The sequence below is a fragment of the Enterococcus sp. E5-37 genome, assembly GCF_035726925.1.
Lineage (GTDB): Bacteria > Bacillota > Bacilli > Lactobacillales > Enterococcaceae > Enterococcus_B > Enterococcus_B faecium.
Genome location: NZ_JAPMLG010000003.1, coordinates 173,015 through 230,256, shown reverse-complemented (window position 1 = coordinate 230,256; position 57,242 = coordinate 173,015). Strand labels below are relative to the sequence as shown.

At 39.3% G+C, this 57,242-nt stretch carries 66 protein-coding genes; 57 read left to right on the top strand and 9 right to left on the bottom strand.

The features are described from left to right. Positions 1-57 precede the first annotated feature (57 nt). From OS138_RS03980 to OS138_RS03960, 5 genes are all read left to right on the top strand, one after another. Positions 58-2,031, top strand: a complete 1,974-nt coding sequence (locus OS138_RS03980; RefSeq protein ID WP_325069749.1) for a DHH family phosphoesterase — start codon at positions 58-60, stop codon at positions 2,029-2,031. 5 nt (positions 2,032-2,036) lie between these two features. Beyond that, positions 2,037-2,489, top strand: coding sequence for a 50S ribosomal protein L9 (gene rplI, locus OS138_RS03975; protein ID WP_002288372.1), 453 nt, complete (start codon positions 2,037-2,039; stop codon positions 2,487-2,489). A gap of 273 nt (positions 2,490-2,762) precedes the next feature. After that, entirely contained in the window at positions 2,763-4,130 is a 1,368-nt protein-coding gene (dnaB, locus tag OS138_RS03970; RefSeq protein WP_002288373.1) for a replicative DNA helicase, read from the top strand. 793 nt (positions 4,131-4,923) lie between these two features. After that, positions 4,924-6,216: an adenylosuccinate synthase gene (locus tag OS138_RS03965; protein ID WP_002288375.1), complete on the top strand. Its 1,293-nt coding sequence runs from the start codon at positions 4,924-4,926 to the stop codon at positions 6,214-6,216. Between the two features lie 786 nt (positions 6,217-7,002). Then, on the top strand, positions 7,003-7,866 hold the full coding sequence (locus OS138_RS03960; protein ID WP_002288377.1) for a DegV family protein: 864 nt from the start codon (positions 7,003-7,005) through the stop codon (positions 7,864-7,866). A 128-nt stretch (positions 7,867-7,994) separates the two neighbouring features. On the opposite strand, the gene OS138_RS03955 is transcribed toward OS138_RS03960, so the two are convergent. Continuing rightward, positions 7,995-9,617: an ABC-F family ATP-binding cassette domain-containing protein gene (locus OS138_RS03955; protein WP_325069748.1), complete on the bottom strand. Its 1,623-nt coding sequence runs from the start codon at positions 9,615-9,617 to the stop codon at positions 7,995-7,997. 249 nt (positions 9,618-9,866) lie between these two features. Between OS138_RS03955 and OS138_RS03950 the strand changes: the two genes are divergently transcribed. Then, positions 9,867-10,388 carry an HdeD family acid-resistance protein gene (locus OS138_RS03950; RefSeq protein ID WP_002327576.1) on the top strand — a complete coding sequence of 174 codons (522 nt, stop codon included), beginning with the start codon at positions 9,867-9,869 and terminating at the stop codon, positions 10,386-10,388. Between the two features lie 429 nt (positions 10,389-10,817). Here the strand turns inward: OS138_RS03950 and spxB are convergent, their stop codons facing one another. Further along, a complete protein-coding gene (gene spxB / locus OS138_RS03945) occupies positions 10,818-12,548 on the bottom strand; it encodes a pyruvate oxidase (protein ID WP_002332028.1) in 1,731 nt (576 codons plus the stop codon). A gap of 164 nt (positions 12,549-12,712) precedes the next feature. Between spxB and OS138_RS03940 the strand changes: the two genes are divergently transcribed. Beyond that, positions 12,713-13,531, top strand: a complete 819-nt coding sequence (locus OS138_RS03940; protein ID WP_325069747.1) for a ZIP family metal transporter — start codon at positions 12,713-12,715, stop codon at positions 13,529-13,531. 101 nt (positions 13,532-13,632) lie between these two features. On the opposite strand, the gene OS138_RS03935 is transcribed toward OS138_RS03940, so the two are convergent. Further along, the gene (locus tag OS138_RS03935) at positions 13,633-13,830 is read right to left on the bottom strand and encodes a hypothetical protein (protein ID WP_002294340.1); all 198 of its coding nucleotides are present in this window, start codon (positions 13,828-13,830) and stop codon (positions 13,633-13,635) included. A 168-nt stretch (positions 13,831-13,998) separates the two neighbouring features. Here OS138_RS03935 and OS138_RS03930 point away from each other — a divergent pair, with 168 nt between their 5' ends. Both OS138_RS03930 and OS138_RS03925 read left to right on the top strand, forming a co-directional pair. Then, positions 13,999-14,577: a TMEM175 family protein gene (locus OS138_RS03930; protein ID WP_325069746.1), complete on the top strand. Its 579-nt coding sequence runs from the start codon at positions 13,999-14,001 to the stop codon at positions 14,575-14,577. A gap of 94 nt (positions 14,578-14,671) precedes the next feature. Then, complete coding sequence (locus OS138_RS03925; RefSeq protein WP_002294338.1) at positions 14,672-14,809, top strand: hypothetical protein; 138 nt, start codon at positions 14,672-14,674, stop codon at positions 14,807-14,809. 801 nt (positions 14,810-15,610) lie between these two features. Here OS138_RS03925 and OS138_RS03920 read toward each other — a convergent pair. Next, positions 15,611-16,114, bottom strand: coding sequence for a VanZ family protein (locus OS138_RS03920; RefSeq protein WP_325069745.1), 504 nt, complete (start codon positions 16,112-16,114; stop codon positions 15,611-15,613). A gap of 357 nt (positions 16,115-16,471) precedes the next feature. On the opposite strand from OS138_RS03920, the gene OS138_RS03915 reads away from it, so the two are divergent. From OS138_RS03915 to OS138_RS03905, 3 genes are all read left to right on the top strand, one after another. After that, complete coding sequence (locus tag OS138_RS03915) at positions 16,472-17,497, top strand: FUSC family protein (RefSeq protein ID WP_325069744.1); 1,026 nt, start codon at positions 16,472-16,474, stop codon at positions 17,495-17,497. 322 nt (positions 17,498-17,819) lie between these two features. After that, on the top strand, positions 17,820-18,698 hold the full coding sequence (locus OS138_RS03910) for an acyltransferase domain-containing protein (RefSeq protein WP_325069743.1): 879 nt from the start codon (positions 17,820-17,822) through the stop codon (positions 18,696-18,698). A gap of 475 nt (positions 18,699-19,173) precedes the next feature. After that, on the top strand, positions 19,174-19,290 hold the full coding sequence (locus OS138_RS03905) for a putative metal homeostasis protein (RefSeq protein WP_325069742.1): 117 nt from the start codon (positions 19,174-19,176) through the stop codon (positions 19,288-19,290). Between the two features lie 875 nt (positions 19,291-20,165). On the opposite strand, the gene guaA is transcribed toward OS138_RS03905, so the two are convergent. Together guaA and coaA are read right to left on the bottom strand one after the other, a co-directional pair. Then, a complete protein-coding gene (gene guaA, locus OS138_RS03900) occupies positions 20,166-21,731 on the bottom strand; it encodes a glutamine-hydrolyzing GMP synthase (RefSeq protein ID WP_002298578.1) in 1,566 nt (521 codons plus the stop codon). A gap of 58 nt (positions 21,732-21,789) precedes the next feature. After that, the gene (coaA, locus tag OS138_RS03895; RefSeq protein WP_002298576.1) at positions 21,790-22,713 is read right to left on the bottom strand and encodes a type I pantothenate kinase; all 924 of its coding nucleotides are present in this window, start codon (positions 22,711-22,713) and stop codon (positions 21,790-21,792) included. A 195-nt stretch (positions 22,714-22,908) separates the two neighbouring features. Between coaA and OS138_RS03890 the strand changes: the two genes are divergently transcribed. From OS138_RS03890 to deoD, 12 genes are all read left to right on the top strand, one after another. Beyond that, a complete protein-coding gene (locus OS138_RS03890) occupies positions 22,909-23,514 on the top strand; it encodes a class I SAM-dependent methyltransferase (RefSeq protein WP_002325169.1) in 606 nt (201 codons plus the stop codon). 310 nt (positions 23,515-23,824) lie between these two features. Then, positions 23,825-24,841, top strand: a complete 1,017-nt coding sequence (locus OS138_RS03885) for a LacI family DNA-binding transcriptional regulator (RefSeq protein WP_325069741.1) — start codon at positions 23,825-23,827, stop codon at positions 24,839-24,841. 140 nt (positions 24,842-24,981) lie between these two features. Next, complete coding sequence (locus OS138_RS03880) at positions 24,982-26,283, top strand: pyrimidine-nucleoside phosphorylase (protein WP_325069740.1); 1,302 nt, start codon at positions 24,982-24,984, stop codon at positions 26,281-26,283. 45 nt (positions 26,284-26,328) lie between these two features. Then, positions 26,329-26,991 carry a deoxyribose-phosphate aldolase gene (deoC, locus tag OS138_RS03875; protein ID WP_002289206.1) on the top strand — a complete coding sequence of 221 codons (663 nt, stop codon included), beginning with the start codon at positions 26,329-26,331 and terminating at the stop codon, positions 26,989-26,991. Positions 26,992-27,011: 20 nt separating this feature from the next. Next, a complete protein-coding gene (locus OS138_RS03870; protein ID WP_002298572.1) occupies positions 27,012-27,410 on the top strand; it encodes a cytidine deaminase in 399 nt (132 codons plus the stop codon). A 65-nt stretch (positions 27,411-27,475) separates the two neighbouring features. Further along, entirely contained in the window at positions 27,476-28,558 is a 1,083-nt protein-coding gene (locus tag OS138_RS03865; RefSeq protein ID WP_002289203.1) for a BMP family lipoprotein, read from the top strand. Positions 28,559-28,769: 211 nt separating this feature from the next. Further along, positions 28,770-30,332, top strand: a complete 1,563-nt coding sequence (locus tag OS138_RS03860) for an ABC transporter ATP-binding protein (RefSeq protein ID WP_002289202.1) — start codon at positions 28,770-28,772, stop codon at positions 30,330-30,332. Further along, positions 30,325-31,458: an ABC transporter permease gene (locus tag OS138_RS03855; protein WP_325069738.1), complete on the top strand. Its 1,134-nt coding sequence runs from the start codon at positions 30,325-30,327 to the stop codon at positions 31,456-31,458. The genes OS138_RS03860 and OS138_RS03855 overlap by 8 nt, the downstream gene beginning before the upstream one ends. Continuing rightward, entirely contained in the window at positions 31,458-32,414 is a 957-nt protein-coding gene (locus OS138_RS03850) for an ABC transporter permease (RefSeq protein ID WP_002289200.1), read from the top strand. The genes OS138_RS03855 and OS138_RS03850 overlap by 1 nt, the downstream gene beginning before the upstream one ends. Before the next feature lie 98 nt (positions 32,415-32,512). Then, the gene (gene deoB / locus OS138_RS03845; RefSeq protein WP_002307310.1) at positions 32,513-33,679 is read left to right on the top strand and encodes a phosphopentomutase; all 1,167 of its coding nucleotides are present in this window, start codon (positions 32,513-32,515) and stop codon (positions 33,677-33,679) included. Between the two features lie 23 nt (positions 33,680-33,702). Continuing rightward, complete coding sequence (locus OS138_RS03840; protein WP_104857421.1) at positions 33,703-34,521, top strand: purine-nucleoside phosphorylase; 819 nt, start codon at positions 33,703-33,705, stop codon at positions 34,519-34,521. 16 nt (positions 34,522-34,537) lie between these two features. Further along, positions 34,538-35,245 carry a purine-nucleoside phosphorylase gene (gene deoD / locus OS138_RS03835; protein ID WP_002289197.1) on the top strand — a complete coding sequence of 236 codons (708 nt, stop codon included), beginning with the start codon at positions 34,538-34,540 and terminating at the stop codon, positions 35,243-35,245. A 297-nt stretch (positions 35,246-35,542) separates the two neighbouring features. Here the strand turns inward: deoD and gpmA are convergent, their stop codons facing one another. The 3 genes from gpmA to rpiA form a co-directional block, all read right to left on the bottom strand. After that, positions 35,543-36,229, bottom strand: coding sequence for a 2,3-diphosphoglycerate-dependent phosphoglycerate mutase (gene gpmA, locus OS138_RS03830; RefSeq protein ID WP_002294321.1), 687 nt, complete (start codon positions 36,227-36,229; stop codon positions 35,543-35,545). 171 nt (positions 36,230-36,400) lie between these two features. Next, positions 36,401-36,982: a recombinase family protein gene (locus OS138_RS03825; protein ID WP_002294320.1), complete on the bottom strand. Its 582-nt coding sequence runs from the start codon at positions 36,980-36,982 to the stop codon at positions 36,401-36,403. Between the two features lie 132 nt (positions 36,983-37,114). Continuing rightward, positions 37,115-37,798, bottom strand: a complete 684-nt coding sequence (gene rpiA, locus OS138_RS03820; RefSeq protein WP_325069736.1) for a ribose-5-phosphate isomerase RpiA — start codon at positions 37,796-37,798, stop codon at positions 37,115-37,117. Between the two features lie 318 nt (positions 37,799-38,116). Here rpiA and rpsL point away from each other — a divergent pair, with 318 nt between their 5' ends. The 33 genes from rpsL to rplQ all read left to right on the top strand — a co-directional run bounded on the left by rpsL (position 38,117) and on the right by rplQ (position 57,127). Continuing rightward, positions 38,117-38,530 (top strand): 30S ribosomal protein S12, encoded by a 414-nt coding sequence (gene rpsL / locus OS138_RS03815; RefSeq protein WP_002294318.1) that lies wholly within the window; start codon positions 38,117-38,119, stop codon positions 38,528-38,530. An 84-nt stretch (positions 38,531-38,614) separates the two neighbouring features. Then, a complete protein-coding gene (gene rpsG, locus OS138_RS03810; RefSeq protein ID WP_002290440.1) occupies positions 38,615-39,085 on the top strand; it encodes a 30S ribosomal protein S7 in 471 nt (156 codons plus the stop codon). 93 nt (positions 39,086-39,178) lie between these two features. Next, a complete protein-coding gene (gene fusA / locus OS138_RS03805) occupies positions 39,179-41,266 on the top strand; it encodes an elongation factor G (protein ID WP_002294317.1) in 2,088 nt (695 codons plus the stop codon). A 171-nt stretch (positions 41,267-41,437) separates the two neighbouring features. Beyond that, a complete protein-coding gene (gene tuf / locus OS138_RS03800) occupies positions 41,438-42,625 on the top strand; it encodes an elongation factor Tu (protein ID WP_002290442.1) in 1,188 nt (395 codons plus the stop codon). A 405-nt stretch (positions 42,626-43,030) separates the two neighbouring features. After that, positions 43,031-43,339 carry a 30S ribosomal protein S10 gene (gene rpsJ / locus OS138_RS03795; RefSeq protein WP_002290443.1) on the top strand — a complete coding sequence of 103 codons (309 nt, stop codon included), beginning with the start codon at positions 43,031-43,033 and terminating at the stop codon, positions 43,337-43,339. A gap of 30 nt (positions 43,340-43,369) precedes the next feature. Beyond that, complete coding sequence (rplC, locus tag OS138_RS03790; RefSeq protein WP_002290445.1) at positions 43,370-43,999, top strand: 50S ribosomal protein L3; 630 nt, start codon at positions 43,370-43,372, stop codon at positions 43,997-43,999. A gap of 27 nt (positions 44,000-44,026) precedes the next feature. Next, on the top strand, positions 44,027-44,650 hold the full coding sequence (gene rplD / locus OS138_RS03785) for a 50S ribosomal protein L4 (RefSeq protein WP_002290446.1): 624 nt from the start codon (positions 44,027-44,029) through the stop codon (positions 44,648-44,650). After that, positions 44,650-44,940 carry a 50S ribosomal protein L23 gene (gene rplW, locus OS138_RS03780; RefSeq protein WP_002290449.1) on the top strand — a complete coding sequence of 97 codons (291 nt, stop codon included), beginning with the start codon at positions 44,650-44,652 and terminating at the stop codon, positions 44,938-44,940. The genes rplD and rplW overlap by 1 nt, the downstream gene beginning before the upstream one ends. Before the next feature lie 38 nt (positions 44,941-44,978). Continuing rightward, entirely contained in the window at positions 44,979-45,812 is an 834-nt protein-coding gene (gene rplB / locus OS138_RS03775; RefSeq protein WP_002290451.1) for a 50S ribosomal protein L2, read from the top strand. 42 nt (positions 45,813-45,854) lie between these two features. Further along, entirely contained in the window at positions 45,855-46,133 is a 279-nt protein-coding gene (rpsS, locus tag OS138_RS03770) for a 30S ribosomal protein S19 (RefSeq protein WP_002288655.1), read from the top strand. 22 nt (positions 46,134-46,155) lie between these two features. After that, positions 46,156-46,503, top strand: a complete 348-nt coding sequence (gene rplV, locus OS138_RS03765) for a 50S ribosomal protein L22 (protein WP_002288657.1) — start codon at positions 46,156-46,158, stop codon at positions 46,501-46,503. Positions 46,504-46,516: 13 nt separating this feature from the next. Continuing rightward, the gene (gene rpsC, locus OS138_RS03760; RefSeq protein WP_002288659.1) at positions 46,517-47,173 is read left to right on the top strand and encodes a 30S ribosomal protein S3; all 657 of its coding nucleotides are present in this window, start codon (positions 46,517-46,519) and stop codon (positions 47,171-47,173) included. A gap of 2 nt (positions 47,174-47,175) precedes the next feature. Beyond that, positions 47,176-47,610, top strand: a complete 435-nt coding sequence (rplP, locus tag OS138_RS03755) for a 50S ribosomal protein L16 (RefSeq protein WP_002288661.1) — start codon at positions 47,176-47,178, stop codon at positions 47,608-47,610. After that, the gene (rpmC, locus tag OS138_RS03750) at positions 47,600-47,788 is read left to right on the top strand and encodes a 50S ribosomal protein L29 (RefSeq protein WP_002288664.1); all 189 of its coding nucleotides are present in this window, start codon (positions 47,600-47,602) and stop codon (positions 47,786-47,788) included. Before rplP ends, rpmC begins: the two co-directional genes overlap by 11 nt. A 24-nt stretch (positions 47,789-47,812) precedes the next feature. Then, complete coding sequence (gene rpsQ / locus OS138_RS03745; protein WP_002288668.1) at positions 47,813-48,079, top strand: 30S ribosomal protein S17; 267 nt, start codon at positions 47,813-47,815, stop codon at positions 48,077-48,079. 57 nt (positions 48,080-48,136) lie between these two features. Next, complete coding sequence (rplN, locus tag OS138_RS03740) at positions 48,137-48,505, top strand: 50S ribosomal protein L14 (protein ID WP_002288669.1); 369 nt, start codon at positions 48,137-48,139, stop codon at positions 48,503-48,505. A 36-nt stretch (positions 48,506-48,541) separates the two neighbouring features. Then, complete coding sequence (gene rplX / locus OS138_RS03735; protein ID WP_002288670.1) at positions 48,542-48,850, top strand: 50S ribosomal protein L24; 309 nt, start codon at positions 48,542-48,544, stop codon at positions 48,848-48,850. A gap of 27 nt (positions 48,851-48,877) precedes the next feature. Beyond that, positions 48,878-49,417: a 50S ribosomal protein L5 gene (gene rplE, locus OS138_RS03730; protein ID WP_002288671.1), complete on the top strand. Its 540-nt coding sequence runs from the start codon at positions 48,878-48,880 to the stop codon at positions 49,415-49,417. Between the two features lie 18 nt (positions 49,418-49,435). After that, on the top strand, positions 49,436-49,621 hold the full coding sequence (locus OS138_RS03725) for a type Z 30S ribosomal protein S14 (protein WP_002288673.1): 186 nt from the start codon (positions 49,436-49,438) through the stop codon (positions 49,619-49,621). A 35-nt stretch (positions 49,622-49,656) separates the two neighbouring features. Further along, complete coding sequence (gene rpsH / locus OS138_RS03720; RefSeq protein ID WP_002288675.1) at positions 49,657-50,055, top strand: 30S ribosomal protein S8; 399 nt, start codon at positions 49,657-49,659, stop codon at positions 50,053-50,055. A 31-nt stretch (positions 50,056-50,086) separates the two neighbouring features. Further along, positions 50,087-50,623: a 50S ribosomal protein L6 gene (gene rplF / locus OS138_RS03715; RefSeq protein WP_002288677.1), complete on the top strand. Its 537-nt coding sequence runs from the start codon at positions 50,087-50,089 to the stop codon at positions 50,621-50,623. Positions 50,624-50,783: 160 nt separating this feature from the next. Continuing rightward, positions 50,784-51,140, top strand: coding sequence for a 50S ribosomal protein L18 (rplR, locus tag OS138_RS03710; RefSeq protein WP_002288679.1), 357 nt, complete (start codon positions 50,784-50,786; stop codon positions 51,138-51,140). 20 nt (positions 51,141-51,160) lie between these two features. Then, positions 51,161-51,661, top strand: a complete 501-nt coding sequence (rpsE, locus tag OS138_RS03705; protein ID WP_002288681.1) for a 30S ribosomal protein S5 — start codon at positions 51,161-51,163, stop codon at positions 51,659-51,661. A gap of 14 nt (positions 51,662-51,675) precedes the next feature. Next, entirely contained in the window at positions 51,676-51,855 is a 180-nt protein-coding gene (gene rpmD / locus OS138_RS03700; RefSeq protein WP_002288686.1) for a 50S ribosomal protein L30, read from the top strand. A gap of 43 nt (positions 51,856-51,898) precedes the next feature. Further along, a complete protein-coding gene (rplO, locus tag OS138_RS03695) occupies positions 51,899-52,339 on the top strand; it encodes a 50S ribosomal protein L15 (RefSeq protein ID WP_002288687.1) in 441 nt (146 codons plus the stop codon). Further along, positions 52,339-53,634, top strand: coding sequence for a preprotein translocase subunit SecY (secY, locus tag OS138_RS03690; RefSeq protein ID WP_002288688.1), 1,296 nt, complete (start codon positions 52,339-52,341; stop codon positions 53,632-53,634). The genes rplO and secY overlap by 1 nt, the downstream gene beginning before the upstream one ends. Before the next feature lie 61 nt (positions 53,635-53,695). After that, positions 53,696-54,343 (top strand): adenylate kinase, encoded by a 648-nt coding sequence (locus OS138_RS03685; RefSeq protein ID WP_002288690.1) that lies wholly within the window; start codon positions 53,696-53,698, stop codon positions 54,341-54,343. A 190-nt stretch (positions 54,344-54,533) separates the two neighbouring features. Further along, complete coding sequence (infA, locus tag OS138_RS03680; RefSeq protein WP_002288695.1) at positions 54,534-54,752, top strand: translation initiation factor IF-1; 219 nt, start codon at positions 54,534-54,536, stop codon at positions 54,750-54,752. Positions 54,753-54,784: 32 nt separating this feature from the next. Next, positions 54,785-54,901: a 50S ribosomal protein L36 gene (rpmJ, locus tag OS138_RS03675; protein ID WP_002288710.1), complete on the top strand. Its 117-nt coding sequence runs from the start codon at positions 54,785-54,787 to the stop codon at positions 54,899-54,901. 17 nt (positions 54,902-54,918) lie between these two features. Further along, positions 54,919-55,284: a 30S ribosomal protein S13 gene (gene rpsM / locus OS138_RS03670; protein WP_002288713.1), complete on the top strand. Its 366-nt coding sequence runs from the start codon at positions 54,919-54,921 to the stop codon at positions 55,282-55,284. Positions 55,285-55,311: 27 nt separating this feature from the next. Beyond that, complete coding sequence (rpsK, locus tag OS138_RS03665; protein WP_002288714.1) at positions 55,312-55,701, top strand: 30S ribosomal protein S11; 390 nt, start codon at positions 55,312-55,314, stop codon at positions 55,699-55,701. A 79-nt stretch (positions 55,702-55,780) separates the two neighbouring features. Beyond that, on the top strand, positions 55,781-56,719 hold the full coding sequence (locus OS138_RS03660) for a DNA-directed RNA polymerase subunit alpha (protein WP_002288715.1): 939 nt from the start codon (positions 55,781-55,783) through the stop codon (positions 56,717-56,719). Positions 56,720-56,746: 27 nt separating this feature from the next. Beyond that, positions 56,747-57,127, top strand: coding sequence for a 50S ribosomal protein L17 (rplQ, locus tag OS138_RS03655; RefSeq protein ID WP_005880733.1), 381 nt, complete (start codon positions 56,747-56,749; stop codon positions 57,125-57,127). Positions 57,128-57,242 lie beyond the last annotated feature (115 nt).

Below are 57,242 nucleotides of genomic sequence, written 5' to 3'. Positions count from 1 at the left end.
CGCTCGAATGACGAAAGTTATGGTAAAATCAAATTAGTCATATATGGGAGGAAAATTATGGAAAATAAAAACAATCATTTATCCCCGAAACCTCTCTTCCTTATCCTGTTTATATTAATCGAAGTATTGGTAGTCTTAATTTTACCATTTCGTTTTGTTAGCGCTTCGGTCATTCTATTGATGAATTTATGGGGTGTTCGCTATTGGTTGAAAATGAAACGTTGGCTTATTTTAAATAAACGTGAAAAAATCCAGCAGGCTTCGACTGTAGCTGAAACCAATCTAGCTTATGTCTCAGAAGTCATGCCTGTAGGAGTGATTGCTTATCAGCCATCAAGCCAAAAAATCGAATGGCTCAATCCATTAGCATTGAAAATCAAAGATCAAAGTGGATTAACAGAGGAAGAATTGCTAGATACTTTTTTTACTGCAAAAGAAAAAAAGAAAAACCAAGTCTATCTAGCAGATAAAACATTTCAGTTTGATATGGATACAGTAAAGGGTGTTGTTTATTTTAATGATATTACCCAAAACCAGTTGTTAAAACTCCATCAGACGAACAGTCAGCCGGTGATTGGTATTTTATCTATTGATAACTATGCAGATGCCATTGATAAATTGGATGACAAAGAGATTTCTTATCTGAACTCTTTCGTCACTACACTAGTTTCTGACTGGATGAATGAATACCATGTCTTTTTCAAAAGAATCAACGCAGAACGGTTTTTCTTCGTAGCACAGATGATCGATCTGAAAAAGATGATGGATAAAAAATTTGATTTGCTGGATCGCTTTCGAGCAGAAGCTGAAAAACAGAGCTCGCCTATCACCCTTAGTATGGGGATTGCTTATGGCTCAAGAACCCTCGATGAAATCGGTGGAGAAGCTCAGAATAATTTAGATGTTGCTTTAGTCCGTGGAGGCGACCAAGTTGTCGTGAAAGAGGTAAAAGAAGGAGCAAAACCTTTTTATTATGGGGGGAAATCTGCTAAGAATGTCAAACGCACGCGTGTTCGTTCTCGAGCGATGAGTACCGCTTTGCGTCGGATTTTTGATGAAACAGGCGATGTGTTTATCATGGGGCACAAATTTCCGGATATGGATGCTTTGGGCTCTGCTTTTGGTGTCAGTTGTCTGGCACGCTTCAACCAGAAAAAAGCTTACATCGTTATCAACGAGAACGAGATCATTCCAGATGTAGAACGGTGTCTTGAAGAAATCCATAAGCATCCTGAATTAGAAATGCAACTAATCTCTCCAGAACGTGCCATAGAGCTGAAAAAAGAAGAGGACCTCCTCGTGATGGTGGATTACCATAAACCTTCTCTATCGATCTCTCAGGGCCTATATGAGCAATTTGATAAGATTGTGATCATTGATCACCATCGTCGTGGGGAAGAGTTTCCAAGTAAACCTCTGCTGACTTATATCGAATCTTCAGCTTCTTCAGCTTCAGAGCTAGTTTCTGAGCTGATCCAATATCAAAGCAGCAAAACAAATCGCTTAGATCGTTTTGAGGCCACATTATTGCTTGCAGGGATGGTTGTAGATACAAATAGTTTCAATGTCCGTACAACTGCACGAACTTTTGACGTTGCCAGCTATTTAAGGTCTTGTGGAGCAGACGCATCCTTAGTACAATATTTATTGAGCTCGGATTTAGCGACATACTTGGAGATCAGCAATTTGATTGCTGGAAGCGACTATGTGACTTCTGATATTGTTGTGGCGGCAGGGACAGACGAAAAAGAGTATAATAGTGTTATAGCAGCAAAAACAGCAGATACATTGCTTTCGATGATCAATATCAATGCAGCTTTCGTCATTACGAAGCGGACAGACGGCTTGATTGGGATCAGTGCCAGAAGTACTGGCACGATCAACGTCCAAATCATCATGGAATCCTTAGGGGGCGGAGGACACTTCACAAACGCAGCTACTCAACTGGAAAATACGACAGTTGAGGAAACAAAACAGAAGCTATTTGCTGCAATCAAAGAAAATATGAATCAAATATATGATAAGGAGTAATCCAAATGAAAGTAATTTTTTTACAAGATGTAAAAGGAAAAGGTAAAAAAGGGGACATCAAAGAAGTTCCAGCAGGTTATGCACAAAATTATCTAATCAAAAATAACTTGGCAAAAGAAGCAACGAAAAGCAGTATCAGTCAGTTAGCAGGACAAAAGAAAGCGCAAGAAAAACACGAAGCTGAAATCTTGGAAGAAGCTAAAAAGTTAAAAGAATTCTTGGAAAAAGAAGATACTGTAGTCGAATTGAAGGCGAAAGCAGGGGAAGATAGCCGTTTGTTTGGTTCGATCCCTTCAAAACAAATTGCTGAAGGGTTAAACAAACAATACAAAATCAAATTAGATAAACGAAAAATCGAATTAGAAAATCCGATCCGTTCACTAGGCTACACAAACGTACCTGTTAAGCTTCATCATGAGGTGACGGCTACGATCAAAGTTCATGTCGTACAAGAATAACAAATCTTGATAGCGATGTTCAGCTGGTAAGTATAACCAGAAGGAGAAAAGACAAACCGAAATTTATCTGAGAAAACAGCTGCAGCAATGAAAGCAAAAGCTGCAAATCGATTTCAGATTGATTTCGGTTTCTTTTTTGGGAACAGCAAAATAGCATAAAGAAAACGAGTATAATAAAAGAGAACTATTTTTTTATTACACTTTCGGTACGAATGATGACTTTTCTCTCATTTTCTTGTAAAATGAAGCAATTGAAGACAAGGAGCGATACGTATGAATGAAGTGTGGCAGGATCGAATCCCACCGCAAAATATTGAAGCTGAACAAGCGGTTTTAGGCTCTGTTTTTCTTGACGCAGAAACGATCATTGATGCCATGGAGTACATAGAGCCAAAAGACTTTTATCGTCGCGGCCATCAAATTATTTTTGAGACAATGATCGAGTTAAATGATCGTAATGAAGCGATTGACGTGGTTACTGTCAAAGACCGGCTGGAACAAGCCAATTTGTTAGAAGATGCCGGTGGTTTAAGCTATCTCTCAGACTTGGCATTAGCAGTTCCGACAGCAGCAAATATCGTCTACTATGCGAAAATCGTTGAAGAAAAATCATTGCTGCGTACATTGATCCAGACAGCAACAGGAATCGTTACGAAAGGATTCGAGCAAGGTGAAGAAGTTCAAACAATTTTAGATGATGCCGAACGCAGTATCTTGGAGGTTTCGGAAAAAAGAAATCGAAGCGGCTTTTTATCTATTGCTGAAGTACTGAACTCCACGATTGAAAATATCGATCGACTAGCTCAAAACAATGAAGAAATCACAGGTCTACCAACTGGCTATCAAGGTCTGGACAAAATGACAGCAGGTTTCCAGCCCGAAGAACTAATCATTCTTGCTGCACGTCCAGCGGTAGGTAAAACAGCGTTCGCATTGAATATTGCTCAAAATGTAGGAACAAAAACAGATCGTTCTGTTGCGATATTCAGTCTGGAAATGGGGGCAGAATCTCTTGTAAATCGGATGCTTTGTGCAGAAGGTTCGATTGAGGCCAGCCATTTACGTACAGGTCAGCTTTCGGAAGAAGAATGGTCGAATCTGATCGTTGCGATGGGGAGTCTTTCTCGAGCAAATATTTTTATCGATGATACACCAGGGATCAAAATCTCTGAAATCCGTGCGAAATGTCGGAAACTAGCGCAAGAAAAAGGCAATCTAGGCTTGATATTGATCGATTATTTGCAGTTGATTGAAGGTAACGGTAAAGAGAACCGTCAACAAGAAGTATCAGATATCTCTCGCCAACTGAAAAAACTGGCGAAAGAGCTGAAAGTACCTGTCATTGCTCTTTCACAGTTATCTCGTGGAGTAGAACAGCGACAAGACAAACGACCAGTGCTAAGTGATATTCGTGAATCCGGATCAATTGAACAAGATGCGGACATCGTAGCCTTCTTGTATCGAGATGATTATTATGAAAGAGAAGGCGGAGATGACGATGATGGAAACGAGCCAAAAAATGACAACGTCATCGAAGTCATCATCGAGAAGAACCGAAGCGGTGCACGAGGAACAGTTGAACTACTGTTTATCAAAGAATACAATAAGTTTTCGTCGCTTTCGCCAAGAGAAGAATTTTAAAGAAGAGGTTGTGAAAGAGGCGTTCAGCCTTGCACAATGACTAAGAGCACTCGTATAAGATGCGACGAGTAACTGCAAGAGTGACTAGAGCACTTAATTAAAACAGATCTCCAAAGGGATTGTGACAAAAGTCTTGTCACAGTCCCTTTTTCCGAATAAACGGTGTTCAATCAGCTGACCCTTGGTATTAGCTCAGCAAACGTCAAAATATGAGGAACTATTTTGACGTTTGTTTCTCTAATACTCAGGTCAAAACGCTGATCTTACGACCTCTTTTCCTTAAACGGTGTTCTCCTGCCAACTCCTCGGTCACAAATCACAATATTCATCAAACATGAGAAGCTGTTTTTTGAAATTGTTCCTTGTAACTCGGAGCTGAACGGCAGGCTCACAACCTCTTTCTTAAACAGTGTTCAAAAGCTTGCATCTGCGGTAATAAGCCCAACCAAACGAAAAATATGAGAAGCTATTTTTGTTTGGCTGTTCTTATTACTTGATGCAGGACAGCTTTTTCACAACCTCTGATTCACGGTGTTCCAAAAGTAGCTTCTTCGAAAAATAAGTCGAAATTTCACAAAAATTTGAGAAGCAATTTTCATACATTCCTTCTTATTTCTTGAAGCTGACCACTTCTGTTACAACCTTTTTTTTAACAATCACTCTAAAACGATAAAAGTTCGTTTTTTAAGCGTTTTTATAAAATAAAAATAAAAATCATTCGATTTTATTTGAAATATGTATCTATTATTGATACAATGGTTCAGGATTAAATAATATAGAACGAGGTGTTCACATGTCATCTGTAGTAGTAGTAGGTACGCAATGGGGCGATGAAGGGAAAGGAAAAATCACAGACTTTCTCAGTGAAAATGCTGAAGTGATTGCACGGTACCAAGGTGGCGACAATGCAGGGCACACAATTAAGTTTAACGGTGTGACTTATAAACTGCATTTGATTCCTTCTGGGATTTTTTATAAAGACAAGATCAGTGTGATCGGAAACGGTGTTGTAGTCAATCCTAAATCATTGGTCAAAGAATTAGCTTATTTACATGAAAAGGGTGTAGAAACAAGTAATTTGCGTATTTCTGACCGCGCGCACGTAATCTTGCCTTACCATATCAAATTGGACCAATTACAAGAAGATGCTAAGGGCGAAAATAAGATTGGTACAACGATTAAAGGAATCGGACCTGCCTATATGGATAAAGCAGCTCGTGTAGGTATCCGTATTGCAGACTTATTAGATAAAGAAATTTTTGAAGAACGTCTTCGTTTGAATCTAGATGACAAAAACCGTCAATTTGTAAAAATGTTTGATTCAGAACCACTTGATTTTGACGATATTTTTGAAGAATATTATGAATACGGACAACAAATCAAACAATACGTCACAGATACTTCCGTTATCTTGAATGATGCCTTGGATGCAGGCAAACGCGTGTTGTTTGAAGGCGCACAAGGTGTAATGCTGGATATCGACCAGGGAACTTATCCTTTTGTTACTTCTTCTAACCCAGTAGCCGGCGGGGTAACAATCGGAAGCGGTGTAGGGCCTTCAAAAATCAATAAAGTTGTCGGCGTCTGCAAAGCCTATACGTCACGTGTCGGTGATGGACCATTTCCAACTGAATTATTTGATGAAACAGGAGAACAAATCCGCGAAGTAGGACGAGAATACGGTACGACAACTGGTCGTCCGCGTCGTGTCGGCTGGTTTGATTCTGTAGTTATGCGCCATTCTAAACGAGTTTCAGGTATTACCAACCTATCTTTAAACTCGATCGATGTATTAAGTGGATTGGAAACAGTAAAAATTTGTACGGCTTATGAATTAGATGGCGAACTAATCTACCACTATCCAGCAAGCTTGAAAGAGTTGAACCGCTGCAAACCAATCTATGAAGAATTGCCAGGCTGGTCAGAAGACATTACAGGATGCAAAACACTAGCAGAACTGCCAGAAAACGCACGTAACTATGTACGTCGTATCTCAGAGCTTGTTGGTGTACGTATCTCAACATTTTCTGTCGGTCCTGATAGAACACAAACAAACATCTTAGAAAGCGTCTGGGCGCAAATCTAAGGATAAAAACGACGACTGAATCAGGACGTTCTTACCAGAGCGAGTCGAAGTGTTTATCTATACGATAATAATAACTTGAAGAGGAAGTGAAAGAGACGTTTAGCCTTATTGCCGATAGGCTGTCTCTTGAACACTGTTTATTCAGAATAAGGGACTGTGACAAAAAACGTGTCACAGTCCCTTATTTTGAATAAACGGTGTTCAAAAGCTTGCATCTACGGCACTAAGCCCAATCAGATGAAAAATATGGAGTGCTATTTTTATCTGATTGTTTTTACCGCTTGATGCAGAGCAGCTTTTTCACAACCTCTCCACTAAACGGTGTTCTCCTGCCAACTCCTCGGTCACAAGTCACAATATTCAACAAACATGAGAAGCTGTTTTTTGAAATTGTTCCTTGTGACTCGGAGCTAAACGGCAGGCTCACAACCTCTTGGTAAACGGTGTTCAATCAGCTGACCCTCGGTATTAGCTCAAAAAACGGCAAAATATGAGGAACTATTTTTTCCGTTTTTTTCTCTAATACTCAGGTCAAAACGCTGATTTCACAACCTCTGATTCACGGTGTTCCAGAAGTAGCTTCTACGGAAATAAGCCGAAATTTCACAAAAATTTGAGAAGCAATTTTCGTAAATTCCTTCTTATTTCTTGAAGCTGACCACTTCTGTCACAACCTCTTATTTTGATTAGAACTTGCGAAAATAAACCGGTTAAAGTGTGTCTAGCGCAAGAGATTTGCTATAATAGACGATAAGGGTAAAATGTAACGAGAAGGGGTTGAAAAATGTGTATCAAATTGTAACAGATTCTTGTTGTGATCTGCCATACCATGTATTAGCAAAAGAAAAAGTTGATTTTTTATCAATGAATCTCCAATTGAATGATCAAGAGTTAGTAGATGACCTCGGAAAGACATTCAATTATGACCGCTACATGAATCAGCTGAAAAATGGTGCGATGCCTACGACATCACAAATCAATGTTGGCCGATATTTAGAATTTTTCCGTTCTTATGCGGAAAAACAGATTCCTGTTTTATATGTGGCTTTTTCCAGTGGATTAAGCGGCTCTTACAGTAGTGCGCTTCAAGCGGTTGAATTGCTGAAGGAAGAATATGAAGACCCTGAGATCTATGTTTTTGATACAAAAGCTGCAAGTATTGGGGAAGGGCTTTTAGTATTGGAAGCTGTAAGATTGAAAAAAGAAGGTAAAAGCATCGAAGAAACCCTAGAGTGGCTGGAAAGTAATTATTTGAAAGTCCATTCATGGGTAACAGTAGACGATCTGAAATATCTAGAACGAGGCGGTAGGATTTCCAAAGCAAGTGCTACTCTTGGCAGTCTATTGAGTGTAAAGCCTATTATTACGGTGGATAAAGAAGGAAGGCTGACGAATGTTGACAAAGTTCGAGGAAGAAACAAGTCGATCCAGACAATCGTCAATGAGACGGTAAAAACAATCGTTGCACCACTTGATCAAATCGTTTATGTGGCTTACGCTGGGGATCTAGAGAGCGCGGAGAAGGCAAAACGGCTTTTGGAAGAGCAGATAAAGATGAAAGATGTGAAGCTTTATCCCTTAGGACCAACGATCGCCAGTCACACAGGCTATGGCTGTATCGCGATTTTTTCGATGGGAATCAGTCGATAAAAGCAGTAACTCATTCTGTAAAAAAGCCCAGAAATTGATTGTAACAAAAACAGCGACCTCTAAGAGATAGGATGCTCATCTATCTTTTAAGAGTCGCTGTTTTTTTATTTTTTAAGCTAAATAAGCCATTATGCCCATAACTCGTTCAATTGTTTTTGAATATCTGTGTTTTCCAAGAATTCATCATATGTCGTATCAGCTCGATCGATCACACCTTTATCCGAAACGGCAATGATGCGGTTTGCCAATGTTTGGATAAATTGATGGTCATGAGACGCAAATAAGATTGAGCCAGTAAATGCCATCAAGCCGTCATTCAATGCTGTGATTGATTCTAAGTCTAAATGGTTCGTTGGATCATCTAATACAAGTACGTTAGCTTTCGAAAGCATCATTTTTGAAAGCATGCAGCGGACTTTCTCTCCACCAGATAAAACATTCACTGGTTTCAATACTTCTTCACCAGAAAACAACATTCTTCCTAAGAAGCTTCTTAAGAAGGTGTTATCATCTTCTTCTTTACTTGCATATTGGCGCAACCAGTCTAAAATCGTTAGATCCGTATCGAATTCTTTCGTTGTATCCTTTGGTAAATAAGAATGACTTGTTGTTACTCCCCAACGTACTGTCCCAGTATCTGGTGTAAGTTCACCCATAATAACTTTGAATAGCGTTGTTGTTGTTATATCATTTTCTGCGACGAAAGCGACCTTGTCTTCTTTGCTCAAATTAAAAGATATATCATCTAAAATTTTCTTTCCATCAATCGTTACACTTACATTTTCTACCTGCAATAAGTCGTTTCCGATCTCACGTTCAGGTTTGAATCCAACAAATGGGTAACGTCTAGAAGAAGGTTGGATATCGTCTAAAGTAATTTTTTCAAGCATTTTTTTACGTGAAGTTGCTTGTTTTGATTTTGATGCATTCGCACTAAAGCGAGCAATGAATTCTTGGAGCTCTTTGATTTGTTCTTCTTTTTTGGCATTTGCATTCGCTTGGAGCTTAGCCGCCAATTGACTAGATTCCAACCAAAAATCATAATTTCCTACATAAAGTTTGATTTTACCAAAATCCAGATCCGCCATATGTGTACATACTTTGTTCAAAAAGTGACGGTCATGAGAGACAACAATCACAGTATTTTCAAAATTGATCAAAAATTCTTCCAACCAATTGATCGATTGGATATCCAGACCGTTTGTTGGTTCGTCTAGTAAAAGAACGTCAGGTTTACCAAATAGTGTTTGTGCTAACAATACTTTTACCTTTTGTCCGCCAGTCAATTCACTCATTTGCTGATGGTGCAATTCTTCAGGGATGTTCAGACCTTGTAGTAAAACAGCTGCTTCTGGTTCTGCTTCCCATCCATTAAGCTCTGCAAATTCTCCTTCTAATTCAGCTGCTCGAATACCATCTTCGTCAGTGAAATCTTCTTTCATGTAAATCGCATCTTTTTCTTTCATCACTTCATACAGACGCTTGTGTCCCATGATGACTGTTTCAAGTACAGTATAGTCTTCATAGTCGTAATGGTTCTGTTTCAATACGGCCATCCGTTCATCTGGTCCCATAGTAACGGAACCTGTGGAAGGCTGCAGATCCCCTGATAACACTTTAAGGAACGTTGATTTACCTGCACCATTTGCACCAATCAAGCCATAGCAGTTTCCGGGGGTAAATTTAATATTCACATCATCAAATAGTTTGCGGTCTGAAAAGTGCAAACTCACATCATTTACAGTAATCAATTTTTTTCCTCACTTTTATCATTATTAGTTTTTGACAAGTCTTATAGAATTATATAGGGGAAAGGTAAAAGATTCAAGGCAATAGAACATTCTTTGTGTTTCACGTGAAACAGAATGAAGAAAATAAACGTAAAAGAGGAGTAGAAATAGCTGCTATAGGATTTTTTAGTTTGCAACAGCATAATTTTTGACGTTATTTATAAGAGGGAGTACTATAAAACTGTAAAAGAAATGAAAGAAGGATTGAAAATGGATGAAAAAAGAACTACCGACTGGGGCTCATTGATTTTAGGGATTTTATTTGTACTTGTCTCATTGTTATCATTTCAAGACCCTGTCGGAAATTTAGTTGCAATTGTAGTAGTTTTTGCGATTTTTGCCTTTATTAAAGGGATATTTGAACTTTTTGTACGTAATAGATTAAAAGAGCTAACAGGATATAAAGGAAAGATGCCCTTAATAATCGGGATCATCGATATTCTAGTTGGCGTCTTTTTCTTATTCAATATTGGTGCAGGAGTCGCAGCATTACCTTTTGTTTTTGCAGTATGGTTTATTGCTGATTCCGTTTTAGCGTTATTTACTGCTGATTTGGCAAGAGGAGTAAGCGAAGGATATTATTGGTTTACGGTCATCGTCAATATCTTAGGAATTTTATTAGGTATTTTCTTATTGTTTAATCCAATTTCTTCTGCGTTGACATTAAGCTTTTTAGTTGGATTCTATTTTATGTTATTTGGTATCACACATATCGTCTATGCATTTAGATAAGCAAAATCAAACAAATAAAAAAGCCGGCTTCCGATTACAGTTTTACTGTTGTAATTGGAAGCTGGCTTTTTTATCATGGACAAATATGCACGAGGTGATTTTTAGGTGTCGAGACAAATTTATGCAAAAATGTGAGAAGCTATATACACAAATTGTATCTTAATACTCGAAGTATAGCGCAGTTGTCACAACCTCTTGATACACGGTGTTTAAAAGCTTGCATCTGCGGTAATAAGCCCAACCAAACGAAAAATAGGAGGAGCTATTTTTGTTTGGCTGTTCTTATTACTTGATGCAGACCAGCTTTTTCACAACCTCTGATAAACGGTGCTCCACCTGCTGCTTCTCGGTAATAAGATCGCCGTCCTAGAAAATATGAGGAACTATTTTCTGTCCATCGTTCTTATTACTCGAAGCATAGCGCAGTTTTCACAACCTCTTTTCATATAATTCATTCAATACTGGCAAATCATGGACTTCATATTTTTCTTTGAATGCTTGGATTTCTTCTTCAGAATATTTTCTTGGATCTAAATGCAGATCTTCTACTGGCAATGGGCGCTTGTTATTGATCTTCACATCGATTACTACAGGACGATCTGATTTTGCAGCTGCATCAAAGGCAAATCGAAGTTGCGAGTATTCTGTGACTGTAAAGCTATTTGCCCCGAGCGCTTCTCCAACTTTACCGAAATCTGCATCTTCTAAAAATACACCAAATTTCTTTTGTTCCGTATCTTCTTGTTCTGCTTCGATGAAACCAAAAGAATCATTCGAAAAGACAACATTAATAATTGGAAGCTGATATTTGACTTGAGTAATGATATCTTGCATGACCATAGCAAATCCGCCATCACCACTTAAGGTAAATACTTGTTTTTCTGGGTAGCTTAGTTGTGCGGCAATTCCTCCTGGCACACCATTACCCATAGTTGCGAACCATCCAGATGTCGTATGTTTTTGTTTACCGTTCATATTCAATAAACGAATAGAATGGATAGTCGTGTTACCGACATCTGTGACGAAAATCGCATCGTCTTCAGCAATACGATTGATTTCTTTATAGACAGCCTCTGGACGAATCGGTTCTTCCTCTCGATCTTCAAAAGATTTCAACCAATTTACCCATTTTTCTTTATTTTCTTGATTTGCTAGGTACCAGCTATCAGCAGGGCGAGCATCCCCTAACTCGACAAGTCTTTGCAAAGCTGTGTTTGCATCACCGAGGATCGACAAAGATGTTTCATGGCGTCGTCCAAATTTTGACGCATCGATATCGATTTGGATAAATTCAGCAGTTGGATTAAAAAATGCACGTCCAAATGGGAAGTCGCTACCGACAAATAAGATCAGATCGGCTTCTGCCAATGCTTCATTTCCGGGTTTAGTAGCGACACGTCCAGCAAAACCAAGAAAGTTTTCATAATCATCAGGAATAATTCCTTTTGCTAGAACGGAAGCGACAATAGGAACTGAAAAATGTTCTGAGAATTTTTTGATTTGCGGAAATCCGTTTCGCGTTCCTTGACCAACATAAAGAACTGGTTTTTTTGCTTTTTCAAGATAAGGCAAAGCAGCTAGCAAATCTTTTTCTTCTGGTAATATCACACTTGTTTTGTGAGTGTGAGCGGTGGAGAAAGGTTGTTCGTCAATTTCTTCAAAACCAAGATCAACAGGGATAGTCACGATAGCCACGCCTTTATGCTCATAGGCGGCTTTAATGGCTTCATCTACGACATGCGGAAGACTTTGTGGTGTCATGACTGTACGATTGTATACGCTGACATCTGCGAAAATAGGATTTTCATTTAGTTCCTGGAAAGAGTTATAGTTCATGGATGTAGAAGCAACTTGTCCTAAGAACGCTACTAGAGGCACATGGTCCATCTGTGCATCATACAAACCATTGATCAAATGTGTCGCACCAGGTCCTGCAGAGCCGAAGACAGCGCCGACTTTCCCCGTTAATTTTGCATCTGCAGCGGCTGCGAGTGCGCCGACTTCTTCATGACGAACTTGAATGTAGTTGATTTCGGTTTTTTCTTGATATAGCGCATCCATAATTGAATTGAAAGATCCTCCGGGAATGCCATAAATATGGTCGATACCCCAGCTTTCAAGAACTTTTACCATTGCGATTCCTGCATTGATTTTTGACATGGTGTTTCACTCCTTTAGCAATGATGATACATAAATTTTTTGTATCTAGAGTATAGAACTTTTTATCTAAAATCCCAACTAATTCGTCTTTTCACAAAAATGTAGTCATGTTTTTGGGAATATGCTAGAGTAGTACATAGATAGATTCAAGAGAGGGGAATGGCATGGTTGAATGGCTATTGAGACTTGAACCTTGGCAGCAAGCACTTGCTGGGACAGCTTTTACTTATTTTATGACAGCTCTTGGTGCCGGGTTGGTTTTTTTCTTTAAAGAAATCAAAAAAGAAGTGCTAAACTTGATGTTAGGATTTGCTTCTGGTGTCATGATTGCTGCAAGTTTTTGGTCTTTGTTAGATCCGGCTATTACAAAAGCAGAAGAAAATGGAGATATTGCTTGGCTAGTTGTAAGTATTGGGTTTGGTTTAGGCGGTGTGTTTTTATATATGGCAGATAAAACACTGCCCCATATGCATTTTGGACCACAACATGAAGCAGAAGGATTGCCTACCCATTTAAAACGGACGATCTTGCTTGTTTTTTCTATTACATTGCATAACATTCCTGAAGGTTTAGCCGTGGGGGTAGCATTCGGTGCAGCAGCAACTGTGGATAATCCGACAGCCGCTATATTAGCCGCTGTTTCGGTGGCGCTAGGTATTGGTATCCAAAACTTCCCAGAAGGAGCAGCTGTATCAATCCCGTTGCGACAAGAAGGTCTGAGTCGTAAAAAGGCCTTTGTTTACGGACAAGCTTCTGGAATCGTTGAACCAATTGCTGGAGTGATTGGAGCGCTACTAGTAACGAAAGTGGAGCTGCTGCTTCCTTATGCACTTGCTTTTGCCGCAGGAGCAATGATTTATGTCGTGGTGGAAGAATTGATCCCCGAAGCACAGCAGACATTGTCCAGCAAACGTCATTTTGCAGTTTTTGGCGTCATGAGTGGATTTATCATTATGATGATTTTGGATGTGGCATTAGGATAAATAAAAAAATAAATATGATATATCAAACAGGGTCGCGAACTTATATCGCGACCCTGTTTTTTTAGTAAGTTATATCATAATGAAGTGAATGGTATCATACATTAATAATAGTTTTTTCTATGTGTATTTCCTTTGATCCAGCGAACAAGCCAGATGATAAGTGCGATTGGGATTAGAACTTTGACCGCAAACCATAAAAGCCCGCTTAGGACACTGACAAAAAGACTGATGACGAAGCTAGCTGCAATTAGCACTAAAAGAACCATGAAGATATTTAAGAACATATTTTTTTGACGCATACAAAACCCTCCTCTTGTTCATTCTTTACTATAGAAAAAGTATAACAGGGATTGTTTAAAAACACCTCCAACTGAAGACTGATTTTTACTTCATCTACTTAAATGATCAAACAATTGCTTTTTCTCTGGTTTATCATCTAAAATAGAGCGGAAAAGGAGGAGAATATCATGCCTAAAAATCGTCTTGAAGCATTTACAGATGCTGTAATCGCGATTATCATGACTATTTTAGTTTTAGAGCTTCATGAACCTAACGGAGATACGTGGGAGGCGCTCGCTGCATTAGGTTACCGATTTTTTATCTATATTGTCAGTTTTATCATTTTAGCGATTTATTGGAACAATCATCATCATTTATTTCAAGTTGTACATAAGATAAATGGACGGGTCTTATGGGCGAACAGTTTCTTTGTTTTTGCGCTTTCGCTTTTTCCGTTTGCAACTTCATGGATCAGTGAGTACATCAATAGCCTGGCTCCAGAAATGACTTATGGTTTTGTTACCTTGACCGCTAATATTGCGTATTATATCTTGGCAAAAGAACTTGTCAAAGCAAATAAAGGCCACGAGAAAGCATTGAAGGCGATGTTGAATAATTACAAGAAATCGTATCTATCGATTGGTTTGAATGTGTTAGGAATTGTCTTAGGGTATTTAGTAGCGCCAGTAGCCGTGCTGATCGCAAACATCGTGATTCTAGCTGCTTGGATCATCCTAAGTCGTACCATCGAATCACAATATCGGTAAAATGATCCGTGTTTAAAATTTAAGAGAAAAATATAGAAAAGATAAATAAACGATCAAATATCCGAGTGATACTAGTATTCAAAGAGGGATGCAGATGGATCAAAAAAGAATTCATGTAGGACTGATTACTAGTTTTGTCACGATGCTTATTTATTTGGATCAAGGTCATTTGACTTGGACAGTAGTTGGTGTCGTAGGATTTTTGACATTATTCACAGCAATAAAAAAATAAACATCTTTATGTAATCTGATGTTCTATCTATTTAAGAAAAGCATGTTTACAGTAGTATGATTCTGTTGTAAACGTGTTTTTATTTGTGGAAAATTTAATTTTTTAGAAAAGTGTATCGAAAAATAGATAGTTAGTTTTTCCACAGTGGATAACTTCGTAAGAGATAAAAATAAAAAACTAGTCAAAGAAGGGCGTATAGATTTCTTTTGATAGGAGATATACAACAGAAATGAATAAATATTAACGTGCTTTCAAACGGTATGGTTTTTGGAATAAAAAAATAACGTATCTCATTTTATGATTTTGTTATTTTATACTTAAAAAATAACGACACAGAAAATACCGTGTCTCAGATTTCTCTACTACTTCTAAAAACTACTGTTTTTTTCCTTTGAAATGCCTTCAAAAAGTAGGATCAGGCAGAATATACTGGCAGAATCAAGGAAAAGGGAGCCTAAATAAGGAGAAAAACCATAGAAAATATAAAGTAATTACTTATAAAACAAGCTTTTTATAGAAAAATAATATACCTGAGTAGGGTATAAATTAAGACAGAAGTCCTTTCTAGATTGAGATATTGACTAGGAAGAATGTTAAGATTTTAAGCCTTTAAGCTAAAAAAAACCTTTTTGTTAAATAAGGGGAATATAGCCTGTCAGTTTCAAACTGCAAGTCGTCCTGCTGCAATAATATAGTAGATTAGAGATGAAAATAGATTTTTTTAAACCAATGACTGAATAAAAAGACCGTCATAGATACACATTGGAATGTGTCTATTACGGTCTTTTTTTACGAACGATTTTATTGAAGACGGATAGTTCGGGTCAAAAATAAAAAAGCTACGATCAGAAATAAGAATAAAATGTATCCCAAAATAATGGCTAGACGGTCTAACTTATTTGTCGATAGATGTTTGTTTAGAAGCTGATAGGCCCATAAACCTATCAGTCCTCCTGTTGTATTAGTTATCAAATCAGTGATGTCCGCTACTCCAATACCGAATAGGAATTGAATCAATTCTGCCAAGAAGCTTACAAGGAAAATAATCCCTAATTTTTTAGAAAAAGAAAGTCTCTTGAAATTGACATTCAAAAGCACCCCAAAAGGAAAAAAGACAATCAAGTTATAAGTGGTCTCGCGTAATACCGTCGTATTTTCAAAAGAAAAAGTAGAAAAAGGGACGAGATTGACATTGCTGTAAGAATAAGTGAGGAATTGTGGAAGATTAAATGATAGCTTGAATAAAATCAACCATAATAAAAAGAATAAATAAATTCCTAATAAAAATTTTGATACATACCGCATAGACATCTCCTCCATTTAAAAAGTATACCATCGAAAACCGCTGAAAAATCATAAAAAAGTATGAAGTTTAAAGATTAGCGTAGTTACCGTGCGAAAATTAGAAGCTTTTTTTGTTGGGAATTCGGTTTCTTTAACAAAGCTAAGATAGCGAGTTGCTTGGAAAACTTGCTATCTTTTTTCTGTCAAAACGACTCGGAATGTTCGTGTTTTGTTCTAATTTCTCCAAGTTGTTTACTTTTTGATACTAAGTTTATGAAAAATCAAGAAATAGTTGTTATACTAGGTAATGCTGACAAAAGAGGCTGACATTTCATCTTGGTTCAGCTTTTTTTCCAATTACTAGGAAGGAGGGATAGATTGTTCAAGACTTATTTTCGTTTCAATAAAATACAAGATAATCCTTTTCGTATCATGAATTTGATGCTACTTATCTTTATTGTATTATGGTTAGGTTACATAAATCATGATTTTTTGATTTCAAGTTTTTCATCATTAGGGATCTTTACTTTTTTCTATTATCAAAACATACCGATGAAATATTTGCTGAAACGTATGTTTTTGATCGGTTGTGGACTGTTGGTTGCTTTCGTTTTGGGGATCTTATCGACTTATGTTTTATGGCTTGAACCATTTGCCGTAGCTTTGGTTGCTTTTTCCAGCAGATTCGTGTTGCGATTATTCCATATTTCTAAACCAGGTGGCTTGTTTTTTGCGATGCTTTCTGCCATGGGAACGAGTATGCAGCTACCGATCGTCCAATTACCAATCGTCTCACTTTATTTTTTTATGGGCGTCGTTTTTGCACTGATTGCGGCAGTGATTACAAAATTACTGGATTCACGGCCTGAGCAGACAATTGAAAAAGCAACTTTAAAAGAAAGATTTCACGAAGAGCCTTTAGTGATCATTGATTCTGTTTTCTACAGCGCTGCCTTATTTCTTTCCATTTATGTCAGTCACGGCTTGAATCTGCATAATCCTTATTGGTTGACCTTGTCATGTGCATCGATTTTGCTAGCAGAAAACTTGGATGCGATGAAGCATCGACAAGTCCAATATCTGATTGGATCGATGGGTGGGTTATGTGTGTCGGCATTCTTGTCATTTGTGCCGTTTACGCAGTTGCAGACCATTTTTCTGATCACTTTTCTATATGGAATCGCACAATTTCTAGTTGCTAGAAATTATGCAGTTGCTAATATTTTTCTTAATCCGATGGCGTTGATGCTATCTACACTTATTCGTGGAGCATACTTGATTTCTTTGATCGAATATCGTTTTTTAGGGATCGTCATAGGAAGTTTCATCGGTTTAGGTGTTGCGTGGGTAATGACGGTTGGTTTGCAACATTATTTAACGGTTGTTCGTCAAAAATTAGAATAGAAGGACAAATATATGTGCCAAAAGAGGTTATGACAAGATTTTTGTCACAACCTCTAATTCAAGGTGTTCAAAAGCCAGATTCTCAGCATTAAGTCAAATTCACACAAAAATGTGGAAAGGAACTTTCAAAAAAATTTTATATTTATTCTATCAAAAAATTTTGTTTATGATGGTAACTGAATAAACTTTCCTGAGATGGTCAATGCTTTCCTTGAAAGTCTTACAGATATTCTTTCTTCATAGAAAGTTTAAGTTTTATAGTTAGTGTACAATAAAAGTATGGTTATACCATATGGTGTCCGGATAATCAGTCATTTAAACAATGAGGTTCAAAGATATGAAAAGGGGAAATTTGATGAAGAAAATAAGCAATGAAATCCAAATTCTGGCAGAAACTTTAACTCTTCCCAAAGTCGTTATAGAGCAAATGATTGTACAAGCAAAAAACATCCTTGATGAGATGTTTGAGCAATATAGTCATGAACTAATGGATCCTAATAAAGCAAAGGCGACTGCAAAGAAAATAGACAAAGTCTATGAAGAGGAACCTTTTGCAGCATTAGCTATTTATCTATATGCAGCTTCTCAAAGTTGGAAAAAAATTTATCAACCATTGAAGATTCCAAGAACTATCTATTTGGCAACAATGAATGCTTTTACTAGATTTATTCATGAACATTTCCAAGTAACAGGAAGCTATCGCTTTGACCGTGGTTTTTGGATTTGGCATTACACTAGTGGCTTGATCTTTCGGATTGGTGAATTGGAGTACGAAATGACATATTTTCCGAAAGGGTACACGGATCTAAGATTAGAAGGAAAGCAGTGCCTTTCTCTTCATATTCCTTCCGATGCAGATTTATCTCAGAATAAGATAAGAGATAGTTACGAAAGTGCCATTCGTTTTTTTGAACTTTATTTTCCTGATTACCATTATCAAGTGATGTACACAGATACTTGGTTACTATCACCCAATCTTACTAAATGGTTGAAAAAAGAGTCAAAAATCTGTCTTTTTGCAGCCGATTATCGATTATTATCAGTTGATGAACAGGACGATAGTGGAGTCCCTTGGATCTTTGGACGAGTAGATGCCCAAATACATGATTATCCAGAAAGTACGAGTTTACAGCGACAAGCAAAAAAGCAATTGCTTGCAGGCGAGCACATTGGCTCTGGCTTAGGTATTCTTACTTCATAAGTTTAGTACTTCGAAATAGTTTAAAAGAGCGTGGGACAAAAGTAAAGAACACTTTTGTCTCACGCTCTAAACACGTATAAACGGCGGAAGCAGAAGCAACTCCTTCGGAAATAAGAAGAAATTCACAAAAATTTGAAAAGCAATTTTCGTGAATTTCTTCTTATTTCTTGGAGTTAAACGCTTCTGTCCCAGCCTCTTTTTTAGTGTTCTATCGAACAAACAGTACGTTCAATAGGTAAACTAGCTATAACAATAGATATTAAAGTTAACGGACAAGAGGGCCTTTTTTAGGTAGCTAAAACGTAATAATGAAAATTTATTTCTAGAGATAGGAGTCAATCAGCTAGTCTGATCGACTGTTTTAACAAGTTGACTTTCTTTTTAACTTTTGATACCATTTAAAACACAAATCGTAATTGTTTCGATTTGTGTTTTTTAGCATGACTACAATCAAAGAAGAAAGTGGGTCGTCCATATGGAAAAAACAGATATCTCAAGTGCATACCGCCGCTTGAAAAGTCCAAATATCAAAACACGAAAACGTGCGCTGAAGATCATCAAAGATGTGAAACGGAATAGTGGGGAAAGGTAAGAAGAAGGAAACTTAATTAAAAAAATAGCCGAGCCGAAAAACGTTTTTCGGCTATTTTCAATAATCGGTTTTTGTGTAAGGTTTCCGAAAGAACCGCTGTTGATTTTCCATTTTTAATATATGATAAATTGGTAGAATCTTTCTTTTCAAATTAATATCATTCCCTAATTCCAGTTATATAGTTAACTACAGAACCACAAAGCACGTACGTTTATAAAAGTATTATCTGTAGTTATTTTTCAATTCCCTTTCAACCTCTTATTTTGACCAGTAGTATTGATCACTTTACCTTTTAACACCTTTGTTCGTTTTTGAAACATTATTAGACAAGAATGGAAACGTAACTACATAATCAAAGGTTTTGCGAAATATTTCATGAAATATTTCATATAGAAGCGAGCAATACGGTTGCGAATAACCATTATCGTTTAATAAGCAGTTACGAAAGCTCCCAATATCTCTAACGTTCAGCTCACTCCATTTCTTTTCTTCAAAAAAATCAGTGATTCGTATCTCTTTCTATTTGTCGAAAAAGTTAACTTTAAAAAGTAACGCCGAAAAAATATGCAAAAAATAAAAATGATAGTAACTTATAGAATAAGGTATTTTGATGGAATAGACAGTAAAGGTAGAGAATACACAAAGAAGCTTGTCTCCATTGTTGTAGAAAAGCTTTTTTGATAGGGGGAATGGCTGGCTACCAACCATTTTTAATCAAAATAAAGCATTTTTCTTGTAGAAGAATGCTAATTCATGCACATTCCTTCATTTTATGCAAGCTTTTTAGTTCCATTCTGTCATGATAGAAGGTTGGTTACAAAAATAAAAAAGAACCGCGAATCCCTTGATAATCAAAGGATTCACGGTTTCTTTTATTATTCCCACTCCACTGTTGCTGGTGGTTTAGAAGTGATGTCATACACGATACGGTTGACGTGGGCTACTTCGTTTACGATACGTACAGAGATTTTTTGCAAGACTTCCCATGGGATACGGGCAAAGTCAGCGGTCATTCCGTCGATTGAAGTTACAGCACGGATACCGACTGTGTAGTCGTAAGTACGTCCGTCACCCATAACACCGACAGAGCGGATCCCTGGAAGAACAGTGAAATATTGCCAGATATCACGGTCAAGTCCAGCAGCTGCGATTTCTTCACGCAAGATAGCATCAGATTCGCGTACGATTTCTAGCTTGTCTTCAGTGATTTCGCCAAGAACACGAATACCAAGACCAGGACCAGGGAATGGCTGACGCCAAACGATTGAATCAGGCATGCCTAACTGAGTCCCTAATTCACGGACTTCGTCTTTGAATAATGTGTTTAATGGTTCGATCAATTCAAATTGCATATCTTCTGGCAGTCCACCTACATTATGGTGAGATTTGATCGTTTGTGCTGTTTCTGTACCAGATTCGATAACGTCAGTATACAACGTTCCTTGTGCTAAGAAAGAGACGCCTTCTTCACCAGCAAGTTTTGTTGCTTCGTCATCAAAAACATATACGAATTCATTCCCAATGATTTTACGTTTTTGTTCTGGGTCAGATACACCTTTCAACTTGTCTAAGAAGCGATCTCTTGCATCGACTTTGATGATGTTCAAGCCGAATTTTCCGCCTAGACTTTCCATTACTTGTTCCGCTTCGCCTTTGCGTAGCAGACCGTGGTCAACAAAGATAGATGTCAATTGGTCACCGATCGCTTTTTGTAAAAGAACCCCAACGACACTAGAATCAACGCCACCTGAAAGACCAAGCAAGACTTTTTTGTCACCAACTTGTTCACGGATTTTTTCTACTTGCATATCGATAAAGTTATCCATTGTCCAGTTACCTTCACAGTGACAAACATCAAAGGCAAAGTGGCGCAGCAATTCGATTCCGTATTCGGAATGACGTACTTCTGCATGGAATTGGATACCATAAAAATTACGTGTTGTGTCTTGGATAGAAGCAATCGGACAATCTTTGCTTGTTCCGACTGTTTCAAAGCCTTCAGGAACTTTAGTTACCAAGTCACCATGGCTCATCCATACTGTTTGTTGTTTTGGTGTTTCTTTAAACAAGACAGCTTGATCGCTTGTTACTTCTAACAAGGCTTTCCCATATTCGCGGTTTTTAGCAGGCTCTACGGAACCGCCAAGTTTGTACGTGATCAATTGCATACCATAGCAAATCCCTAATACAGGAATACCTAAATTGAAGATCTCAGGATCGATTCCAAATGCATTCTCATCATATACACTGTTTGGTCCGCCAGAAAGAATGATTCCCTTTGGATTCATCGCTTTTACTTCTTCTGCAGTAATGCGGTGGCTCAATAATTCGGAAAAGACTCCAAGATCACGAATACGTCTTGTGATCAATTGGTTATACTGACTACCGTAGTCTAATACGATAATCTTTTCAACGTTCGTCATATCGGCAACGTTTGTCAAATTTATTACCCCTATCCCTTTAAATTTTATCTCAAAATAGTCAAACTATTTTAAAATGCTAATATTTTCGCATGAAAATCGAATCGATGATATGATTTTCAGTTTTATGGAGAATTATATCGGCTCTTCCTCGTGTAGGCAAGATATATTCCTGTAAATTTTTCAAATTCACATTTTTCCATACATCTTTTGCCATTTTAAAGGCTTCTTCACGATCTCCGATAGCAAAACGATAATAATAATTCTCTGGATTTTGGAAAGCTGTATCCAGTAACGCACCAAAACGATCCAAATACCATTTTTCGATCAGCAAGGGATCAGCATCGACATAGACAGAAAAATCAAAAAAGTCGCTGACGTAGATTTGCTGATTCGCAGGTAATTGAAGCGTATTGATCCCCTCAACGATCAAGATATCAGGTTGCTGGATCAGTTCGTACTTGTCTGGAATGATATCATACACATCATGTGAGTAAACAGGTACTTTTATCTCTTCCTGACCAGATTTTACACGGTTCAAGAAATCGATCAGCATCTCCATATCATAACTTTCAGGAAATCCTTTACGGTCCATGATTCCACGCTCTTTTAATATACGATTTGGATAAAGAAATCCGTCAGTCGTGATCAGCTGAACGTTTCTTCGTTTGAAGGTACGAGACAAAATCGTCTGCAGCAGTCTGGCTGTTGTACTTTTTCCAACGGCTACACTTCCGGCGATCCCGATAATAAAAGGCGGTACTTCTACGTATTTATGAAGAAATAAACCTTTACTCAAGAACAAAGATTCAAATTCTTTCATATAAAGATAAATCAGATGAGCAAGAGGTACATAGATATCTCGAACATCCTGCATGGAAATGCGGTCATTCAAACTTTTGATATTATCTAGTTCATCTTGTGTCAAAGGTGCTTGCCCATTACGATAAAATTCTCGCCATTCTTCTCTTGCCACACGGTAGTAGTTCATTGGATCATTCATATTAGCCTCCTGCGTTCTCCCATCAATGGAACTATTTTAACACAAAATAAACGCAAACCCCACCACTTAAGAGAGATTGCCGATCTTTTTGTATAATCTTTATAATAGAAAGAAACGGAGTCTTATTCTTGACTTGCGCACGGATACATAAAAGGATAGACTGTTGTCATGAAAGAAATGAGAAGGATGGAAGACATGACAAATCATTACTATTCTGAACGCCCAGATACGGCGCACGATTTTGAACAATGGGCTTTTGAGTTAAAAGGCAGAACCTTTCAATTTGTAACAGATTCTGGTGTATTTTCACGTGAAACAGTGGATTATGGTTCACGTGTCCTGATTGATGCTTTCGATTGGGAAGAGTTACCTGATGAAGGAAAGATCTTAGATGTGGGATGCGGGTATGGACCGATTGGGTTAGCTTTGGCATTTGCGACACAGCGGTTTGTTGAAATGGTCGACATTAATGAACGAGCGGTAAGTCTAGCGCAAGGAAACGCAAAGCGTAACCAAATCGAACATGTTGATATCCATCAATCGAATATCTATGAAGCAGTTCATGAAGAAACCTATGCAGCTATCGTAAGCAATCCGCCGATCCGTGCTGGAAAAAAAGTTGTACATGAAATTTTGACAGGCGCATATCATCGGTTGAAGAAGGGCGGTACACTGACAATTGTGATCCAGAAGAAACAAGGAGCGCCGAGTGCGCAAAAGAAAATGGAAGAAACATTTGGCAATGCAGAAATCGTCACAAAAGATAAAGGATATTATATCATCAAAAGTGTGAAAGAATAACTAGCTGAAAAATAATGGAGCGACGAAAGAGTGGAACTGGGCGTACATATTACATATATGGTACGCATCAGTTCTTTTTTATTGATGACTTTTTTAATCAAGGAACTATCTTTTCTTAAAAAAGAAGTAGCAGAAGCAGAATCATGTTTTTTACGATAAAATAAATAAGATACAGAACTTGTATAGAAGACTGTCAAGTCGGTAGATAAAGGAGATTTTTATCAAAAAACATACTTTCCTTTTTTCTCTATTCTTTTCTTGGGGGTTTTGGTACACTGATAGGGAATTTAGATAGAAGGGAGCCAATAGAATGAAGCTGACCATCAGAGATATCGCAGAAATGGCAGGCGTATCAGTAACAACTGTCTCACAGATTTTGAATAACAAAGGAAGCCGATTTAGTGATAAGACAAGAAAAAAAGTGTTGTCGATCGTGAATGAACATCAGTATAAACCCGATTATTTCGCTTCAAATGTGATCAATCGACATTCAAAGACCATCGGGATGATCGTTCCTGATGTCACTGATTTCTTCTTCTCCAAACTGATCGAAGGTGTAGAGAGCTATTTGAATCCTTTGGGCTATGTGATCATGTTATGCAATTCTCGTCATAGCCAAGAAAATGAGATCAAGTATTTACAAGAGCTTTCCCACCGCTCAGTGGACGGAATCTTGCTGGCCACACCAAATATTTTACCTGAGAAATACGCATTAGACAGCGGATTTTATCAAAAAATGCCAATCATTTTAATCGATCGCGGATTGAATCGTCGGGATAACGGACGGCTTATCGTAAAGGAATATGAGGGCGCCTATCAAGCTGTTTCGCTGTTTATTGAAAGTGGCCATACGAAGATCGGCATGCTGAAGGAAACCACTGGATACTATCAATTAGAAGAACGTTTCAACGGATATCGTCATGCGCTGAAAGATCATGGCCTGCCTTTTAATGGGAAATTTGTTGAACATGGAGAGTTGACTGTTCAAGGTGGATATACTGCATCAAAAAAATTACTCAAACATAAAGATATCACGGCTATTTTTTGCGGGAATGATGCCATGGCGATCGGATGCTATCAGGCGATCGATGAATTGGGCAAAAAAATCCCAGAAGATATCTCAGTCATAGGATTCGATGGATTAAAGCTGTCAGAATACATGATTCCGCAATTGACGACAGTGCAGCAGCCAAGTTTTGATATTGGATTTTATGCTGCACGTTTCCTGATCGATACGATCGAATTTCCTCAAAGAAAAGTTCCGAACAAAGTGTTCGAAACAAAATTAATTATTCGTGAGAGCGTAAAAGTATTGACAAAGGGCTAACTCGGCGGTATATTGCTTATGTAAGCATTTACAAGGGCGAGTTAGTGCTTTTTTTATTTTTAGTAAACCAGTTTACTAAAGTGGTTTACCTTTCCTAAAAATAATGTATAATACCGAATGAAGACAAGGAGGATCAGGCAATGCGAATGGTGGATCTGATTGAAAAAAAGAGGGATGGAAACGAGCTGTCGAAAGAGGAAATCGAGTACATCGTCACAAACTATACGAATGGAAAGATTCCAGATTATCAAGTCAGTGCATTATTGATGGCAATTTTTTATCAAGACATGACAAATGAAGAAATCACGAACTTAACATTGGCGATTGCTAATTCTGGTGATGTCATCGATTTGAGTTCTCTTGAAGGAATAAAGGTAGATAAGCATTCGACAGGTGGCGTTGGTGACACGACCACATTGATTTTAGCCCCCCTAGTAGCTAGTGTCGGAGTGACAGTGGCTAAAATGTCTGGACGCGGTCTAGGTTACACAGGTGGTACACTAGACAAGCTAGAAGCAATTCCCGGATTTCAGATCGAGCTTTCGGATGAAGAATTTGTACGCATTGTTAATGAAAGTAAAGTAGCGGTAATTGGTCAATCAGGAAACTTGGCACCGGCGGACAAAAAATTGTATGCCTTGCGTGACGTCACAGCGACCGTTGATTCTCTTCCGCTGATTGCCAGTTCGATTATGAGTAAAAAAATCGCGGCAGGAGCAGATGCAATCGTTTTGGATGTGACCACTGGAGACGGTGCTTTCATGAAGAACATCGAAGATGCAAGACGTCTGGCAAAGACCATGACGAGCATTGGGAAACTGGCTAACCGAGAAACAGTGGCGGTTATCTCAGATATGTCAGAACCTCTTGGCGAAGCCATCGGAAATAGTCTAGAAGTTGTCGAGGCAATCGAAACATTACAAGGAAGTGGTCCAGAAGATCTAGTAGAAATGTGCTACGCCTTAGGAAGCCAAATGGTTGTTCTTGCTGGCAAAGCTAAGACAACCGATGAAGCAAGAATGTTGCTTCAAGAAGCTCTGGAATCTGGTAAAGCGTTAGCAAAATTCAAAGAAATGATCCAAAATCAAGGGGGAGACCCAGCGATCGTGGAACATCCAGAACGAATTTTGACTGCACGCTACACAATGGAGCTTCCTGCTAAACAAAGCGGAGTTGTGTCAAAAATCGTGGCAAATGAATTAGGAATTGCTGCAATGATGCTAGGTGCTGGACGTAAAACCAAAGAAGAAGATATTGATCACGCTGTTGGATTGAAACTGCATAAAAAAATTGGTGACACTGTGACAAAAGGTGAGTCACTATTGACGATCTATAGTAACGACGAAGAAATCACTTCTGTCATTGAATTATTATATAAAAATATTGAAATTGGTGAATCGGCAATGAAGCCAACGTTGATTCATGACATCATCACAGAATAAAGGAAAAAAGCGGACTTTACCGTTTTAAAGAAAAGGGGAAAAGAAATGGAACTAAACCGAATGATCGACCATACTATTTTGAAAGCAGACGCATCTAAAGAAGCTGTGATGCAAATTATCGAAGAAGCAAAAAAATACCATTTTTATTCTGTCTGCATCAATCCAGCATGGGTTGCGCTAGCGAAAGAACAATTACAAGGTGAGCCAGTAGCCGTATGTACAGTAATCGGGTTTCCTCTAGGAGCAAACACACCCGAGACAAAAGCATTTGAAACAACAGATGCCATCAATAACGGTGCAGATGAAGTCGATATGGTCATCAATATCGGTGCTTTGAAATCAAAGGATGATCAACAAGTCCAAAAAGATATCGAAGCAGTTGTTGAAGCAGCAAAAGATCGTGCGCTTGTCAAAGTTATTATTGAAACATCGTTATTAGATAGAGAAGAAATCATCCGAGCTTGCGAAATAGCAAAAGCTGCAGGCGCTGATTTTGTCAAAACATCAACTGGTTTCTCAACAGGCGGAGCAAAGGTAGAGGATGTCCGTTTGATGCGTGAAACGGTAGGACCAGAAATGGGTGTCAAAGCTTCCGGCGGTATCCATAACGAAGAAGAAGCAATGGCAATGATCGAAGCTGGTGCTACAAGAATCGGAACAAGCGCAGGAGTAGCAATCGTATCTGGTTCAACTGGTGAAGGCTATTAATTTTTTCAAAGGAGAAGCTCATGGCAGAACTCAAACAAGAATGGATCAACACAGCTATTGAAGCGTTAGATAAAGCCTATGTTCCTTATTCCCATTTTCCGGTAGGCGCTTGTCTCGTAACGGAATCAGGCAAGATTTATCAAGGCATCAACATTGAGAATGCATCATTTGGATTAACGAATTGTGCCGAGCGCACAGCTTTTTTCAAAGCAGTATCTGAAGGAGAAAAAACATTTACGCATCTAGTCGTAGCGGGGCACACCCCCGATCCTATCTCTCCTTGTGGTGCATGTCGACAAGTAATGGCAGAATTCTGTTCCCCTGATATGCCGGTTACGCTAGTAGGAGACAATGGTGTGACGAAGGCAACGACCGTTCGTGAACTGCTGCCTTATGCATTTACTGAAAAAGATCTATAACTCATGTTCATTCAGTCAGCTGACTGTTGAAAAATAAAACAATTATTTTAGGAGGCTTTACAGAAATGAAAAAAGCAAAATTATTTGGTTTAGGTGCTGTCGCACTAGCAGCAGGGTTATTTTTAGGTGCATGCGGCAACAACGGCTCTACTGATTCATCCGGTGGCAAAAGCTCATCAGACACAACAACTGCAGCATTGATCACAGACACAGGTGGTGTAGACGACCGTTCATTCAACCAGTCAGCTTGGGAAGGACTAGAAAAATGGGGGAAAGATCAAGGACTTTCACGAGGAAATGATGGCTTCCAATATTTCCAATCTTCAAATGAATCAGATTACATCCCAAATATTGACCAAGCATTGAATGCTGGATTCAAAACGATTTTTGGTATTGGTTATAAACTAAAACCAGCGATCCAAGAACAAGCAACAAATAATACAGGTACGAACTTTGTTATTATCGATGATGTCATCGATGGATTAGATAACGTTGTATCTGCAACTTTCAAAGACAACGAAGCTTCTTATCTTGCAGGTGTTGCAGCAGCTTATACGACTGAAACAAACGTAGTCGGCTTTATCGGCGGTGTAAAAGGTGAAGTAATCGATCGTTTTGATGCTGGATTCAAAGCCGGTGTTGATGCAGGTGCGAAAGAATTAGGAAAAGAAATCAAAGTATTGAATCAATATGCTGGTGACTTCTCTGCTCCAGATAAAGGACGTTCAATTGCTCAAGGTATGTATGCACAAAACGCAGATATCATCTTCCATGCTTCAGGCGGTACAGGTAACGGTGTATTCCAAGAAGCAAAATCATTGAACGAATCAGGCGACAAAAAAGTTTGGGTTATCGGTGTTGACCGCGACCAATCAGACGAAGGCGAATACACATTAAACGGCGAAAAGAAAAACTTCACATTGACATCTACACTGAAAGCAGTTGGAACAGTAGTAGAAGATTTGGCACAAAAATCAGCGGACGGTAAATTCCCTGGCGGCGAACACACTGTTTATGGATTGAAAGAAGACGGTGTTGGTCTAACAGAAGGACAACTTTCTGACGAAGCGAAAAAAGCAGTTGATGAAGCAAAAGAAAAAATCATTTCAGGTGACGTAAAAGTTCCAGAAACTCCTGAAGAAAACTAAAACCATTTCTATAGCCTTGTTAGACACATGTTTGACAAGGCTATGGTTTGATTAGAACAAGAATTGTTCATTTATCCAAGCTGCCTTGTGACAGTTTGGATAAGGGAACAACTCCCTGAAGTAATGTTTGTTTCAAAAGAAGAACGCTCACTAAGCGTGAATCTTAGTCAATCGTTGCCCTAGATAGAAATCGTTAGGATGTGAAAAAAAGGTGGTTCAAGAAAATATTGTCATAGAAATGCAGAATATTACCAAAGAATTTGGAACATTCAAGGCAAATGACAACATCAATTTACAAGTAAAGGCAGGAGAAATTCATGCGTTGCTTGGAGAAAACGGTGCTGGCAAATCTACATTGATGAACGTGCTTTCCGGATTATTAGAGCCGACATCAGGGAAAATTTTGATGCGTGGGAAAGAAGTAAAGATCACAAGTCCGACCAAAGCCAACCAATTAGGGATTGGGATGGTCCATCAGCACTTTATGCTTGTTGATGCCTTTACTGTAACAGAAAACATCGTGTTGGGAAGCGAGCCTAGTCGCGCAGGGATGCTTGACCATAAAAAAGCACGAAAAGAGATCCAAAAAGTTTCTGAACAGTATGGATTGTCAGTCAACCCAGATGCTTACGTTCGTGATATTTCAGTTGGGATGGAACAACGGGTAGAAATTTTAAAAACACTTTACCGAGGAGCAGATGTACTGATTTTTGATGAGCCGACAGCTGTATTGACCCCTCAAGAAATTGACGAATTAATCGTGATCATGAAGGAATTAGTCAAAGAAGGCAAGTCGATCATTTTGATTACGCATAAGTTAGATGAAATCAAAGCAGTAGCTGACCGCTGTACAGTTATCCGTCGCGGAAAAGGAATCGGTACAGTCAACGTTAAAGACGTAACCTCACAACAATTAGCCGATATGATGGTTGGAAGAACGGTTTCATTCAAAACGATGAAAAAAGAAGCGAAGCCTCAAGAAGTCGTTTTGTCTATTGAAAATCTAGTGGTGAAAGAAAATCGTGGATTAGAAGCCGTGAAAAACTTGAACTTAGAGGTTCGTGCTGGCGAAGTACTTGGTATCGCTGGAATCGATGGAAACGGGCAGTCGGAGTTGATCCAAGCTTTGACTGGTTTGCGAAAGGCAGAAAGCGGACATATCAAGCTAAAAGGGGAAGACATCACTAATAAAAAACCCCGAAAAATCACTGAACATGGTGTAGGACACGTGCCAGAAGACCGTCATAAATACGGGTTAGTCCTAGATATGACATTATCTGAAAATATCGCACTACAAACCTATCATCAAAAACCTTACAGTAAAAACGGCATGCTGAATTATTCAGTAATGAATGAACATGCCAGAGAATTGATCGAAGAATATGATGTTCGAACAACGAATGAACTTGTTCCCGCGAAAGCTTTATCAGGCGGAAATCAGCAAAAAGCAATTATCGCTCGTGAAGTCGACCGAGATCCTGATCTGTTGATTGTTGCAAATCCAACTCGTGGACTGGATGTAGGTGCGATCGAATTTATTCATAAACGTCTGATCGAACAAAGGGACAAATACAAAGCAGTGTTACTGATCAGTTTCGAATTAGAAGAAATTTTAAATGTTTCAGATCGTATTGCTGTTATCCATGAAGGAGAAATTGTCGGTATCGTTGATCCGAAAGAAACATCTGAAAATGAATTAGGTCTATTGATGGCGGGCTATACCTTAGAAGAAGCACGAAAAGAGTTAGAAAAGGGGGCTGGCGCACATGAATGATCGCAACGAGAAATTCCGTAATTTATTAGTGCCTGTACTTTCAGTTATTTTAGGATTGATCTTAGGCGCGATATTGATGGCTGCTTTTGGTTTTCAGCCCATCCAAGGTTATTCTTCTATGCTAGATGCAGCCCTTGGTTCGCAAAGAGGGATAGGTGAAACGTTAAGGCAAGCAACGCCGTTGATTTTTACAGCATTAGGTTTTTCTGTAGCTAACTCAGCTGGGTTTTTCAATATTGGGCTTTCTGGACAAGCACTTTGCGGGTGGATCGTCAGTGTCTGGGTGGCACTTGCGTTTCCAGATCTGCCAAAAGTTGTTTTGCTTCCGTTATGCGTGATCTTAGGTGCCTTAGCTGGTGCGATGGCAGCGGCTGTTCCAGGTTTACTTCGAGCATTTTTTGGAACAAGTGAAGTGATCGTAACAATCATGATGAACTATATCTTATTATACGTAAGCACATTTGCTTTACATGAAGTGATGCCTGAAAGCTATCGCTCAAGTTTGGACTCTTCCAATATGATCAGTCAAAATGCCTCACTGCGGTTACCATGGTTAACACAAGCTTTTGGCGGCTCTCGCGTAAACTCAGGATTATTTTTAGCAATCATCGCGCTTATTTTCGTTTGGCTGCTGATGAAGAAAACGACTTTAGGATTTGAAATCCGTTCTGTTGGATTGAATCCTTTTGCTTCTGAGTATGCAGGAATGAGTAGTAAACGTACGATCGTTTTGTCGATGGTCATTTCTGGCGCTTTGGCAGGGCTTGGCGGTGTGGTTGAAGGATTAGGAACGTATCAAAACTTCTTTGTTCAAACGACTTCGCTATCTATTGGATTTGACGGAATGGCTGTCTCCTTGCTTGGTTCTGGATCAGCAATCGGTATTCTTTTATCAGCGATCTTGTTCAGTATTTTGAAGATCGGTGGACTTGGCATGCAGACAGGAGCAGGTGTTCCGTTTGAGATCGTCAATGTATCGATTGCTTTGATTATCTTCTTTGTCGGGATCAACTTCCTGATTCGTTTCGTCATGGCTAAAGTCTTCCAAGGGAAAAAACAAGAAGAGATCGTTGCGACAATCGAATCGAAACCAACGAATCAAAACCATGAAGGGGGCGAACTATAATGTCGACTATCGAATTAATTGCCTTGATCCTTACTTCTACACTGGTTTATTCAACACCGCTAATTCTAACGTCACTAGGCGGAACTTTTTCTGAACGAAGCGGGATCGTAAACGTAGGGCTAGAGGGAATCATGGTCATGGGTGCTTTTAGTTCCATCGTTTTCAACTTGACGATGAGTCCATCACTTGGTTCTATGACACCATGGATCGCTATTTTAGTGGGTGGCGTCGTAGGTATCCTATTTTCTCTGATTCACGCAGTAGCAACAGTCAGTTTGCGTGCTGACCATATCATCAGCGGGACAGTAATTAATCTGATGGCACCTGCTTTAGGTGTTTTCTTGATCAAAGCATGGTATGGTAAAGGTCAAACTGATAACATCACGCAGAATCTGGGGTATTTTTCTTTCCCAGGATTAGCAGATATTCCGGTCATTGGACCAATTTTCTTTAAAAATACATTCTTACCTGCTTATTGTGCTATTTTGATTGCTGTCCTAGCTTGGGTGATCATCTTCAAGACGAAATTCGGCTTGCGCCTCCGTTCAGTTGGTGAAAATCCTCAAGCTGCTGACACATTAGGTATCAATGTATATGCTATGCGTTATTCAGGCGTACTGATTTCTGGCTTGTTAGGCGGTATGGGCGGTGCTGTTTTTGCTCAGTCGATTTCCGGTAACTTTTCAGCTGGTACGATCGTTGGACAAGGGTTCATCTCCATGGCTGCTATGATCTTTGGTAAGTGGAATCCTTTAGGGGCAATGGGTGCCTCATTGTTCTTTGGTTTTGCTCAAAGCTTGAGTATCATTGGCGCACAATTACCAGTTATTTCTTCGATTCCGCCAGTATTGCTGCAAATTGCTCCATATTTGCTGACAATCATTGTGCTGGTTGTTTTCTTAGGGAAAGCTTCTGGTCCAAAAGCAAACGGGAAGAACTATATCAAATCAAAATAATCTTTTAGCGAATAAAAAGGGTGGGTTACGGGAAGTGTTTTTCGTCTCGCCCTTTTTGTTTTAAAGGCAATAAAAATAAAAAGAAAGAAGGAATAATCATGTTTAAACGCGTACATCTGATCGTCATGGATTCAGTAGGAATTGGAGAAGCACCAGATGCCGATAAGTTCGGTGATATTGGTTCTGATACATTAGGACACATTGCGAAAGAAGCAGGATTGAACGTTCCACATTTAGAGCAGCTTGGTTTAGGAACGATCCGTCCTCTTGAAGGTGTGGAATCAGTGAAAGATCATCAAGGCTATGCGACGAAATTAGAAGAAGTTTCTGTAGGGAAAGATACGATGACAGGCCACTGGGAAATCATGGGATTGAATATCAAAACTCCATTTCGTGTGTTTCCGAACGGATTCCCTGATGATCTGATCAAACAAATCGAAGAATTTTCTGGCCGTAAAGTCGTATGTAACAAACCTTATAGCGGAACAGCTGTTATTGACGATTACGGTGAACACCAAATGAAAACAGGCGATTTAATTGTATATACTTCTGCCGATCCTGTCCTTCAGATCGCGGCACATGAAGAAATCATTCCTTTAGAAGAATTATATCGGATTTGCCAATTCGTTCGTGATATAACAAAAGATGATCCGTATATGATTGGCCGAATCATTGCACGTCCGTACGTGGGTGAACCAGGAGACTTCACACGAACAAGCAATCGCCATGATTATGCGTTGAATCCATTCGGACACACAGTCCTTGATTCTTTGAAAGAAGCAGGAAAGGACGTGATTGCTGTTGGAAAGATCAACGATATTTTCAACGGACAAGGAATCACTGAATCTGTCCGCACGAAAAGCAATATGGATGGCGTTGACCAGCTGCTGAAAGTTATGAAAAACGATTTTTCAGGAATCAGCTTTACCAATTTAGTAGATTTTGATGCACTATACGGTCATCGTCGGGATGTAGTCGGCTATGCGCATGCGATTGAAGAATTTGACTTACGAATTCCAGAATTGCTTGAAGCGATGGAAGAAGACGACTTGCTAATGATTACAGCCGATCACGGAAACGATCCGACGTTTACTGGTACCGATCATACGCGAGAATATGTACCGTTATTGGTTTACAGTAAAAAAATGAAAGAACAAGGGGCATTGCCTCAAGGATATTATTCAGATATTTCAGCAACGATTGCTGAGAACTTTAGTGTTTCTTCGACTGAAAATGGCGAAAGCTTCTTGAAATTATTAAAATAATCTTTTTAAATAGGAGAAAGCAAATGACCAAGTTAAGCGAGATGTTACAAGAAACGACCCAGTTTATCCTTGATAAAGGAGTAAAAGAAATTGATTTTGGTTTGATTCTAGGTTCAGGATTAGGTGAATTAGCAGATGAAATCGAAGATGCTGTAATGATTTCTTATGATGAGATCCCGTTCTTTCCTGTTTCGACAGTAGTTGGGCATGCAGGAAAGCTAGTTTATGGGTCTCTGGCAGGCAAGAAAGTGTTAGCCATGCAAGGGAGATTCCACTACTATGAAGGTCATTCCATGCAAACAGTGACCTATCCAGTACGTGTGATGGCCGGGCTAGGGGCCCATTCAGTCATTGTGACTAATGCATGTGGTGGTGTCAACGAATCATTTGTACCAGGAGATTTGATGCTGATTACCGATCATATCAATTTTACTGGTGAAAATCCTTTGATCGGTCCGAATGAAGATGCAATGGGCCCTAGATTTCCAGATATGAGTCAAGCTTATACGCCTGACTATCAAGCAACAGCAAAAGCAGCAGCAGAAAAACTAGGTTTGGATCTTAAAGAAGGCGTATATATGGGCTATTCTGGACCAACTTATGAAACTCCTGCGGAGATCCGAATGTCTCGGATAATAGGAGCCGATGCAGTAGGGATGTCGACTGTTCCAGAAGTCATCGTAGCAGCTCACAGCGGATTAAAAGTGTTAGGAATCTCTTGTATTACCAACTTAGCAGCAGGTATGCAAGCGAATCTGAGCCATGAAGAAGTTGTAGAAACAACTCAGAGAGTCAAACAATCTTTTAAAGCATTGGTTAAAGAAACATTGACATTATTGTAATAGGAGGAACAATAAAATGAGTGTGCATATTGAAGCGAAAGAAGGCGAGATCGCCGATAAGATTTTACTTCCGGGAGATCCTTTGCGAGCTAAATATATTGCGGAGACTTTTTTGGAAGATCCAGTTTGTTACAATCAGGTACGCGGTATGTTAGGCTTTACCGGCAAATATAAAGGAGAACGTATTTCTGTTCAAGGAACAGGAATGGGAATGCCATCAGCCACCATCTATGCCCATGAATTGATCCAGTCGTATGGTGTAAAGAAATTGATTCGAGTAGGTACATGCGGTGCATTGTCAAAAGACGTCCATGTTCGTGATTTAGTACTAGCACAAGGTGCAGCGACCAGTTCTTCGATGATCGAAAAAAATTTCCAAGCCTTTCATTTTCCTCCAATCAGTGATTTCAATCTATTACTGAAAGCATATGAGATAGCTAAAGAAAAGGGCTATACGGTTCATGTAGGAAATGTTCTTTCGGAAGATTCTTTCTACAAAGATGATTTGACAGAGACATTCCAATTAGCTGAACTTGGCGTTTTAGGAGTGGAAATGGAAGCAGCGGCTCTTTATTACTTAGGCGCGAAATACCATGTGCAGACATTAAGTTTGATGACCGTTAGCGACCATTTGATCACCGGTGAAGAAACAACAGCTGCAGAACGTCAATCTACGTTCAATGAAATGATCGAAGTAGGATTGGAAACAGCGATAGCAGAATAAGAAGGAAATGAAAAAGCTGCCCTGCATTAAGCAATAAGAACATCCAAGCAAAAATAGCTCCTCATGTTTTTGACTTGGCTGGACTTATTATTGCAAATGTAAGCTTTTGAACACCGTTTACCAAGAGGTTGTGAATCTGCCGTTTAACTCTGAGTCACAAGGAACAATTTCAAAAAACAGCTTTTCATGTTTGATGAATATTGTTACTTGTGACCGAGAAGTTGGCAGGAGAACACCGTTTATACGAAAAAAGGGACTGTGACAAATCGTGTCACAGTCCCTTTTTTATAGTGTTTTTTATAGGTAGTATTTTTTAGCAACTGTTAAGTCATCATTTAATTCATAAACAAGTGGTTGACCTGTTGGAATTTCAAGATCCATGATGTCTTCGTCAGAGATACCTTCGATATGTTTAGCTAGGGCGCGTAATGAGTTACCATGTGCAGCTACTAAAACAGTTTTGTTGTCTAGTAATGCTGGAGCAATTTCATCTTGCCAGAATGGCAAAGCGCGTTCTAATGTCACTTTCAAGTTTTCTCCACCAGGAATATCGCGTTTGTCTAACATTGCGTAACGACGGTCATTTGCTGCAGAACCTTCGTCAGTTTCTTCCATTAATGGAGGAAGAGTATCGTAAGAACGACGCCAGATGTGTACTTGTTCGTCGCCGTATTTTTCAGCTGTTTCTTTTTTGTTCAAACCTTGTAATTTACCATAGTGACGTTCGTTTAAGCGCCATGATTTGATTTGTGGTACCCAAAGTTGATCTGAATATTCTAAGATCAAGTTACATGTTTTGATTGCACGAGTTAAAACAGAAGTGTAAGCAACATCAAATTCGATTCCAGCTTCTTTGATTTTGCGTCCGCCTTCTTTTGCTTCTTCGATTCCTTCTGGTGCTAGATTTACATCAGCCCAACCAGTAAATTGGTTCAATGCATTCCATTCACTAAGACCGTGACGAGAAAAAACTAATTTTGGCATGTTTAGCTCTCCTTTTAAGATAGGTTTATATTTCTGAAATTTTCAGTTCTGTTTTATTGTACAATTTTTTGGAAGAGATTTCCATCGAAAAATTAGATAAGATTCTATGAGAAAACAAGTAGAGAATATAAAAAAACGAACAGTGCCCACGCAACTGTTCGTTTTTAGGTATTAGATGCATAATTGCTCGATTTCTTTTTCAGGTAAATTGATATATTTATAACATGTTCCAACTGAAACACCGCATTTTGAAGAAATAAATTGGATCGTTTCTTTTTTTTCATAATAGAGACGTCGGATTTTTTTGATCGTTTTTGCATCGATTTTTGGTCTTCCGCCGATTTTTCCTTTTTTACGAGCTTCATCTAATCCAACTAATGTACGTTCTTTGATCAATGCGCACTCCATGTTTGCTAGGTTTTCCATTAATTGGAAATAGATTTTTCCCATTTCGCGCGTATCGATTCCTTCATCAAGACTAATCAAGTGCAGCCCGCGATCTTTGAATAATTGCGTGAGTTCTGTTAATTGCCGCGTAGATTTGCCTAATCGATGAAGTTGGCAAATGACTAGTGCATCGCCTTGTTGCATGTCAGCGATCACTGACTCCAAATGAACAGCAGTAGAATCATTTTGTTCCACTTCATATGTCTCATGGAAAATTTCTTGACAACCAAAGTCAGATAATTGATCAACCTGAGTTGTTAAATCAACGTCATTTATGGTTGTGCGTGCATAACCAATAATTTTCATGGTGATTCCTTTCTAGCAGTGATTTTCTAACTGGATATAACAGTAAAAATGTAGCATAAAGTACGTCAAAAAGATAGTTTTTTCGCAAATTTTCCGCTGTCTTTTTTAATTGGATGATCAAGCAGTTTTTCTTTATTTACGACGGATTGCGTCAAGAATCTCAACGCCTTTTTCTGAGCCGACAACTACTTTGGAAACCATGTTTAGGAAAAGCCCATGTTCTACTACCCCAACAAGTTCATCTAAATAGGTAGCTAAGCTTTCTGGCTGTTCGATGACTTCTAGATGCAGATCAATGATGTAATGACCACCATCTGTGGTTAGGACTTCTCCGTTTTCGTCTGTACGCAAGACAGGTTGGAATCCTTTTTCTTCAAAAATATGAAGTAGCTGTTGGGAGCCATAAGGGATCACTTCAACTGGGAGTGGGAACTTCCCAAGTTTATTGACTAATTTAGAAGAATCAACGATCCAAATCGTTTCTTTTGAGTACGTAGCGACTATTTTCTCGAAAAGCAAAGCAGCGCCGCCGCCTTTGATCCCTTGAAAATCAGCACTGATTTCATCAGCACCGTCTATTGTCAAATCGACTACGGAGACTTCATCAATACTCTTTAACGGTATTCCTAATTTTTCCGCTTGTTCTTTTGTAGCATTTGAAGTAGTAACTCCTGTGATACGTAAACCTTCTTCACGCATACGGCGACCAATCTCTTCTACCATATAGTAGGCGGTTGAACCGGTCCCGAGACCTACGATCATCCCGTCCTTTACGAATTTCGCGGCTTCAATGCCAGCTAATTGTTTTAAATTCATCTTTGCGTCCACCTTTTTTTAGTTTGAGCATCGTGCTTTCCTCACTATTTTAGCGTGATTTACGGTAAAAAGATACTATTCTTTTTTATTCCAATAAAGCTTTTTCAAAAAAATTTGCATCTCTTGTTGACATGTTTTTTCATTCGTGATATTCTAACAAAGGTGCTTTATCTACAGGTTTCTGTGAAGAAACGTGCTGACTGTTTATCAAAGCATATTTGATAAGGATGCAGACATTGCATTTATTTTTTATCACAAAAAAAGAACCACCTGGATGTGTGGAACTAGACGCAAATCGTGGGAAGGAGGAAACAAGGAATGCCTACAATTAACCAATTAGTACGTAAACCTCGTAAATCAAAGGTGGAAAAATCTAATTCACCTGCTTTGAACAAAGGATATAACAGCTTTAAGAAAACTCAAACTAACGTAAACTCACCTCAAAAACGTGGGGTAGCAACTCGTGTGGGTACAATGACACCTAAAAAACCGAACTCAGCTTTACGTAAATATGCACGTGTTCGTTTGTCAAACTTAATTGAAGTTACTGCTTATATCCCAGGGATTGGTCATAACTTACAAGAACACAGTGTTGTATTATTACGCGGTGGTCGTGTAAAAGACTTACCAGGGGTACGTTACCATATCGTTCGCGGTGCTTTAGATACTGCTGGTGTTAACGACCGTAAACAAAGCCGTTCTAAATACGGAACTAAAAAACCTAAAGCTTAATTTTAATTATTAAACAAATGAAACTTGCTTCTATTTATATAGAAGTAATTACTATGAACAATATTTCGGAAGGAGGAGTTACGGATGCCACGTAAAGGTCCTGTTGCAAAACGTGATGTTTTACCAGATCCTATTTATAACTCAAAATTAGTAACTCGCTTGATCAACCGTGTAATGGTTGACGGAAAACGCGGGATTGCAGCTAACATTATCTATAATGCCTTTGACTTGATCAAAGAATCTACAGGTAACGATCCATTAGAAGTGTTTGAACAAGCAATGAAAAACGTTCAACCTGTTCTTGAAGTTAAAGCACGTCGTGTTGGGGGTTCAAACTACCAAGTACCAGTTGAAGTTCGCCCTGAACGCCGCGTTACTCTAGGTCTTCGTTGGGTAGTAAACTACGCTCGCTTGCGCGGTGAACACACAATGGAAGAACGCTTAGCAAAAGAAATCATGGATGCTGCAAACAACACAGGTGCTTCTGTTAAAAAACGTGAAGACACTCATAAAATGGCTGATGCCAACCGTGCGTTTGCTCACTATCGCTGGTAAGATTCTCTCTGTTTGGTCGGCTTTTATAAGTCGACCTCAGATAGTGTCCTTATTTTTAGCAACTAGATAGTAAAGAGAGGAGAAACAAGGAGAATGACCAGAGAATTTTCTTTACAAAACACTCGTAATATCGGTATCATGGCCCACATCGATGCTGGTAAAACGACTGCTACTGAACGTATCTTGTACTACACTGGTAAAATCCATAAAATTGGTGAAACTCATGAAGGAGCTTCACAAATGGACTGGATGGAACAAGAACAAGAACGTGGTATTACGATCACTTCTGCTGCTACTACAGCACAATGGAAGGGTCACCGAATCAACATCATCGACACACCAGGACACGTAGACTTCACAGTTGAAGTTGAACGTTCATTGCGTGTACTTGATGGTGCTGTAACTGTTCTTGATGCACAATCAGGTGTTGAACCTCAAACTGAAACAGTTTGGCGTCAAGCAACAACTTATGGTGTACCTCGTATCGTATTTGCAAACAAAATGGACAAGATCGGTGCTGACTTCTTATATTCAGTATCAACTTTACATGACCGTTTGCAAGCAAACGCTCACCCAATCCAATTACCAATTGGTGCGGAAGACGACTTCACAGGAATTATCGACCTTGTAACAATGAAGGCTGAAATGTATACAAACGATCTTGGAACAGAGATCGAAGAAACAGAAATTCCTGAAGAATACCGCGAATTAGCTGAAGAATGGCGCGAAAAATTGGTTGAAGCTGTAGCTGAAACTGATGAAGAACTTACTTTGAAATACTTAGAAGGTGAAGAAATCACTGAAGCTGAGTTAAAAGAAGGTATCCGCCGCGCAACAGTTAACGTAGAATTCTACCCAGTACTATGTGGTTCAGCATTTAAGAACAAAGGGGTTCAATTACTATTGGACGCTGTTCTTGATTACTTGCCATCACCGTTAGATATCCCAGCTATCAAAGGGATTGACCCTAAAACTGATGAAGAAGTAGAACGTCCTGCAGACGACAGCGCTCCTTTCTCAGCTTTAGCATTTAAAGTTATGACTGACCCATTCGTAGGTCGTTTAACTTTCTTCCGTGTGTACTCTGGTGTTTTACAATCAGGTTCATACGTACAAAACGCAACAAAAGGCAAACGCGAACGTGTTGGTCGTATCCTACAGATGCATGCCAACTCTCGTTCAGAAATCTCTGAAGTTTACGCTGGAGATATCGCTGCTGCTGTTGGTTTGAAAGACACAACTACTGGGGACACACTATGTGATGAAAAGAGTCTAGTTATTCTTGAATCCATGGAATTCCCAGAACCAGTTATCCAAGTCGCTATTGAACCTAAATCAAAAGCTGACCAAGATAAAATGGGTGTGGCTTTACAAAAACTATCTGAAGAAGATCCTACTTTCCGTGCTGAAACAAACGTGGAAACAGGCGAAACAATCATCGCTGGTATGGGTGAACTTCACTTAGATATCATCGTTGACCGTATGCGTCGTGAATTCAAAGTTGAAGCTAACGTAGGTGCGCCTCAAGTATCTTACCGTGAAACTTTCCGTGCTGGCACTCAAGCCGAAGGTAAGTTTGTACGTCAGTCTGGTGGTAAAGGTCAATACGGTCACGTATGGATTGAATTTACACCAAATGAAGAAGGTGCTGGTTTCGAATTTGAAAATGCGATCGTCGGTGGGGTTGTTCCTCGTGAATACATTCCAGCTGTTGAAACTGGTTTGAAAGATGCTATGGAAAATGGTGTCTTAGCTGGCTATCCATTAGTAGATATCAAAGCTAAACTTTACGATGGTTCATACCATGATGTCGATTCAAATGAAACTGCCTTCCGTGTTGCTGCTTCTATGGCATTACGTGCAGCAGCTAAGAAAGCTAATCCAGTAATCCTTGAACCAATCATGGCTGTAGAAGTTGTTATCCCTGAAGATTACTTAGGTGATGTTATGGGTCACGTAACTGCTCGTCGTGGACGTGTTGAAGGTATGGAAGCTCGCGCTGGCGGCCAACAAGTTGTTCGTGCGATGGTTCCACTTGCTGAAATGTTTGGTTATGCTACAACTCTTCGTTCTGCTACTCAAGGTCGTGGTACATTTACAATGACATTTGACCACTACGAAGATGTACCAAAATCAGTACAAGAAGAAATCATTAAGAAAAACGGCGGAAAAGCTGAATAATTTCTTAAAACCGGATAGTCCTGCAAAGAGATTATCCAAAGAGACTATATTTTTAATATAGTTTCGTGTAAAATAATTATCGATGATATGGGCATGTGGTGTACCTTGTGTACATCATATACCTATCAGACAAATAAAAAATATATTGTATTTTTAGGAGGACATTTTAAAATGGCAAAAGAAAAATTTGACCGTTCTAAACCACACGTTAACATTGGTACTATCGGACACGTTGACCATGGTAAAACTACATTAACAGCTGCAATCACAACTGTACTATCTAAGAAAAACGGCGGCCAAGCTATGGCTTACGATCAAATCGATGGTGCTCCAGAAGAACGCGAACGCGGAATCACAATCTCAACAGCTCACGTTGAGTATGAAACAGATACACGCCACTACGCTCACGTTGACTGCCCAGGACACGCGGACTACGTTAAAAACATGATCACTGGTGCTGCTCAAATGGACGGAGCTATCTTGGTAGTTTCTGCTGCTGACGGCCCAATGCCTCAAACTCGTGAACACATCCTATTGTCTCGTCAAGTTGGTGTTCCTTACATCGTTGTATTCTTGAACAAAGTAGACATGGTTGATGACGAAGAATTACTAGAATTAGTTGAAATGGAAGTTCGTGACCTATTAACAGAATACGAATTCCCTGGTGACGATGTTCCTGTAGTTGCTGGATCAGCTTTGAAAGCTCTAGAAGGCGACGCTTCATACGAAGAAAAAATTCTTGAATTAATGGCTGCAGTTGACGAATACATCCCAACTCCAGAACGTGACAACGACAAACCATTCATGATGCCAGTTGAAGACGTGTTCTCAATTACTGGACGTGGTACTGTTGCTACAGGTCGTGTTGAACGTGGACAAGTTCGCGTTGGTGACGAAGTTGAAGTTGTTGGTATTGCTGAAGAAACTTCAAAAACAACAGTTACTGGTGTTGAAATGTTCCGTAAATTGTTAGACTACGCTGAAGCTGGAGACAACATTGGTGCTTTACTACGTGGTGTTGCACGTGAAGACATCCAACGTGGACAAGTTTTAGCTAAACCAGGTACAATCACACCTCATACAAAATTCTCTGCAGAAGTATACGTGTTGACAAAAGAAGAAGGTGGACGTCATACTCCATTCTTCACTAACTACCGTCCACAATTCTACTTCCGTACAACTGACGTAACAGGTGTTGTTGAATTACCAGAAGGAACTGAAATGGTTATGCCTGGCGACAACGTAACAATGGAAGTTGAATTAATCCACCCAATCGCTATCGAAAACGGTACTAAATTCTCAATCCGTGAAGGCGGACGTACAGTTGGTGCCGGTGTCGTTACAGAAATCAAAGCTTAATTCACTTAAGTTTTAAAGTAAAGCAACATTTATTCGGACGTAATCGCTCGGAACGAAGGTCTCAGGATCTTTGTTCCGAGCTTTTTTATTTATTGCAGGATCAGGAAAAAAGACAGGAGCATTATAATAGAAGAAACACGAAATAAAAGAGTCAGTATTTTCTAAATGAAACTTTATGAAAACAAAATGTTTTTTACAAGAAAAAGCCTTGCTTTGTGAGTTTATATATATTATAATGACAAAGGTGCGTTTACTTTAGTGAATTGCACAGACGTAATCAGAATGATTTCGTCGGCTAAGAAACGAGAGGTTGCGACACGCCCGGACGCTTTGCCACGAACGAGCGTGACGGAAATTTTCGTGGAGCTATGTCTACTTTTCAAAATAGGCGAAGGAGGGAACAAGATGGCAAAACAAAAAATTCGTATCCGTTTAAAAGCGTATGAACACCGTATTTTAGATCAATCAGCGGATAAAATCGTGGAAACTGCAAAAAGAACTGGAGCTAGCGTGTCTGGTCCAATTCCATTACCAACTGAACGCAGTCTTTACACAATTATCCGTGCGACTCATAAATACAAAGATTCACGCGAACAATTCGAAATGCGTACACACAAACGTCTTATCGACATTGTGAACCCAACACCAAAAACTGTTGATGCTTTGATGAAGCTAGACTTACCATCTGGTGTAAACATCGAAATCAAATTATAAAACTAAAACAAAAATAATGGAGGTGTACTCATGACCAAAGGAATCTTAGGGAAAAAAGTGGGAATGACACAAATCTTCACTGAATCTGGTGAATTAATTCCAGTAACTGTTGTAGAAGCTACTCCAAACGTAGTACTACAAGTGAAAACAATGGAAACGGATGGCTACGAAGCTATTCAAGTTGGTTACCAAGATATGCGTGAAGTTTTATCAAACAAACCTGCGAAAGGTCATGTTGCAAAAGCAAACACGGCTCCTAAGCGCTTCATTCGTGAATTCAAAAATGTTGAGCTAGGAGAATATGAAGTAGGAAAAGAAATTACAGTAGATGTTTTCCAAGCAGGAGACATTATTGATGTAACAGGTACTACGAAAGGTAAAGGATTCCAAGGGGTTATCAAACGCCACGGACAAAGCCGCGGACCAATGGCTCACGGTTCTCGTTACCATCGTCGTCCTGGGTCAATGGGTCCAGTTGCACCTAACCGTGTATTTAAAAACAAACGTCTTGCTGGCCGTATGGGTGGCAACCGCGTAACTATCCAAAACTTGGAAGTTGTACGTGTCGATGCAGAAAGAAATGTTATCTTGATCAAAGGTAATGTTCCTGGAGCTAAAAAATCTTTAATCACTATCAAATCAGCTGTGAAAGCTAAATAATTGTAGGAAGAAAGGAGGAACTAAGGAATGCCGAATGTAGCATTATTCAAACAAGATGGAAGCCAAAACGGTGAAATCACACTTAACGAAGAAATCTTCGGAATTGAACCTAATGAAAGTGTTGTTTACGATGCAATCGTAATGCAACGTGCGTCATTAAGACAAGGAACACACGCGGTTAAAAACCGTAGCGCTGTTCGCGGCGGCGGACGTAAACCATGGCGTCAAAAAGGAACAGGTCGTGCACGTCAAGGATCTATCCGCTCACCACAATGGCGTGGAGGTGGCGTAGTCTTTGGACCAACACCACGTTCTTACAGCTACAAACTTCCTAAAAAAGTTCGTCGTTTAGCAATGAAATCTGTATTGTCAGAAAAAGTTGCTGAAAACAACTTGGTAGCAATCGAAGGCTTGAACTTCGACGCACCAAAAACAAAAGAATTCAAACAAGTTCTTGCTAACTTATCTATCGACTCTAAAGTATTGGTTGTTCTAGAAAAAGGTAACGACTTTGCTGCTTTATCAGCACGTAACTTACCAAACGTTTCTGTAGTAACTTCTGATAATGTGAGTGTGCTAGACGTTGTATCAAATACAAAAGTGTTAGCAACACAAACTGCTCTTACTCAAATTGAGGAGGTGCTTGCATAATGAACTTACTAGACGTAATCAAACGCCCAGTGATCACTGAAAAATCAATGCTTGCCATGGATGACAAGAAATACACTTTTGAAGTGGACACTCGCGCAAACAAAACTTTAGTAAAACAAGCGGTAGAAGCTGCTTTTGACGTTAAAGTCAAAAACGTGAACATCGTGAACGTACGTGCGAAATTCAAACGTATGGGCAAATATGCAGGATATACAAAAAAACGTCGCAAAGCGATCGTTACATTGACTGAAGATTCAAAAGAAATCCAATTATTCGAAGCTGCTGAATAAGCGCTAATAGATAACTCATTAAATTAGGAGGGAAAAACGTGGCGATTAAAAAGTACAAACCTACCTCAAATGGTCGTCGTAACATGACAGGTTCTGATTTTGCTGAAATCACAACATCAACACCTGAAAAATCATTGTTACAACCATTGAAAAACCATGCTGGACGTAACAACAACGGCCGCATCACTGTACGTCATCAAGGTGGCGGACACAAACGCCAATATCGCGTGATCGACTTCAAACGTAACAAAGATAACGTTGTTGCAACTGTTCAAACGATCGAATATGATCCAAACCGTTCAGCTAACATCGCGTTAGTACACTATGAAGATGGAGTGAAAGCTTACATCTTAGCACCTAAAGGACTAGAAGTGGGTATGAAACTTGTTTCAGGTCCAGAAGCAGATATCAAAGTCGGAAATGCTCTTCCATTAGAAAACATTCCAGTTGGTACTGTTATCCACAACATTGAAATGAAACCTGGTAAAGGTGGACAATTGATCCGTTCTGCTGGTACAAGTGCTCAAGTACTTGGTAAAGAAGGCAAATACGTATTGATCCGCTTGAACTCTGGTGAAGTTCGTATGATCTTAGCTGCATGCCGTGCTACAATCGGTTCTGTAGGTAACGAACAACACGAATTAATCAACATCGGTAAAGCTGGACGCTCTCGTTGGATGCGTAAACGCCCAACTGTACGTGGTAGCGTAATGAACCCTAATGATCACCCACACGGTGGTGGTGAAGGTAAAGCTCCTATCGGACGTAAAGCACCAGTTTCTCCTTGGGGTCAACCAGCTCTTGGTTACAAAACTCGTAACAAAAAAGCTAAATCAGACAAACTTATTGTTCGTCGTCGCAAAAATAAATAATTACTTTGACCATGTGTCGCACATTTTGAGAGGAGGTTCACCATGGGTCGTAGTTTAAAGAAAGGACCTTTTGTCGATGAGCATTTAATGAAAAAAGTTGAAGCTCAAGCAGGGGTTGAAAAGAAAAAAGTTATCAAAACTTGGTCACGCCGTTCAACAGTTTTCCCAAGTTTTGTTGGATATACCATCGCAGTTTATGATGGACGTAAACATGTACCAGTTTACATCCAAGAAGACATGGTAGGACACAAATTAGGTGAATTTGCACCTACAAGAACTTATCGTGGACATGCTGCTGACGATAAGAAAACGAAACGCTAATTTGAGGGGAGGATAAATCCAAATGGCAGAACAAATCACATCAGCTAAAGCAACTGCAAAAACAGTTCGCACTTCACCTCGAAAAGCCCGTTTAGTAATTGACCTTATCAGAGGTAAAAGTGTCGCAGATGCAATTTCAATCTTGAAATTCACACCAAACAAATCTGCTGGAATCATTGAAAAAGTATTGATGTCAGCAGTTGCGAATGCAGAAAATAACTTTGACTTAGATGTTGAAAACTTGGTAGTAAGCGAAGCTTTTGTTAACGAAGGACCTACAATGAAACGTTTCCGTCCTCGTGCAAAAGGATCAGCTTCTCCAATCAACAAACGTACAAGTCATATCACGGTAGTCGTATCAGAAAAATAAGGAGGGATAATCAGTGGGTCAAAAAGTACATCCAATTGGAATGCGTGTAGGCATCATCCGCGACTGGGATGCTAAATGGTATGCTGAAAAAGAGTATGCTGAGTTCTTACACGAAGATTTAAGAATCCGTAAATTTATTTCAACTAAACTTGCTGATGCTGCTGTATCAACAGTTGAAATCGAACGCGCAACAGGTCGCGTAAACATTTCAATTCACACAGCTAAACCAGGTATGGTTATTGGTAAAGGCGGTTCTGAAGTCGAAAGCCTAAGAAAAGAATTAAACAAATTAACTGGTAAAAGAATCCATATCAATATCGTGGAAATCAAAAAACCAGATCTAGATGCAAAATTAGTAGGTGAAGGAATCGCACGTCAATTAGAAAACCGTGTTGCTTTCCGTCGCGCTCAAAAACAAGCCATCCAACGCTCAATGCGTGCTGGCGCTCAAGGGATCAAAACTCAAGTATCTGGTCGTCTAAACGGAGCAGATATCGCTCGTTCAGAAGGATACTCAGAAGGAACTGTTCCTCTTCATACTTTACGTGCGGACATTGATTACGCATGGGAAGAAGCAGATACAACATACGGAAAACTAGGAGTTAAAGTGTGGATCTATCGTGGAGAAATTCTTCCAACTAAAAAAAACACTGAGAAAGGAGGGAAATAATCATGTTAGTACCTAAACGTGTAAAACACCGTCGTGAATTCCGCGGAAAAATGCGCGGGGAAGCTAAAGGCGGAAAAGAAGTAGCATTCGGTGAATACGGTTTGCAAGCTGTTGATTCACATTGGATCACAAACCGCCAAATCGAAGCTGCTCGTATCGCAATGACTCGTTACATGAAACGTGGTGGGAAAGTATGGATTAAAATTTTCCCTCACAAATCTTATACTGCCAAAGCAATTGGGGTACGTATGGGTTCTGGTAAAGGGGCACCTGAAGGATGGGTTGCACCAGTAAAACGTGGTAAAATCATGTTTGAAATCGCAGGCGTTCCTGAAGAAGTAGCTCGTGAAGCGTTACGTCTAGCTTCTCACAAATTACCAATGAAAACTAAGATCGTAAAACGTGAGGAAATGGGTGGTGAATCGAATGAAGGTTAAAGAAATCAGAGAATTAACCACTGCCGAAATGCTTGATCAAGAAAAACAATTAAAAGAAGAATTGTTTAATCTTAGATTCCAATTAGCAACAGGTCAATTAGAAAACACTGCACGTATTAAAGAAGTACGTAAATCGATTGCACGCATCAAAACTGTGTTGCGTGAACAAGCTAAGTAATTATGGAAGGAGGCCATTAAGCGTATGACTGAAGGAAGAAATCAACGCAAAGTTTATCAAGGTCGCGTGGTTTCAGACAAAATGGATAAAACAATTACCGTTGCTGTCGAAACAAAGAAAAACCACCCTATCTATGGCAAACGCATGAACTATTCTAAGAAATACAAAGTGCATGATGAAAACAACACAGCAAAAGTTGGCGACATCGTGAGAATTATGGAAACTCGTCCATTATCAGCTACAAAACGTTTCCGTTTGTTGGAAGTAGTCGAAGAAGCAGTTATTATCTAATAACACGAGATTTTCCTATATAGATTGAATGCAAAATCTGAAAGGAGGATACACAACGTGATCCAAGCAGAAAGTCGTTTAAAAGTCGCTGATAACTCAGGCGCACGTGAAATTTTGACGATCAAAGTCCTTGGTGGATCTGGTCGTAAAACTGCTAACATCGGTGATGTGATCGTTGCTACGGTTAAACAAGCAACGCCAGGTGGGGTTGTCAAAAAAGGTGACGTCGTTAAAGCCGTTATCGTTCGAACAAAATCAGGAGCTCGTCGTACAGACGGTTCATATATTAAATTTGATGAAAATGCTGCAGTGATTATTCGTGATGATAAAAGCCCTCGTGGAACACGTATCTTTGGGCCAGTTGCACGTGAACTACGTGAAAACAACTTCATGAAGATCGTTTCACTAGCACCAGAAGTTTTATAATCTTGAGACACTTATCAAAGGAGGTGCGAAACAGTTATGTTTGTTAAAAAAGGCGATAAAGTTAAAGTTATCACTGGAAAAGACAAAAACAAAGAAGGCGTTGTACTAGCAGCGTTCCCGAAAAAAGATAAAGTTATTGTCGAAGGTGTAAATGTCGTTAAAAAACACCAAAAACCTTCTCAAGCTGCTCCTCAAGGTGGAATTGTTGAGATGGAAGCGCCAATTCATGTTTCTAACGTGATGGTGGTTGACTCTACTGGTGTAGCTGGCCGAGTTGGCTACAAAGAAGTAGACGGCAAAAAAGTCCGTGTTTCTAAAAAAACCGGTGAAGTTTTAGATAAATAAAAGTTTAAGGAAGGAGGGTCTTACTGAATGAACCGCCTAAAAGAAAAATATCTTAAAGAAGTAACTCCATCATTGATGGAAAAATTTAACTATAGCTCTGTTATGCAAACACCTAAAGTTGAAAAAATCGTCATCAACATGGGTGTTGGTGATGCGGTATCAAACGCTAAAAACTTAGATAAAGCAGTTGAAGAATTAACTTTGATCACTGGTCAAAAACCAATGATTACAAAAGCTAAAAAATCAATCGCTGGATTCCGTTTACGTGAAGGAATGCCAATTGGTGCAAAAGTTACATTGCGCGGAGAAAGAATGTACGAATTCTTAGACAAATTGGTTTCTGTTTCACTACCACGTGTACGTGACTTCCATGGTGTAAGTAAAAAAGCCTTTGACGGTCGTGGAAACTATACTTTAGGTATTAAAGAACAATTGATCTTCCCAGAAGTAGATTATGATTTAGTAGATAAAGTACGTGGTATGGACATCGTTATTGTAACAACAGCAAACTCTGATGAAGAATCTCGTGAGTTGTTGACACAATTAGGCATGCCATTCCAAAAATAATTAAAGGAGGCGAACTACGTGGCTAAAAAATCAATGATTGCTAAAAACAAACGTCCTGCAAAATTTTCAACACAAGCTTATACTCGTTGCGAACGTTGCGGACGTCCACATTCAGTTTATCGTAAGTTCCATCTTTGCCGTATTTGCTTCCGCGAACTTGCCTATAAAGGTCAAATTCCCGGCGTGAAGAAAGCTAGCTGGTAAAAAGTAAATTCGCATAAGAAGGAGGTAAAAGATCAATGGTCATGACAGATCCAATTGCAGATTTTCTAACTCGTATCCGTAACGCAAACATGGTTAAACATGAGTCTTTAGAAGTACCTGCATCAAAAATTAAACGTGACATCGCTGAAATCTTGAAACGTGAAGGTTTCGTTCGTGATGTTGAATACATCGAAGATGACAAACAAGGCGTGATCCGTGTTTTCCTAAAATTTGGTAAAAACGGCGAACGTGTTATCACAAACTTAAAACGTATCTCTAAACCAGGTTTGCGTGCTTATGTCAAAGCTGACGAAGTACCAAAAGTATTGAACGGTTTAGGTATCGCAATCATTTCGACTTCTGAAGGTGTTGTCACTGATAAAGAAGCTCGTGAAAAAAATATCGGCGGCGAAGTTATCGCTTACGTATGGTAATCAAGTAGAATCTACAAGGAGGTGTCTTTAAGTGAGCCGTATCGGAAATAAAGTCGTTGTTATCCCTGAAGGAGTAACAGTTACTCAAGACGGAAACAACGTTACAGTTAAAGGACCAAAAGGTGAATTGACTCGTACTTTTTCAGCAGATATCAAAATGAATATCGAAGGAAACGAAGTAACTTTCACTCGTCCAAACGACAGTAAAGAAATGAAAACAATTCATGGAACAACTCGTGCGAACTTCAACAACATGGTTGTAGGTGTCAGCGAAGGTTTCCAAAAAGCGTTAGAACTAATCGGGGTTGGGTACCGTGCACAATTACAAGGATCAAAACTTGTATTGAACGTTGGTTACTCACATCCAGTAGAAATCACACCACCAGCTGGAGTAACTGTTGAAGTACCAGCTAACACACAAGTAATTGTTAAAGGTGCGAACAAAGAAGAAGTTGGCGAATTAGCTGCAAACATTCGTGGAACTCGTCCTCCAGAACCTTATAAAGGTAAAGGTATTCGTTATGTTGGCGAATATGTACGCCGTAAAGAAGGTAAAACTGGTAAATAATCGTTTAGAAAAATTGCATAGAAGCCAGCAGCAGGAAAAAGGCATTTGGCTGAAGTTTACCTTCAAAAAAATACATTTTTACTTGTGCCGCAGCTTCTATTTTTCGAAACGTATTTACTGCTTGAAATAGTAGTACAATAAAAATAAAGAGGTGACAATTGTGATTACAAAACCAGATAAGAACAAAACACGTCAAAAGAGACATCGTCGTGTACGTAACAATATCTCTGGTACTGCTGAGCGCCCACGCTTGAACGTTTTTCGTTCTAACAAAAACATCTACGCTCAAATTATTGATGACGTAGCGGGTGTAACGCTAGCAAGTGCCTCTACCTTGGATAAAGAAATTTCAGGTGGAACAAAAACAGAAGCAGCACAAGCTGTCGGTAAACTAGTTGCTGAACGTGCAGCTGAAAAAGGCATTAAAGTAGTAGTCTTTGACCGTGGTGGATACCTTTACCATGGCCGTGTGCAAGCTTTAGCTGAAGCTGCTCGCGAAAATGGACTAGAATTTTAGAAGAAGGAGGAATACCATTCATGGTTTATATCGATCCAAAACATTTGGAATTAGAAGACCGCGTTGTTGCAATTAACCGTGTAACAAAAGTTGTTAAAGGTGGACGTCGTCTACGTTTCGCTGCTTTAGTTGTTGTCGGTGACAAAAACGGACACGTAGGATTTGGTACAGGTAAAGCTCAAGAAGTTCCTGAAGCAATCCGTAAAGCAATTGAAGATGCGAAGAAAAACTTAGTTGAAGTACCTATGGTTGGTTCAACAATCCCACACGAAGTAATCGGTGCTTTTAGTGGTGGTAGAATCCTAATGAAACCTGCTGTAGAAGGTTCTGGGGTTGCTGCTGGTGGACCAGTTCGTGCCGTATTAGAATTAGCTGGGGTAGCAGATATCACTTCTAAATCTTTAGGCTCAAATACACCAATCAACGTTGTTCGCGCAACAGTTGAAGGTTTGAAACAATTGAAACGTGCAGAAGAAGTTGCAGAACTTCGCGGCAAATCAGTTGAAGAATTAATCGGATAAGGAGGACAACAATAATGGCTGAATTAAAAGTTACTTTAAAACGCAGTATTATCGGACGTCCTCAAAACCAACGCGATACAGTTAAAGCGTTAGGTCTTACAAAGATTAACAGTTCAGTGGTTAAGCCTTCTAATGAAGCAATTAAAGGCATGATCAATACTGTTTCTCACCTAGTGGACGTTGAAGAAATTTAATTTAGAAAAATCATAACTAGAACATTAAGGAGGTGCCAAACCTATGAAACTTCATGAATTAAAACCTGCTGAAGGTTCACGCCAAGTACGTAACCGTGTTGGTCGTGGTACTTCATCTGGTAACGGAAAAACTGCCGGACGCGGACAAAAAGGACAAAAAGCTCGTTCAGGCGGCGGTGTGCGTTTAGGATTTGAAGGGGGACAAACACCATTGTTCCGTCGTTTACCAAAACGAGGATTCACAAACGTGAACCGTAAAGACTATGCAGTCATTAATCTTGATGTATTGAACCGCTTTGAAGACGGAGCTGAAGTAACTCCTGTTGCTTTAGTTGAAGCTGGAATCGTGAAAAACGAAAAAGCTGGAATCAAAGTATTAGCTAATGGGGAACTAAACAAGAAATTAACTGTGAAAGCAGCAAAATTCTCTAAAGCAGCTCAAGAAGCAATTGAAGCGGCTGGTGGATCAATCGAGGTGATCTAATGTTTAGACTATTAAAAGATGCTTTTAAAGTAAAAGACATTAGATCGAAAATCCTATTTACTGTATTTGTGTTGTTTGTATTTCGCCTAGGTGCACATATTACTGTACCAGGCGTAAATGCTGCTTCATTGCAAAACCTTTCTTCTTTGCCATTTTTCAACATGTTGAACTTGGTAAGTGGTAGTGCGATGCAAAACTTTTCCATTTTCTCAATGGGGGTTTCACCATACATTACTGCTTCTATCGTCATTCAGCTTCTTCAAATGGACATCGTGCCTCGATTTGTTGAATGGTCGAAACAAGGGGAAGTTGGTCGTAAAAAACTGAATCAAGCGACTCGATATCTGACATTAGTATTGGCATTTATCCAATCTGTCGGTATCACTGCTGGATTCAATCAATACGCTCAATTAGGTTTCGTGAATAATCCTAACGTAGCAACTTACGTAACGATCGGTTTGATTCTAACAGCCGGTACGATGTTTGTTACTTGGCTAGGAGAACAGATCACAGAAAAAGGTATCGGAAATGGCGTATCAATGATCATTTTTGCAGGTATCATTTCTAGATTGCCTGAAAGTATCAGAGAAATTTATGAAGATTACTTTATAAATATTGATCCTTCAGACATATGGAAATCTGCTATTTTTGTGGCCATTTTACTAGTAGCGGTCTTGTTGATCGTGACATTCGTAACATTTTTCCAACAAGCTGAACGCAAGATCCCGATCCAATATACGAAACGCGTAGCTGGCGCGCCTACAAGCAGCTATCTGCCGTTGAAAGTAAATGCAGCTGGAGTTATTCCAGTTATCTTTGCTAGTTCGTTTATTGCTACGCCAAATGCTGTTTTACAAGCATTGAGCGGTAGATTCGGTTCTGAAAACTGGTACAAAGTGATGATGGAGATCTTTAACTATAATACAGCACCTGGTGCTACGATTTATACGATTCTGATCGTTGCCTTCACTTTCTTCTACGCCTTTGTTCAAGTAAACCCTGAGAAATTAGCGGAAAACTTGCAAAAGCAAGGAAGTTATATACCAAGCGTACGCCCTGGTAAGGGGACTGAAGAGTATGTCTCAAGATTACTGATGCGTTTAAGTACAGTTGGTGCAGTCTTCCTTGGTTTAGTGGCATTGCTTCCAATCATTGCTCAAATGGTTTGGGATCTTCCACAATCAATCGGATTAGGCGGTACAAGCTTACTGATCGTTATCGGTGTAGCTTTAGAAACTGCGAAACAGTTAGAAGGCTTAATGCTGAAACGTAAATATGTTGGATTCATTGAGTAAGAAAGCGTGTTGAGGTTTTCCCTCAACACACGTTCTCACACATTTATTAGGAGGGAAAACAATGAACCTCATTTTAATGGGGCTGCCAGGCGCAGGTAAAGGAACACAAGCTGAAAAAATCATTGATGCTTATGGTATTCCGCACATCTCAACAGGAGATATGTTCCGCGCAGCGATGCAAAACGAAACAGCTCTTGGCCTGGAAGCAAAGTCTTATATGGATAAAGGTGCATTAGTTCCTGATGAAGTAACAAATGGAATCGTGAAAGAGCGACTAGCTGAACCAGATACAGAGAAAGGCTTCTTATTAGATGGCTTTCCACGTACGCTAGATCAAGCAAAAGCTCTGGACGCAATGCTAAAAGATTTGAATAAAAAAATTGATGCTGTCATCGATATCCATGTTGGTGAAGAAATCTTGGTCGAACGTCTAGCCGGCCGATTTATCTGCAGCAATTGTGGAGCAACTTACCATAAAATTTTCAACCCTACAAAAGTTGAAGACACATGTGATCGTTGCGGTGGGCATGAATTCTATCAAAGAGAAGATGATAAACCTGAGACGGTTAAAAATCGTCTGGCTATCAACATCAAAAATAGTGAACCAATCTTGGCTTATTATAAAGAACAAGGTTTGCTAAACACTATTGATGGTGCTCGTGAAATCGATGCTGTATTTGCAGATGTACAAAAAATCATTGAAAAATAGCACGATTGCCCGTAGCCGACTTGCATTATGCAGTTACTCTTGTCAAGTTCAATAAATTATGATAGAATATGTCAGTCCGACTTCTAGAGAATCCTCTAGATGATCCATTTTGAGAATTTTGAGGTGGGAACTGCAGTTTCCGCCATTTTATCGTGTGAAAATGCGAAACAAGTACAAGGAGGTACTGTGCGTGGCAAAAGAAGATATGATTGAAGTCGAAGGTACAGTCGTCGAAACTTTGCCGAATGCAATGTTTAAAGTTGAACTAGAAAACGGACACCAAGTTCTTGCTACTGTTTCAGGTAAAATTCGTATGCATTACATCCGTATCTTACCTGGTGACAAAGTAACGGTTGAATTGTCTCCATACGATCTTAACCGTGGCCGTATTACTTATCGCTTTAAATAATTGTACTCCGTAAAACTACAGGAGGTATTATCATGAAAGTAAGACCATCAGTAAAACCAATGTGCGAACATTGTAAAGTAATTCGTCGTAAAGGACGCGTTATGGTGATTTGCCCAGCAAATCCAAAACATAAACAACGTCAAGGATAATTGGAGGTGCTATAAATATGGCTCGTATTGCAGGAGTAGATATTCCTCGTGATAAACGTGTAGTAGTTTCACTTACTTATATCTATGGTATTGGTAACACTACTGCTAAAAAGATCTTAGCTGATGCTGGTGTATCTGAAGATGTTCGCGTTCGTGAATTAACGAATGAACAAACAGATGCTATCCGTGCAGAAGTAGATAAATTAAAAGTTGAAGGGGATCTTCGTCGTGAAGTGAACTTGAACATCAAACGTTTGATGGAAATCGGTTCTTACCGTGGAATCCGTCATCGCCGTGGATTGCCTGTTCGTGGACAAAACACGAAAAACAATGCACGTACTCGTAAAGGCCCAGCTCGCGCTATCGCTGGCAAGAAAAAATAATTCTTAAGTGAAGGAGGTTAAAACTTCATGGCAGCAAAAAAAGTGAATCGTAAACGCCGTGTGAAGAAGAATATAGAAGCAGGTATTGCACATATCCATTCTACATTCAATAACACTATCATCATGATCACTGATACTCACGGAAATGCATTAGCGTGGTCATCAGCTGGTTCATTAGGTTTCAAAGGAAGCAAAAAATCAACTCCTTTTGCCGCTCAAATGGCAGCAGAAACTGCTACAAAAGCAGCAATGGAACACGGATTAAAGACTGTTGAAGTAACAGTTAAAGGACCTGGTTCTGGACGTGAAGCAGCAATTCGTTCATTACAAGCTACAGGTTTAGAAGTGACTGCAATTCGTGACGTGACTCCAGTTCCTCATAATGGTGCCCGCCCTCCAAAACGCCGTCGTGTTTAATGAGTGCCGCTCATTTTGAGTTTTATCAGTAACGTCATTGAACAAGACACTTTTCGTTTTGAAAGGGGTAAAGATAAGAATGATTGAGTTCGAAAAACCAAGAATCGCAAAAATTGATGAAGAAAAAGATTATGGCAAGTTCATCGTTGAACCTCTTGAAAGAGGGTATGGGACTACTTTAGGGAATTCCCTACGTCGTATTTTATTATCTTCTTTGCCAGGTGCTGCCATCACTAATATTCAAATCGATGGTGTACTGCATGAATTCTCTACCATCAAAGGTGTTAGAGAAGACGTCACTCAAATCATCTTGAACATTAAAGGCTTAGCGCTGAAAATGTATGGCCAAGAAGAAAAAACCCTTGAAATCGATATTACCGGACCTGCTACAGTAACTGCTGGCGATATTATCGTTGATAGTGATGTAGAAATTCTTAACAAAGATATGTACATCTGTAGTGTCTCTGAAGGAGCTACGTTCCATGCTCGCTTAACAGTGAAACCTGGACGTGGTTATGTTCAAGCAGATGAAAATAAAAAAGAAGATATGCCAATTGGCGTTCTTCCAGTCGATTCAATCTACACACCTGTTCGTCGTGTGAACTATCAAGTTGAGAACACACGTGTTGGACACCGTGAAGATTTTGATAAATTGACGATGGAGATTTGGACAGATGGTTCAATTGAACCGTTGGAAGCAATGAGTTTGTCTGCGAAAATCATGACTGAACATTTGGATATTTTTGTGAACTTAACTGATGAAGCAAAAAATGCTGAAATCATGGTCGAAAAAGAAGAAACACAAAAAGAAAAAATGTTGGAAATGACGATCGAAGAGTTAGACTTGTCTGTTCGCTCTTACAATTGTTTGAAACGTGCAGGAATCAATACTGTACAAGAACTTACAAATAAATCTGAGCCTGAAATGATTAAAGTCCGTAACTTAGGACGTAAATCATTAGAAGAAGTTAAAGCAAAATTGCACGACTTAGGTTTAGGTTTACGTAAAGAAGATTAAAACCTTTTACGAAGGAGGGAAACCAACGTGAGTTATCGTAAACTAGGACGCACATCTAGCCAACGTAAAGCGATGTTGCGTGATTTAACAACTGATTTATTAATCAACGAACGTATTGTGACTACTGAAGCTCGTGCGAAAGAAGTTCGCTCAACTACAGAAAAAATGATCACTTTAGGTAAACGCGGAGATTTGCATGCACGTCGTCAAGCTGCGGCTTTCGTACGTAATGAAGTTGCCAGCGTGCGTGAAGAAAATGAGGACATCGTCATTGAATCAGCTTTACAAAAACTGTTCAACGATATTGCACCTCGTTACGCAGAACGTCAAGGCGGATACACACGCATTTTGAAGACAGAACCAAGACGCGGTGATGGTGCACCAATGGTTGTCTTAGAACTTGTCTAAAATCACACTAATAACATCACTTTATAGATGATTCTTTTAGAGTGTTATGATGTTGGAAGATATTTTTCCGAGTCTAGCTCAGCGCTGCTCCTCAAGCGAATATCGCTTGGGGAGT

Excerpts from the sequence above, each read along its gene's own strand:
- dnaB (WP_002288373.1), top strand. The coding sequence starts at position 2,763 with ATGAATGAAGTGTGGCAGGATCGAATCCCACCGCAAAATATTGAAGCT.
- OS138_RS03880 (WP_325069740.1), top strand. The coding sequence starts at position 24,982 with ATGCGAATGGTGGATCTGATTGAAAAAAAGAGGGATGGAAACGAGCTG.
- OS138_RS03865 (WP_002289203.1), top strand. The coding sequence starts at position 27,476 with ATGAAAAAAGCAAAATTATTTGGTTTAGGTGCTGTCGCACTAGCAGCA.
- OS138_RS03825 (WP_002294320.1), bottom strand. The coding sequence starts at position 36,982 with ATGAAAATTATTGGTTATGCACGCACAACCATAAATGACGTTGATTTA.
- rplI (WP_002288372.1), top strand. The coding sequence starts at position 2,037 with ATGAAAGTAATTTTTTTACAAGATGTAAAAGGAAAAGGTAAAAAAGGG.
- OS138_RS03885 (WP_325069741.1), top strand. The coding sequence starts at position 23,825 with ATGAAGCTGACCATCAGAGATATCGCAGAAATGGCAGGCGTATCAGTA.
- OS138_RS03935 (WP_002294340.1), bottom strand. The coding sequence starts at position 13,830 with ATGCGTCAAAAAAATATGTTCTTAAATATCTTCATGGTTCTTTTAGTG.
- rpiA (WP_325069736.1), bottom strand. The coding sequence starts at position 37,798 with ATGAATTTAAAACAATTAGCTGGCATTGAAGCCGCGAAATTCGTAAAG.
- gpmA (WP_002294321.1), bottom strand. The coding sequence starts at position 36,229 with ATGCCAAAATTAGTTTTTTCTCGTCACGGTCTTAGTGAATGGAATGCA.
- secY (WP_002288688.1), top strand. The coding sequence starts at position 52,339 with ATGTTTAGACTATTAAAAGATGCTTTTAAAGTAAAAGACATTAGATCG.
- rplC (WP_002290445.1), top strand. The coding sequence starts at position 43,370 with ATGACCAAAGGAATCTTAGGGAAAAAAGTGGGAATGACACAAATCTTC.
- rpmJ (WP_002288710.1), top strand. The coding sequence starts at position 54,785 with ATGAAAGTAAGACCATCAGTAAAACCAATGTGCGAACATTGTAAAGTA.
- rplO (WP_002288687.1), top strand. The coding sequence starts at position 51,899 with ATGAAACTTCATGAATTAAAACCTGCTGAAGGTTCACGCCAAGTACGT.
- deoD (WP_002289197.1), top strand. The coding sequence starts at position 34,538 with ATGAGTGTGCATATTGAAGCGAAAGAAGGCGAGATCGCCGATAAGATT.
- OS138_RS03925 (WP_002294338.1), top strand. The coding sequence starts at position 14,672 with ATGGATCAAAAAAGAATTCATGTAGGACTGATTACTAGTTTTGTCACG.
- rpsS (WP_002288655.1), top strand. The coding sequence starts at position 45,855 with ATGGGTCGTAGTTTAAAGAAAGGACCTTTTGTCGATGAGCATTTAATG.
- rpsE (WP_002288681.1), top strand. The coding sequence starts at position 51,161 with ATGGTTTATATCGATCCAAAACATTTGGAATTAGAAGACCGCGTTGTT.
- rpsL (WP_002294318.1), top strand. The coding sequence starts at position 38,117 with ATGCCTACAATTAACCAATTAGTACGTAAACCTCGTAAATCAAAGGTG.
- OS138_RS03965 (WP_002288375.1), top strand. The coding sequence starts at position 4,924 with ATGTCATCTGTAGTAGTAGTAGGTACGCAATGGGGCGATGAAGGGAAA.
- OS138_RS03840 (WP_104857421.1), top strand. The coding sequence starts at position 33,703 with ATGACCAAGTTAAGCGAGATGTTACAAGAAACGACCCAGTTTATCCTT.
- deoC (WP_002289206.1), top strand. The coding sequence starts at position 26,329 with ATGGAACTAAACCGAATGATCGACCATACTATTTTGAAAGCAGACGCA.
- rpmD (WP_002288686.1), top strand. The coding sequence starts at position 51,676 with ATGGCTGAATTAAAAGTTACTTTAAAACGCAGTATTATCGGACGTCCT.
- rpsG (WP_002290440.1), top strand. The coding sequence starts at position 38,615 with ATGCCACGTAAAGGTCCTGTTGCAAAACGTGATGTTTTACCAGATCCT.
- spxB (WP_002332028.1), bottom strand. The coding sequence starts at position 12,548 with ATGTCAAAAATCAATGCAGGAATCGCAATGGTAAAAGTTCTTGAAAGC.
- OS138_RS03940 (WP_325069747.1), top strand. The coding sequence starts at position 12,713 with ATGGTTGAATGGCTATTGAGACTTGAACCTTGGCAGCAAGCACTTGCT.
- OS138_RS03850 (WP_002289200.1), top strand. The coding sequence starts at position 31,458 with ATGTCGACTATCGAATTAATTGCCTTGATCCTTACTTCTACACTGGTT.
- rpsH (WP_002288675.1), top strand. The coding sequence starts at position 49,657 with ATGGTCATGACAGATCCAATTGCAGATTTTCTAACTCGTATCCGTAAC.
- rpsM (WP_002288713.1), top strand. The coding sequence starts at position 54,919 with ATGGCTCGTATTGCAGGAGTAGATATTCCTCGTGATAAACGTGTAGTA.
- rpsQ (WP_002288668.1), top strand. The coding sequence starts at position 47,813 with ATGACTGAAGGAAGAAATCAACGCAAAGTTTATCAAGGTCGCGTGGTT.
- OS138_RS03910 (WP_325069743.1), top strand. The coding sequence starts at position 17,820 with ATGAGGTTCAAAGATATGAAAAGGGGAAATTTGATGAAGAAAATAAGC.
- OS138_RS03905 (WP_325069742.1), top strand. The coding sequence starts at position 19,174 with ATGGAAAAAACAGATATCTCAAGTGCATACCGCCGCTTGAAAAGTCCA.
- OS138_RS03930 (WP_325069746.1), top strand. The coding sequence starts at position 13,999 with ATGCCTAAAAATCGTCTTGAAGCATTTACAGATGCTGTAATCGCGATT.
- tuf (WP_002290442.1), top strand. The coding sequence starts at position 41,438 with ATGGCAAAAGAAAAATTTGACCGTTCTAAACCACACGTTAACATTGGT.
- rplV (WP_002288657.1), top strand. The coding sequence starts at position 46,156 with ATGGCAGAACAAATCACATCAGCTAAAGCAACTGCAAAAACAGTTCGC.
- rpmC (WP_002288664.1), top strand. The coding sequence starts at position 47,600 with ATGAAGGTTAAAGAAATCAGAGAATTAACCACTGCCGAAATGCTTGAT.
- OS138_RS03870 (WP_002298572.1), top strand. The coding sequence starts at position 27,012 with ATGGCAGAACTCAAACAAGAATGGATCAACACAGCTATTGAAGCGTTA.
- OS138_RS03890 (WP_002325169.1), top strand. The coding sequence starts at position 22,909 with ATGACAAATCATTACTATTCTGAACGCCCAGATACGGCGCACGATTTT.
- OS138_RS03660 (WP_002288715.1), top strand. The coding sequence starts at position 55,781 with ATGATTGAGTTCGAAAAACCAAGAATCGCAAAAATTGATGAAGAAAAA.
- rplW (WP_002290449.1), top strand. The coding sequence starts at position 44,650 with ATGAACTTACTAGACGTAATCAAACGCCCAGTGATCACTGAAAAATCA.
- OS138_RS03920 (WP_325069745.1), bottom strand. The coding sequence starts at position 16,114 with ATGCGGTATGTATCAAAATTTTTATTAGGAATTTATTTATTCTTTTTA.
- OS138_RS03685 (WP_002288690.1), top strand. The coding sequence starts at position 53,696 with ATGAACCTCATTTTAATGGGGCTGCCAGGCGCAGGTAAAGGAACACAA.
- rplP (WP_002288661.1), top strand. The coding sequence starts at position 47,176 with ATGTTAGTACCTAAACGTGTAAAACACCGTCGTGAATTCCGCGGAAAA.
- deoB (WP_002307310.1), top strand. The coding sequence starts at position 32,513 with ATGTTTAAACGCGTACATCTGATCGTCATGGATTCAGTAGGAATTGGA.
- coaA (WP_002298576.1), bottom strand. The coding sequence starts at position 22,713 with ATGAATGATCCAATGAACTACTACCGTGTGGCAAGAGAAGAATGGCGA.
- fusA (WP_002294317.1), top strand. The coding sequence starts at position 39,179 with ATGACCAGAGAATTTTCTTTACAAAACACTCGTAATATCGGTATCATG.
- OS138_RS03950 (WP_002327576.1), top strand. The coding sequence starts at position 9,867 with ATGGATGAAAAAAGAACTACCGACTGGGGCTCATTGATTTTAGGGATT.
- rplD (WP_002290446.1), top strand. The coding sequence starts at position 44,027 with ATGCCGAATGTAGCATTATTCAAACAAGATGGAAGCCAAAACGGTGAA.
- rpsJ (WP_002290443.1), top strand. The coding sequence starts at position 43,031 with ATGGCAAAACAAAAAATTCGTATCCGTTTAAAAGCGTATGAACACCGT.
- rplX (WP_002288670.1), top strand. The coding sequence starts at position 48,542 with ATGTTTGTTAAAAAAGGCGATAAAGTTAAAGTTATCACTGGAAAAGAC.
- OS138_RS03980 (WP_325069749.1), top strand. The coding sequence starts at position 58 with ATGGAAAATAAAAACAATCATTTATCCCCGAAACCTCTCTTCCTTATC.
- rpsK (WP_002288714.1), top strand. The coding sequence starts at position 55,312 with ATGGCAGCAAAAAAAGTGAATCGTAAACGCCGTGTGAAGAAGAATATA.
- OS138_RS03855 (WP_325069738.1), top strand. The coding sequence starts at position 30,325 with ATGAATGATCGCAACGAGAAATTCCGTAATTTATTAGTGCCTGTACTT.
- rplE (WP_002288671.1), top strand. The coding sequence starts at position 48,878 with ATGAACCGCCTAAAAGAAAAATATCTTAAAGAAGTAACTCCATCATTG.